Below are 56,832 nucleotides of genomic sequence, written 5' to 3'. Positions count from 1 at the left end.
TGGTGAAACAGTTATCTCTGGTATGGGTGAGCTCCACTTGGATGTCCTTGTTGACCGGATGAAACGTGAATTTAAGGTTGAAGCTAACGTAGGTGCGCCTCAAGTATCTTACCGGGAAACCTTCCGCGCTTCTACTCAAGCGCGTGGATTCTTCAAACGCCAATCTGGTGGTAAGGGTCAATTCGGTGATGTTTGGATTGAATTTACTCCAAACGAAGAAGGAAAAGGCTTCGAGTTTGAAAATGCTATCGTCGGTGGTGTCGTTCCTCGTGAATTTGTACCAGCCGTAGAAAAAGGTCTGGTTGAGTCAATGGCTAACGGTGTCCTTGCTGGCTACCCAATCGTTGACGTCAAAGCAAAACTTTATGATGGATCATACCACGATGTCGACTCATCTGAAACTGCCTTTAAGGTAGCTGCATCACTTGCCCTTAAAGAAGCTGCGAAAACTGCACAACCAGCTATCCTTGAGCCAATGATGCTTGTAACCATCACAGTTCCAGAAGAAAACCTTGGAGACGTTATGGGACACGTGACTGCACGTCGTGGACGTGTTGACGGTATGGAAGCACACGGTAACAGCCAAATCGTTCGTGCTTACGTTCCACTTGCTGAAATGTTTGGTTACGCAACCGTTCTTCGTTCAGCATCTCAAGGACGTGGTACCTTCATGATGGTCTTTGACCACTACGAAGACGTGCCTAAGTCAGTCCAAGAAGAAATCATTGCAAAAAATAAAGGTGAAGCCTAAAAATTTCACTAGATAAACCGAGAGTAATCTCGGTTTTTTAATGCTCAAAAAATAAAGTTTTTGAAAAAATATGAAAGTATATGAAAAGTTGTGAAAAAAGTAATTTAACTTTTTTCTTGCGATGAAATCAGTTGCAATTTTAAGGAATTAAGTATATAATGGAAATGTTGAAAGGTGATTTGTAACATTTCAAGTTACTCTTTTCACATAAAATATTTATTGATTTTCATAAGGAGGAAATCACGAATGGTAGTTAAAGTTGGTATTAACGGTTTCGGACGTATTGGTCGTCTTGCTTTCCGTCGTATCCAAAATGTAGAAGGTGTTGAAGTTACTCGTATCAACGACCTTACAGATCCAGTAATGCTTGCACACTTGTTGAAATACGACACAACTCAAGGTCGTTTCGACGGTACTGTGGAAGTAAAAGAAGGCGGATTTGAAGTGAACGGTAAATTCGTTAAGGTTTCTGCTGAACGTGACCCAGAACAAATCGACTGGGCTAACGACGGTGTAGAAATCGTTCTTGAAGCAACTGGTTTCTTTGCTAAGAAAGAAGCAGCTGAAAAACACTTGCACCCAGGTGGAGCTAAGAAAGTTGTTATCACTGCTCCTGGTGGAAACGACGTTAAAACAGTTGTATTTAACACAAACCAAGACATTCTTGATGGAACTGAAACAGTTATCTCAGGTGCTTCATGTACTACAAACTGCTTGGCTCCAATGGCTAAGGCTCTTCAAGATAACTTCGGTGTTGTTCAAGGTTTGATGACTACAATCCACGCTTACACTGGTGACCAAATGATCCTTGACGGACCACACCGCGGTGGTGACCTTCGTCGTGCTCGTGCTGGTGCTGCTAACATCGTTCCTAACTCAACTGGTGCTGCTAAAGCAATCGGTTTGGTTATCCCTGAATTGAACGGTAAATTGGATGGTGCTGCACAACGTATCCCTACTCCAACTGGTTCTGTAACTGAATTGGTAGCAGTTCTTGAAAAGAACGTAACTGTAGAAGAAGTAAACGCTGCTATGAAGGCTGCTGCTAACGAATCATACGGTTACACTGAAGACCCAATCGTATCTTCAGATATCGTTGGTATGGCTTACGGTTCATTGTTTGACGCAACTCAAACTAAAGTTCTTGACGTTGACGGTAAACAATTGGTTAAAGTTGTATCATGGTACGACAATGAAATGTCTTACACTGCACAACTTGTGCGTACTCTTGAATACTTTGCAAAAATTGCAAAATAATAGAGTAGAAAAAAGAGGCTTAGCCTCTTTTTTTATGCTTAAAATCAAGTACTTGATGCAATCAAGTGAACTCCTTGCCATTCTTCTCGAACGGCATCCGAAATAGCAATAGCAAAATCAGAATAACTAATTTGTTCATTTAAAAAGTCCTCTTCCAAGTCTAGTTCGGCTTGTTTATATGTGCCTAGTCTAATTCCTTCGGGAATATAGGCTGGAGGTGGGACTAAATATGCCCACTTGTCTTTGAATGAGTGTTCTTCTAGATAAATTCTTAATTGAGCATGCGCCCTTCCTCGCGGTAAGGTTTGTGTTGGGAAATGTGGATCTTCCCAGAAATATTTTCCGCTGTTCATCTTTAATGAGCCTGCTCCGCCCACAATAATCATAGGAATTTCCTTAGTTGGAGGAATTGCTTGACGTATTCTTTTATCTAGTTCAACTAAAGCATTCTCAGGAATATTACCCCGTAGACGTATAGCGTGAACAATTATATCCACTTGCTCTATTGCTTTTTCAATACTTTCTGCATTTTCTATATCTACAAGGTGCGTTTTTATTTTTCGTTCTATTTTTGGTAAACGGCTAATATCATTTGCTTTTCTTATTGCTGCAATAATTTGAAGAGATTGATTTTTAGCCAATTCTTCTATAATGAGTTTGCCAGTCCGACCGGTTGCACCGAGTACTAATACTTTTGTCATATCACAACTCCTTTTGTAATTTATTTACATTTCAAGAAGATAAATTAAATAAATTGTACTATATTTTCTAAAAACAATCAACAACAAATTGCAAATTATTTATATATATTGTAAAATAGTTTACAAGATTAGAATTTTACAAATGGAGAATAGAATAGCTATGCCTCAAGAAGATAAGAATATTTCTGCTTTATTAGATTTTGATTTATTAAAAAAATTGGTTGTTGGAATTGGTGAAGTTTCAAGAATAACGGGTATACCTACCAGAAAAATTCGTTATTGGGAAGAAAAAGGAGCCATTCACTCTGAAAAGGGGGTTGAAGGTTCTACAAGAAGATATAATTATTTAAATGTAAAGAAAATTTTGCTAATCCAGGAAATGTTGGATGAAGGTTTTACGCTTGATTCTGCTATTTCTAAGGTGGAAAAACGAATGGTTTCATTAGATGAAGCCTTTAAAAAGTTGGCTAATAGCTTATCAGAAGATAAGTAGTTTTTGCTTTTCGTACAGTGGGATTTGTTAGAAATGACTAAAATAAAAAATTGGAGAAATGACTATTTCTTCTCCAATTTTTTTGCTTTTTTGAAATTGTTTTATTTTTTATTTTTCAGGGCTGTGCGTCCGAGGAGGCCTAGACCTGCGAGGGCTACGGCACCACTGACTGCTAGATAGAGGGCAGAATGGTCCTCACCACCAGCTTGAGACTGACTAGTATAGGCAGCAGCAGCTTCTTGGGTCTGGTCGCTAGAGCTAGAATTTTGAATATCCACCTTAGCTTTCTCTTGCTTGTCCTTCTTATCTTCTTTAGCCTTTTGACTGGCATCTTCCTTGGCCCGATGATTTTCATGCTGGCTCTTATTGCTTGTTTGGCTATCGCTAGGATTGCTTTCTTTCTTAGCAGCAGGGCTAGCTTCTTGATTGGCTAGATTTAACCTTACAGAAGCCTGAGAAAAGCCGGATAGAGCAGGGCTAGGGGCTGCTGGGTTGCTAGCTCCTTGGCTGCTAGTTAGGTAAGAGACAGGATAGCTAGCCTGATTACGGCTTGCTTCTTGTTTTGGCATCTCCTTGCTCTGCTTAGCTTGCTCAGTCGTTTTTTGAACGATAGGGACTGGCTTGGTGCTAGTCTCTATTTCTTTTTCAGCCGGAGTCTCTGTTATTTCAATGACTTCTGACTCAGGATCGGTACTCGGTTGAGCTGGAGTTTCAGGGCTGATTTCTGGTTGGTCTTCAATCCTTGGTTGAGCCGGAGTTTCAGGATTGACTTCTGCTTTGGGCTCAGGCTGTGACGGATTTGTCTCGGTTGCCTTGTTTTGACTAGCACTATCAGAACTACTAGAAGAACCACTAGTAATCCGTGAAACCAGGCTTTCAAAATCTGTCGGTAGGGCTAGGAAGGACTGGTCGGTTACCATGAGGTAGCCGGCATTACGCTTTCTAGAAAGGGCGATAATTTCGTCATATTGGCTAGGGCTCGCAGAGTGAACTAGGTGCATGACCCGCTTGCTAGAGGCAGGGTCCTTCTCCATATCAGAGATTTGTTCATAGTAGCCGTTGAGGTAGTCATTGGCTGTCGTCTCTCTGGTTAGCCAAATATCGGCATAAGGAGCGATAGCATTGGTAACGGTCCGACCGGGATTGGCCATAACGGTCATACTTGGATAGAGTTCTCTCATTCGATAGAAGAGGGTTCTCATGAAGTCTACATCTGCCTCGGTCTCTCCTGCCTTGACCTCGTCAAAGAAGATACCATTGATATTATTCAGGCCATAAAAGCTGGCATAGCGGCCAACCTCAGCTAAAATGTCATCATGGGAGCGACGTTTGTTAGAATAGTCTTCACTTACTGTATTGACATAACCCAGGTTCTTGATGCCGGCAGCGGCGTTGGCAGCGATTTGCTTAGCAAAATTAGCATCTGCCTGACTACCGGATCCGTTACTAGGATTGATGATGACATGAGACACCTTATTACCAGTTTGGCTGGTGATTCTTTGCCAGTATTGATCATTGGGATTGGCGTACTTGTAAGCGGCCATAATCACATTTTGGCTAGGGCTCTGATTGCTTTCAGCACCTGCTAGAACAGCAGTAGTTGCCTTGTCTTCTGCTGGGCTAGTTTCGGCAGTCACTTCTGGACGAGGGGCTTCTGGCTTAGTTGTTTCAGCTGGCTCTTGAGTCTGTCCTTCTGAACCTTCTTGGCCAGCCTGGGCTTCAGCCTTGAGTTCTTGACTGGCTGAGGAACTGCTGGTTTCGCTTGGTGTGGCTGAAACTTCAGCACTTGCACTAAGCTGACTTTCCAAGTTTTCGACTTGGTTGGTAGAGGTGTCGGCTTCGACTTCCTCTGCTTGACCGTTTAGGGGTTGAGCCAAGAGATTGGTCGATACCGCTACGGCCACAAAAGCGCCTAGACGCTGTTTGTTCTTTTTACGCATAGATAACTCCTTCTAAAAAACTTACTCATTTATTCTAACACAAAGATGTCGATTTCTATTTTACATTTTATTACAGTTTAATATTTTTTGTTCATTTTTAGACAAGGAATTAGACAAAAAATAGGATTATTTCCAAATATGGGCAGTATGAGAAGAATTTTTATATCAGGAAGGATAAGTAAAGTTCCGGATTTTTGTGAAAATTTTCCTTATATCAAGAAAACTTTGAGAAAGTGTGGTATAATAGTTGCGTATAAAATAGAAAAAAGGAGTTTTTGTATCATGGCAAAACTGACTGTTAAAGACGTTGACTTGAAAGGGAAGAAAGTTCTCGTTCGTGTTGACTTTAATGTTCCTTTGAAAGACGGCGTTATTACAAATGATAACCGGATTTCAGCGGCTCTTCCAACAATTAAATATATCCTTGAACAAGGTGGACGGGCAGTGCTCTTCTCTCACCTTGGTCGTGTCAAAGAAGAAGCTGATAAGGCAGGAAAATCATTGGCTCCAGTTGCGGCTAACCTAGCAGAAAAACTAGGTCAAGATGTAGCCTTCCTAGCAGGAGTAACTCGGGGTGCAGAATTAGAAGCAGCTATCAATGCTCTTGAAGATGGTCAAGTTCTTTTGGTTGAAAACACTCGTTTTGAAGATGTTGACGGTAACAAAGAATCTAAAAATGATCCAGAACTTGGTAAATACTGGGCTAGCCTTGGAGACGGTATCTTTGTCAATGATGCCTTTGGTACAGCTCACCGGGCCCACGCTTCAAACGTAGGAATTTCAGCTAACGTTGAAAAAGCTGTTGCTGGTTTCTTGCTTGAAAATGAAATTGCCTACATTCAAGAAGCGGTTGACAATCCAGTTCGTCCATTTGTGGCTATCCTTGGTGGTTCAAAAGTTTCAGACAAGATTGGTGTTATCGAAAACCTTCTTGAAAAAGCTGATAAGGTGCTTATCGGTGGTGGAATGACCTATACCTTCCTTAAAGCGCAAGGTATCGAAATCGGAAACTCCTTGGTTGAAGAGGACAAACTTGATATTGCCAAAGGTCTCTTGGAAAAATCAAATGGCAAATTGATCTTGCCAGTGGACTCTAAAGAAGCAAATGCTTTTGCTGACTACACTGAGGTCAAAGATACTGAAGGAGAAGCGATTGATCCTGGCTTCCTTGGCTTGGATATCGGTCCTAAATCTATCGCAAAATTTGATCAAGAATTGACAGGTGCTAAAACAGTCGTTTGGAATGGTCCAATGGGTGTCTTTGAAAACCCTGACTTCCAAGCAGGAACAATCGGTGTGATGGATGCTATTGTGAAACAACCAGAGGTGAAATCAATCATCGGTGGTGGTGACTCAGCAGCCGCAGCTATCAACCTAGGTCGTGCAGACAAGTTCTCATGGATTTCTACAGGTGGTGGAGCATCAATGGAACTTCTCGAAGGTAAAGTACTACCAGGCCTTGCAGCCCTGACAGAAAAATAAGAAATAGAGAAGGCTCCCTTTGGACCTTCTTTTCTTATGCTTTGCCTTCGGGCCTCGAGCCATTCCATGAAGAAAGTGGGAAAAGGAGAAAACCCGAAACGTTAAGGAAGCGAAGGAGGTGAGCTTTCGATGAGTGAAGGGCATTTCGACGCGGTAAAGTTTTACCAGGCTTGGCTGCCTTGACAGAAAAATAAGAAATATAGAGAAGGTTCCCTTTGGAGTACTTTCAGCTCCAGGCCCACTCCCTTTTTAGGTCTTAGTTATTGAGAATGAATAGGTAAAGAATAGATTTTCTATCTTCGTCTATCAAAGGCCTGAAGCATCTATTTTTTCAGGCTACTTTACTTGTAATATTTTTAAAATAAAAGTTAAAAGTAACTGAAATGAATAAAGTGTATGATAAAAGAACAGGAATTAAAAGGAGAGTTTTATGACGACTAAGCAATCTATGCGCAAACATCTAGAAAAAGTAACAATCGGCCTTTCTTCTGCCCTAGCGGTAGCTCTTTTAAGTCAACAGTCAGCTAGTGCAGATAGCTATGTGGTCCAAGCTGGAGACTCATTTTACTCAATTGCTAGCCTACATGGGATGAGCCCTTACGACTTGGCAGCTAAAAATGGAAAGACCATTTATGATACAATTCTTCCAGGAGATACTCTCCAAGTTGACGGAGCTAGTCAAGGTCAAGTAGAGGCGCCAGCTCAAGCTACTAGTCCGGCGGCTAGTGATTTGGTTTCAGATACCGAAGATGTAGTCCTAAATACACCAACAGCAACAGGAAATTCTTATCCTATCGGACAATGTACTTGGGGCGTCAAGGAATTAGCTCCTTGGGCAAGTAACTGGTGGGGCAATGCCAAGGACTGGACAGCCAATGCAGCGGCTTCTGGCTTTGCGACTGGAACAACCCCGATGGTCGGTGCTATCGCTGTTTGGGACGGTGGTGACTATGGTCACGTGGCCTATGTAACAGATGTAGCTAGCGGACGTTCTATTCAAGTCTTAGAGGCCAACTATAACCGCCATAAGCAAATCAATAACTATCGTGGTTGGTTTGATCCAACTACCTTCTATGGTCGAGTAACCTATATCTATCCAAACTACTAAAAAGATATGAGGTCTAAGAGCCAAGAAAAATCATTTGCAGGCTGGGGCTCTTGTCCCCGCCTTTTTTACTTCTTAGGAAATCTTCTCATTAGACTCATACATTTGCAGGGAAATATGTTACAATAGGGCTAGGAAGAAATGACGATGACTTATTTTAAAAAATATAAATTTGATAAATCAAAGTTCAAGCTGGGCATGAGGACCTTTAAAACAGGACTAGCTGTTTTTATTGTGCTCCTGGTGTTTGGCTTTTTTGGTTGGCGGGGATTGCAGATTGGCGCCCTAACGGCTGTTTTTAGTCTGAGGGAGGATTTTGACCAAAGCGTCCACTTTGGAACTTCGCGTATCCTAGGAAATAGTATCGGTGGTTTTTTTGCCCTGGCCTTTTTCCTAATCAATAATTTTTTTCAGGACCAATACTGGGTAACCCTGGTCTTTGTTCCTATTTGCTGCATGCTGACCATTATGACCAATGTGGCTATGAACAATAAGGCTGGGGTGATTGGTGGGGTCTCAGCTCTTTTAATCATTAGTTTATCCATTCCAGCTGGTGATACGATTTTTTATGTTTTTGAACGGGTCTTTGAAACCTTTATCGGTGTTTTTATTGCTATCTTGGTCAATTACGATGTAGATCGGCTCCGCGGACACCTAAGAATTAAACAGAAGAAAGAATGATGTCAGAAAATATAACATAAAAGCTTGACAGGGTCGAGATTAAAGCATATAATAGAGGGCAGAAAGGAAGATGTAATGAGGGAAAAAGAATTACGCCGTAATTTGGCTGTTTTTCCAATTGGTAGTGTGATGAAGTTGACGGACTTAAGTGCTCGTCAGATTCGTTATTATGAGGATCAGGAATTGATTACTCCCTTGCGCAATGAAGGGAATCGTCGAATGTATTCCTTAAACGATATGGACCGGCTCCTAGAGATTAAGGACTACCTTGCTGAGGGTCATAATATTGCCGCTATCAAGAAGATTTACGCCGAGCGTAAGGCTAAGTCCCAACAGACCATCAGTGAAAAGGACATCCGTCGTGCCCTGCACAAGGACATCCTGCAACAGAGTCGCTTTGCCTCTTCCATTCCTAGCTTTGGTCAACATCGGCCTTAATTATTTTGTTTTTTTCAAGGAGAAATTTAATGTCAATTACAGCAGCTGACATCCGTCGCGAAGTGAAGGAAAAAAATGTAACCTTTATCCGTTTGATGTTCTCAGACATCTTGGGGACTATGAAGAATGTTGAAATTCCGGCAACGGACGAACAGCTTGATAAAGTATTAGCCAACAAGGCTATGTTTGATGGTTCATCTATTGAAGGTTTTGTCCGGATCAATGAATCGGATATGTACCTTTATCCAGACTTGAATACTTGGACTGTCTTTCCTTGGGGAGATGAGAATGGTAGCGTTGCTGGTCTCATCTGTGATGTTTATACGACAGAAGGCAAGCCCTTTGAAGGAGACCCTCGTGGAAACTTGAAAAAGGCCTTGGGCCACATGGAAAGCATGGGCTTTAAATCCTTTAACTTGGGACCTGAGCCAGAGTTCTTCCTCTTTAAACTTGATGAAAATGGGGACCCTACCCTCGAGGTCAATGACAAGGGTGGCTACTTTGACTTGGCACCGACTGACTTGGCTGACAATACTCGGCGGGAGATTGTAAATGTCCTGACAACTATGGGCTTTGAAGTAGAGGCCAGTCACCATGAGGTGGCTGTTGGTCAGCATGAAATTGACTTCAAATACGATGATGTTTTGCGGGCCTGTGACAAGATTCAGCTCTTTAAACTAGTAGTTAAGACAATTGCTCGTAAGCATGGTCTTTATGCAACCTTTATGGCTAAACCTAAGTTTGGAATTGCTGGTTCTGGTATGCACTGTAATATGTCCCTCTTTGACCAAGATGGTAACAATGCCTTCTTTGATCCAGAAGATCCTCGTGGCATGCAGCTGTCAGAAACAGCCTACCACTTCCTGGGTGGCTTGATTAAGCATGCTTACAACTATACAGCCATTATGAATCCAACTGTAAACTCTTATAAGCGCTTGGTACCGGGCTATGAAGCACCTGTTTATATCGCCTGGGCTGGTCGTAACCGTTCGCCTTTGGTGCGCGTGCCTGCTTCTCGAGGAATGGGAACTCGTCTAGAATTGCGTTCAGTGGACCCAATGGCCAACCCTTATATCGCCATGGCTGTCCTTCTGGAAGTTGGTTTGCATGGTGTTGAAAACAAGATTGAGGCACCAGCTCCAATCGAAGAAAATATCTATGTGATGACCGCTGAAGAAAGAAAGGAAGCAGGAATTACAGACCTTCCTTCTACGCTCCACAATGCTATTAAGGCCTTGTCTGAAGATGAGGTCGTCAAGGCAGCCCTGGGTGAACACATCTACACTAGCTTTGTAGAGGCTAAGCGCATTGAGTGGGCTAGCTATGCGACCTTCGTATCCCAGTGGGAAATTGATAACTACTTGGACCTTTACTAGGATTTCCAAGTCTTAAGAGAATTAGAAGAAGTTTAAAAGCTATCTTTGATTATAAGCGAAAAACCAACCAGGAATAAATGGTTGGTTTTTGCCTGTGCTTTAGCAGTCTGCTAGCCTATAGTTATTGTCTAAGTCTAGTCATTAAAAATTAGTATGGCTAGACTTATTGACGGACCTGCCCTTGTCTTTTATAATGGGAAGAAATAATTTAAAGGTTTTTGAAAACTTGAGTCAGAAGATTGAGGTCCAAGGGGCGCTCTAGCCCTTCTTTGTCAATTGGTTTATGTTTTCATAGTCGATAAGGAGGCTACCATGTCAGATTTGTTAGAACTTTGTCAGCAGTTAAAGGAGAAGAAGTGGGTTGATTTATCCCATCAAATTGATGAGGCTTCTCCAAAATTTCCAGCCTTGCCTGCCCTGGAAAAGGAGGCACTCTTTACTCATAAGGACGGCTTTTTTGTCCAAAAGTTCTCTGTGGTTGGCCAATACGGAACCCATATTGATGCTCCCATCCACTTTGTCGAGGGCGCGCGCTGGCTGGACGAGATTCCCTTGAAGGATTTACTTTTGCCCCTTTATGTTATCGACAAATCTGAAGCAGTAGCTGAAAATCCAGACTATATCCTGAGTAAGGAGGACATTTTAGACTTTGAAACCCAGCATGGGCCGATTCTTCCAGGCTCTTTTGTGGCCTTTCGGAGTGACTGGTCCCGACGTTGGCCTGATTTGGCAGCGGTGCGCAATCTTGATGAGCAAGGTCGGCAAAGGACTCCTGGCTGGGGAAGGGATGCCCTGGAGTTTCTCATCAAGGAGCGTCAAGTCAAGGCGGTGGGGCATGAGACTCTGGATACAGATGCAGGTCTCCCTGCTGCTGAGCACGGTTTAATAGAGGAATACTATCTTTTAGAGCAGGACATTTACCAGCTGGAAGTCATGAACAATCTGCATCAACTACCAGCTAAAGGAGCCTTGATTTCCATTGCCTTTCCTCATTGGAAGGAGGCTAGTGGCTCTCCTGTTCGGGCCTTGGCTATTTTACCATAAAAGTAGGGTAAAAAATTCCAAAGATAACTTTCCGGTCTATTGTTACCGGCTTATTAACTCTCAAACTTTCTGGTGTGAAACTGCAAAGTACTCAGGCTTCCTAAGGAAACTGAAAGACTAGACATCTTATTTTATTCTTACAATTTTAGAGGCCGGAGACTTTGTCTCGGTCTCTTTTTGCTGGGCTTTAGTCTATTTTATCTAAAAGAAGAAATTGAAAAGCCACCAGCTAAGCTGATGGCAGCAGGGCTTTTGCCCATTATTTCCAGTTTGAAGGGAGGTCGCTGGAAGACCTGACTTGTGCCTCTTTCTTATTCCTCGCCATCGGGTGTTAAAATCATTGGAATGATGATTGGTTCCCGCTCAGTTGTTTCGTAGAGGAAGGGACGGAGGGCATTTACAATGGCGCCGTTAACCGATTGGATGCTAGCGTCCTTGTTCTTCAAGGCAATCCGAATGGCATTGAAGAGGATTCGCTGGCTCTGGCGAATCAAGTCACCCGACTCCCGCATGTAGATAAAGCCACGACTGAGGATATCTGGTCCTGCTAGAATCATCTTAGACTTGAAGTCAACGGTGGCAACGGCTAAAACAACACCGTCTTCGGAAAGGTCCTTGCGGTCTCTTAGGACAGCAGCCCCAATCTCACCGATACGGTTTCCGTCAACATAGATGTCCTGGGCATTGAAGCTACCGGCAATTCGAGCGGAATTTTCAGTTAGGGCCAGGACGTCACCATTGCTCATGATAAAGATATTATCCTTGGGTACTCCAGTGTCTACGGCTAGTCCGGCATGGACTTTCTGCATTCGGTATTCACCATGGACCGGCATGAAGTACTTAGGCTTAATCAAGCGCAACATGAGTTTTTGCTCTTGTTGGCCTCCGTGACCCGAGGTGTGGATATTGTTAATCTTACCATGGATGACGTTGACCCCAGCCTCGGAGATGATGTTAATCAGCTTGTTGACACTGGTTGTATTTCCAGGGATAGGGCTGGAAGAGAAAATAACGGTATCACCGGGTTGGAGCTGGACTTGGCGGTGGGTTCCATTGGCAATCCTTGATAGGGCAGCCATGGGTTCTCCCTGACTTCCGGTACACATAATTAGGAGCTCACCAGCTGGATAGTCCTTGATTTCATTTGGCTCGATAAAGGTCCCTTTTGGCACCTTGATGTAGCCCAGTTCAATCCCGTTGACAATGGCTTTTTCCATAGAGCGACCAAAGACAACGATTTTGCGTCCGGTCTTAACGGCAGCATCTGCGGCCTGCTGGAGCCGGAAAATGTTGGAGGCGAAGGAGGCAAAGATAATCCGCCCCTGGATGCCCTCGATGATTTTCATGATTGACTGGCCGACAACTTTTTCTGAATTAGTAAAGGTTGGCACCTCGGCATTGGTCGAATCTGACAAGAGGGCTAGCACGCCTTCTTCGCCCAAGGCTGCCATTCGGTGGAGGTCAGCTGGTTCACCAACCGGTGTAAAGTCAAACTTGAAGTCTCCGGTGCAGACAACCTTACCTTGAGGGGTGTGGATAACAATTCCTAGAGGCTCTGGAATCGAGTGGGTCGTCCGAAAGAAGGTCGCTTTTAGATTTTTAAATTGGAGCTCGGTATTTTGATTGATTTCATAGAGTTTGGCATCACGTAAGAGCCCATGTTCTTCTAGCTTGCCACGAATGAGGGCCAGGGCCAGGGGACCAGCATAGATGGGAACATTGGCCTGCTTGAGTAGGAAGGGAATCCCTCCGATGTGGTCCTCGTGACCGTGGGTAATGAGGACACCCTTGATGCGGTCGATATTCTCAACGATATAGGAGTAGTCGGGGATAACATAGTCAATCCCTAAGAGGTCGTCCTCGGGGAATTTAATCCCTGCGTCTACAATGATAATTTCATCTTGGTATTCAATGCCGTAAGTATTTTTTCCGATTTCTCCCAGACCACCGATAGCAAAAACACCAACTTCTTTTGGTTTTAACTGATAGGCCATGGTTTAGAACTCCCTTAATTCAAAGGTGCCTGATTCTTTCTCATATTCTAAGTGCTTATCAGACAGTAGTTCGATAAATTCGATGTTGTAATTGGTGTTTTCTTCGACCAGCTTGCGTGCTTGGATACGGCCTTCAAGCTCAGATTCGGCTGGCACTTGGAGGTAGAGTGAGCGCGTCTTTTCTCTTTGAGGACTGCGATCCTTGGTTTCCTGGTAAAAAACTTTGTAAATCATTCGTTTTCCTTTCCCTGCTAGGTTGAATAGGGGACGGCTAGTGTTTTTTGTCCCAAACTATTTTTTCATTACTCCAAGGAAGGCCCCTTTGCTGGTTGCCAACCTCTCTTATATTAGGAATAGAAGTCTAGCAGTCTCTAGTTTTGACTTGACTGGGTTTAATTAAAATGCTCGGCTTGGCCCTTTTTATAGGTCAAGAGCAGTCTACTAGCCTGGTTAGCTGAGGCTCAGCCTTGTCTGGAGGCAGGCAGAAACCCTCATGACTAAAGGCTGACTAGCTTGTTTGAGTCAGTCCCTTCCTTCTATGAAATTGTTAGAGTAATGAAATTAACCTGATTTTTGATTATTGTCATTATACCATAGATGAAGGAAACTAGGCAAGTCGGGGAAGGAAATTTAGGGAGAAGGCAAGGGTGGAAAAAATGAAAGGGCTAGTTTCCAAAGAAGCCTAGTCTGAATCCAGAAAATGATGGCTACGATAATAGTTGAAAACATCAGTCAGGGTTTCTTCAAGGGGGCGAAAGTGGGCGCCCAGTTCTTTTTTGGCCTTGGCAGTGGTGAAATTACTAGAGAGATACTCTGAGTTCATCAAATTAGCTAGTTCCTTGGTGATAAAGATTGGTTTTTTGCTAATCCAATGATAGAGTTCACTACCGCGGGCGTAAATTTTAAGAGCCCAAGAGGGAATTTTACGCTTGGGAGCGGGTCGGCCTGTAATCTTTTCGAGTAGTCCATACAGGGTCTCTAAGGTGACTTGAGGTCCGGCGGCTAGGTAACGTTGGCCCCTGCGCCCATACCTGAGGGCCCGGATGTGAATATCGGCCACATCTCGGGCATCTACGGCGCTATAACTGGCTCGAATCAGGCCAGGGAGCTTGCCTTGGACAAAATTGATAACCAGCTGGCCACTGGAGGTGGGACCTATATCTCCGGGTCCGAACATCACACTGGGAAGGACAAAGCAGGCAAAGCAATCGGGATGCTGTTCCAGAAAGTCTACCAGGGTCTCTTCGCTCAAAATTTTGCTGCGATAGTAGTCATAGGGAGTGTCTTTTGAGCGAGACATGGTTTCGTCAATGATCTGCCCGCGATGTCCTTCAAGGACAACACTAGAAGAAGTGTGGACAACTTGGCGAATGCCCGCATCATAGGCAGCCTCTAGGAGCCGTCGACTGCCTAAGACATTGGTTTCATAGAGCTCCTGCCAGTGTTTTCCTCCTTTATAATTGTCGCGAAAGAAGGCTGCTGTATGAAAGAGGCTATCGCAGCCAAGCAGTTCTTTTTGGTAGCTTTTAGGCTTTAATAAATCACCGACTACCCAGCGAATAGGTAGGTCTCCGAATTGTTGCTGGGCTTTTTCCTTGGAGCGGACCAGGGCGGTCACCTCGATATTTTCTTTGAGGAGGGCTCGGACCAGGTTGTTTCCTAAAAGACCGGTGGCCCCGGTCACAAAGGCTTTTTTAATCTTTCTTGCTGCTGGCATTTGGACTTCCTTTCTTAAAAATAGATGACATGTCATTTATTTTAAATTTTAGCTTTTTGCAGCTTATTTGTCAACAATTTGGCTAATCTAGTGTAAAATAGTAGAGAAGTGTTTTTAGAGGAGGTTCCAATGAAAGAGACAGGTAGTCGTTTTGCTTATTTATTTAGAAGTGCGGAAAGTCGAGCTAGCAAAGAATATGGCCGGCTCTTGGCTCCTCTAGGCCTTACTCCCAACCAAGCAGAGGTAATCAGGGTTTTAGACCAGTATGGCCCCTTGTCGCTCAAGGGACTGGGAGAGTTGTTGATTTGTGAGGAAAAGAGTCCCAGTCGCCTGGTTCAGGCCCTGATAAAAAAAGACCTGGTCCATCGGGAAATCTCAAGTCAGGATAAGCGGCGTTCGCTCCTATCGCTGACAGAAGCGGGGCAAAAATTAGCCCGTCAAGTGGCCGAGCAAGAGGCCTTTTGGGGCAAGGAACTAGAAAAGCAAGTACCTAATCTGGCAGAATTTAGTCGGGTTCTAGAGGCCTACTTGGCTGGTAGTTTTTATGAGGATAAATTGAGACGGCGTTCTTTTTGGCCAGAAGAAAAATGAGAGGAAAAGTATGAAAATTTTAGCTTTTGATACATCCAATAAGGCCTTGAGCCTGGCTATTACGGAGGATGATCAGGTCCTGGGGAAGGTGACCCTTAATATTAAGAAAAACCACAGTGTCAGCCTGATGCCCAGTCTGGACTTTTTAATGCAGAGTTTGGATTTGAAACCAGAAGATTTAGATCGGATTGTTGTGGCAGAGGGACCGGGTAGTTATACTGGCTTGCGGGTGGCTGTGGCGACAGCTAAAACCCTGGCCTATAGCCTCAAAATTGACTTGGTCGGTGTCTCCAGTCTGCGGATTCTAGTAGCTGATGATTTGACAGGTCTGGTTATCCCCTTGATGGATGCTCGGCGCAATAATGTTTATGCGGGCTTTTACCAAGAGGGAGAGGCAGTGAGAGAGGAAGCCCATCTCTCCTTGGCTGAAGTTTTGGACTTTGCCAAGGACTTTCCAGATGTCAGCTTTGTTGGGGAAGTTGAGGCTTTTACTGAGCAGATTCGGGCAGCCTTGCCTACCGCTAAAATCAAGCCTAGTCTGGCAGATGCAACTTGTCTAGCCCGTCTGGGGGCTCAGAAAGAGAGCCAAGCCATTCATGACTTCACCCCCAACTATCTGAAGCGAGTAGAGGCGGAGGAAAATTGGCTCAAGAATCATCAGGAAACAGAGGCTTCCTATATCAAACGGCTATGATTTTAATTGAAAAATATGAGAAAAAGTCTAGTCCAGCTGACCTAATTGAGCAGATTGACCAGCTCTTTAGGCGGGTTTACGGAGTCAGTCCTTGGACAGTCAGTCAAATTGAGCAGGATTTGACGTTGGGTCAGACCACTTATTTTTTAGCCTGGTCGGATGAGCGTCTGCTAGCCCTCTTGGTCGTTTTGGAGACGGACTTTGAAATTGAAATTCTCCAGCTGGCGGTGGACCCTAGCTACCAGAGGCAGGGCTTGGCCGGGGCCTTGATGGATCAGTTGGATAGCAGAAAAGCCCTCTTTTTAGAGGTCAGAGAGTCCAATCCAAAAGCCCGTTGCTTTTATCAAGGCCGGGGACTGAAAGAGTTAGCTAGGCGGAAAAATTACTATCGGGCGCCTGTGGAGGACGCCCTAATCATGAAAAGAGAGAGCAATGAAGGATAGATATATTTTAGCTTTTGAGACATCTTGCGATGAAACCAGTGTCGCTGTCTTAAAAAATGAAAAAGAGCTATTATCAAATGTAATCGCCAGTCAAATCGATAGTCACAAGCGATTTGGGGGCGTTGTCCCAGAAGTGGCTAGTCGCCACCATGTCGAGGTGATTACGGCCTGTATCGAAGAGGCCCTAGCTGAGGCAGGAATCAGCGACAAAGAGGTGACTGCAGTGGCGGTTACCTATGGACCAGGCTTGGTCGGGGCCCTCTTAGTGGGATTAGCGGCGGCCAAGAGTTTTGCCTGGGCCCATCAACTTCCTTTGATTCCGGTCAATCACATGGCTGGTCACCTGATGGCAGCCCAAAGTGTCACTGACTTGAAATTTCCCCTGCTGGCCCTTTTGGTCAGTGGTGGCCATACCGAGTTAGTCTATGTTAGCCAGGCTGGAGACTATAAGATTGTCGGTGAAACGCGGGACGACGCGGTTGGAGAGGCCTATGATAAGATAGGCCGGGTCATGGGCTTGAGCTATCCTGCTGGCCGAGAAATTGACCAGCTGGCCCACCAGGGACAAGATGTTTATGACTTTCCGCGGGCTATGATAAAAGAGGACAATTTAGAGTTTTCCTTCTCTGGTCTCAAGTCGGCCTTTATCAATCTCTATCACAATGCCGATCAGCGTGGAGAAGAGCTGTCCCAGGCTGATTTGGCGGCTAGCTTTCAGGCGGCTGTCTTGGATATCCTTCTAGCCAAGACTAAAAAGGCCCTAGTCCAATATCCAGTAGAGAGCCTGGTTGTGGCAGGAGGAGTAGCGGCTAACCAAGGCCTGCGTGAACGTTTGGCCGCAGAGCTTGGTCAACATCTAGAGATTATCATTCCTCCCTTGCGGCTTTGTGGCGACAATGCGGGTATGATTGCCTATGCTAGTGTCAGTGAATGGAACAATGGAAATGTTGCAGGTCTTGATCTGAATGCCAAGCCGAGCCTGGCCTTTGAGGCCTTAGAAGAGTAGGAGTCTATGAAAGAAAAAACCTTTAGTCAGGGAGTGAGAGCAGCCATACCAACAGCCTTGGGCTACATCAGTATCGGTCTGGCCTGTGGTATTATTGCGGCTCCCTACCTCAATCCAGTAGAAATGGGCCTGATGAGCTTTTTGGTCTATGCTGGGAGTGCCCAATTTGTTATGCTATCCTTGATTGCTGTCCAAGCCTCGATAGCGGATATTGCCTTGACCGTTTTCTTTATCAATCTCCGCTTTTTCTTGCTTAGTCTACACACCTCAACCTTCTTTCGGAGCTCCAGCCTCTGGCAAAATCTGGCTATCGGTAGCCTATTAACTGATGAGAGCTACGGGGTACTATTGACCGAGCAAATCAAGGATGATACGGTTTCGGCCAGCTGGATGCAGGGGAATAATCTGATGAGCTATCTGTCTTGGACCTTGGCGACCATTCTGGGGGCGGCTCTTGGGAGCTTCTTACCCAATCCAGAGCCTTTGGGTCTGGACTTTGCCCTTTTGGGGATGTTTATCGGAATTTTTGCAGCCCAGTTTTTGGTCATGCTCCACAAGGTCAAACTGCAAAAGTTACTCTTAATCTTGCTTGTGGTTGGTCTGGCCTTTCTGGCCTTGACGAGCTTGCTTTCTCAATCTTTGGCTGTCTTACTCGCAACCTTGATTGGCTGTACAGTGGGGGTGGTGCTTGATGATTAGTTCTTATATCCTTTTGGTTGTCCTCTTTTCGGCCCTAGTGACCTGGCTACCCAGGACCCTGCCCTTTATCTTGGTCAAGTATCGGGGTCTGCCTAAAATCGTGGAGAGATTTCTCCAGTATCTGCCGGTCTCTATTATCTTTGCCCTGATTTTATCCAGTGTTACCCAAGGGAAAATCGGAGGTCTCCCTAGCTTTAAGTGGTTGGATTTGCTAGCAGTTTTGCCGACAACCTTGATTGCCTTTCGCTATCGTAATCTGGTCTTGACCGTTATTTTTGGGGTCTGCCTCGTCGCTCTTTTACGATTTATTTTCTAAGAATTATCAGAAATCTTTTAAAATATGATATACTTATTTTAACTAAAAGAAAATGAGGTGAAGTTATGGCAGAAGCAGGACATACATTTTTAGCTAAGCTAGGCAAGAAGAGACTGCGTCCCGGGGGCAAGAGAGCCACTGACTGGCTGATTGAACAAGGGAAATTTTCAGCTGATAAAAAGGTCCTTGAAGTGGCCTGCAATATGGGGACTACTACGGTTGAATTGGCCAAGACCTATGGCTGTCAAATCACAGCTATTGACTTGGATGCCAAGGCCCTGGACCAGGCTAGAGCCAATGCTGAAAAGGCAGCTGTGACAGAGTTGGTAAGCTTTGAAAAGGCTAATGCCATGAAGCTCCCCTATGAGGATAATAGTTTTGATATTGTCATCAATGAAGCCATGCTGACCATGCAGACCGAAAAAGGGAAAAACAAGTGCCTGGATGAATACTACCGCGTTTTAAAACCAGGTGGCGTCCTTTTGACCCATGATGTTATGCTCAAAAGGCAGGACGAGGCTGTGCGGCAGGAATTATCCAAGGCCATCCATGTCAATGTCGGTCCCTTGACCGAGGGTGGTTGGATTCAGCTGGCGCGTGGTCATCAATTCCACAAGGTGGAGACTTTCGCAGGGGATATGACCCTGATGAGTCCCAAGGGCATGATTTATGATGAGGGCTTGGCAGGTACCCTAAAGATTGTCAAAAATGCCCTCAAAAAGGAAAATCGCCCGATGTTTTTTAATATGTTCAAAACCTTTAAGAAAAATAAGGAAAAACTCGGCTTTATCGCTATGGCGTCCTATAAATAAAAAGACCTCCTGCCTGATGCAGGAGGATTTTCAACGTGCCAGGAGGAAAAAATGACAACCTTACGTTTACTATTGCCGCAATGGCAGGGAGGAATGAACCCTCACTATGTTTTAGGAGCAGAATTACTGGCGCTGATTGCTCCGCCTTCGGATAAAGCTGAGACTGTGACAGTTGATGTTAGGAAAGATTTTGACAAGGGCTTGCAAACAGAAAAGGGAGTTGACCGTTATCAAGATTTGATGAATCAACTAGTGGCGACAAGGCAGATTTTGGAGAGAAAACAACCCGATAAAATTATCGCTTTTGGTGGAGATTGCTCCGTCTCACAAGCCCCCTTTTCCTACCTTCTTGAAAAATATGGGGAAAAATTAGGGATTCTCTGGTTGGATGCACATCCGGATATAGCAAGGGCTGATCAGTCTTCTCACTTGAATGAAATGGTTCTGGGTAATTTAATAGGCGAAGGAAATCCAGCCTTTGCTGAGCAGGTCAAGCAAGCAATAGCTCCAGAAAAAGTGATGTATGGGGGACTAATTGAAAAAGAATTACGCCCAATAGATGACGGAGTATGGCGTCATCACATTCCTTTTGCCAATCCTGAAGATTTGCAAAAGGACTCGCAAGTGATTTTAAATTGGCTGGAAGCTAACCAGCTTGAATTTTTAGCGATTCATTTTGATTTGGATGTATTATCTCCAATGGATTTTCGTTCTATTTATCCCGCAGAACCACATACCCGCTTGGAAGATTTTCCCGCAGCAGTCGGAGAGCTGACTTTGGAGCAAATCGTCCGAATGTTGAACGATGTCCATTCAAAAGCTAAGATAGTAGGCTTGACGCTTGCTGAGCATTTGCCTTGGGACGCGATTCGTTTGAGAGAAAGTTTAAGCCAGATTCCTATTTTTAAATAGGACAGTCCTTACAAAAAAGATGAGTTTTGGCTCATCTTTTTAGTTATTCAAACTCCCTGCAACCCAGCCGGTGGCAAGGGCACAGGTGATATTAAAGCCGCCGGTGTGCGCATTGATGTCCATGACCTCGCCAGCAAAGTAGAGCCCGGACACTAGCTTACTTTCCAGTGTTTTGGGATTGATTTCCTTGAGACTGACCCCGCCCTTGGTGACAAAGGACTTAGACAGCGACATCTTGCCCGTCACGGGAATGGCGAGGCTCTTGAGGCGCTGGAGCAGCTGCTCTTCGTCTTTCGCTGTCAGTTGCTTGACTTTTTCGGGAAATGGCTGGGCATAAAAATCCGCTAAGCGCTCGGGTAAGAGAGCTTTGAGAGCATTTTTAAGGGATTTTTCCCGCTCCTTTTTTAGAAAGTCTAGCACATCCTGCTCGGTCAGCTGGGGCAGAACATCTAAATAAATGGTTTCCCCACCCTTGACAAAGCTAGAGAGACGCAAAGCGGCAGGACCAGAGAGGCCAAAATGGGTAAAGAGCAAATCGTGGGTGATGACGTGCTTGCCATAGCTGAGGGTGACATCATCTAGCGAAATACCCTGCAAGGCCTTGTGGGGGAAGTCGGTCAGAAGCGGACTTTCAGCTGCTTCAAGCTCTGTAATCGTATGCTTAAAATGGCGGGCGATTTCGTGGCCAAAGCCGGTCGATCCGGTGGAGGGATAGGACTTACCACCGGTTGTGACAATCAGTCGTTTTGCTGTCCAAGTTTCTGTCTGTGAGCGTAGGAGAAAAGCCTCTCCCTCCTTTTTAACCGAGACAATCTCAGTTTGGGTTTGGATAGTGACTCCTAAATCCAGCATTTTCTTTTCTAGGGCATTGATAATCGTCTTTGACTTGTCGCTGACTGGAAAGACCCGACCATGGTCCTCAACCTTTAAGGCTACCCCATTTTCCTCAAAAAAATGAATAATATCGTGGTTGTCAAACTGGGAAAAGACGCTGTAAAGAAAGCGGCCATTTCCTGGAATCCCAGCCAACAAATCGTCTAAAGTTCCGTTATTGGTGACATTACAGCGACCGCCACCGGTTCCAGCTAACTTTTTGCCCAGACGGCGATTTTTTTCTAGCAACAGGGTTTTCTGGCCATAAAAGCTACTGGAAATAGCAGCCATCATGCCAGCGGGTCCTGCTCCGATAATGATGGTATCAAAATTGTTCATAGTCTTATTTTAACACAAAAGTAGCAGAAAGAAAGTCTCTGCTTTTCCTTATAAGATAAAGGGCAGATTTGACAGTTAAGGCTTGATATGTTAAGATTTAGGTAGCTAAATCAAGAAAAAATTAGAGGAATATATGGCAATTGAAAAGACAGTCAGCGAGCTAGCTGAAATCTTAGGAGTTAGCCGTCAGGCAATCAATAATCGGGTCAAGGCCTTGGCCCCTGAAGATACGGAAAAGAATGAAAAAGGGGTAACGGTCGTTACCCGCAGTGGCCTGATTAAGCTTGAGGAGATTTACAAAAAGACTATTTTTGATGATGAACCAGTCAGTGAGGATGTCAAGCAACGGGAGCTGATGGAGATTTTGGTCGACGAGAAAAATGCTGAGATTGTCCGCCTATATGAGCAGTTGAAGTCCAAGGACCAGCAGTTGGCCAAGAAAGATGAGCAGTTGCGGGTCAAGGATGTTCAAATCGCTGAAAAGGATAAGCAACTGGACCAGCAGCAACAGCTGACCCTTCAGTCCATGAAGGATCGGGATACCCTTAAAATTGAATTGAAAGAGGCCAAGGAAAGGGTACAGGAGCAGGAGCGCAAGGGCTTTTTTGCTCGCTTATTTGGTAGATAGAAAAAATCTCAGTTGTCTAGCTGAGATTTATTTGCTTTAGAAGAGGAAATGAGATGAAGGAAAAAATTGCTGAGCAAATCAACCAGCTGGCTGATTTTTGCGGAAAGAGAGATTTGACTGACTTGAGTAGGGCCAGCCTCCAGGCCCGTTATGGTCTAGAGCAGGTAGATGTCTTTGTTCTTTTTGGGGGCAGCATTTTGGCTGGTGGTGATTTGCTGGCCCAGGCTATCAGACAAGGTTTAGCCCAGCATTATCTGATTGTCGGAGGGCGAGGTCATACGACTGCTAGCCTGGAGCAAGAACTAGTAGCGGTGGGGCTGGACTTGGTCGGTCAAGACCTTTCAGAGGCCCAGCTCTTTGCTAGCTACTTGCAGGAAAGGCGTGGCTTGACTGTGGACTTTCTAGAGACAGCCTCTACAAATTGTGGTAATAATATCAGCTATCTTTTGGACTTACTAGAGCGAGAAGGACTTGACTTTAAGAGCCTGATTTTCTGTCAGGATGCCACCATGCAACTGCGAATGGAGGCCGTTTGGCGCAAGCTTGCGCCTCAAGAGAGCCAAGTCATCAATTTTGCTAGCTATCAGACTCGGGTAAGGGTCAAAGATGGAAATTTGGTCTATGAAAAAGAGGAGCTGGGCATGTGGGACTTGGAGCGCTATCTGAGCCTATTGCTGGGAGAAATTCCTCGTCTGCGAGATGACCAGGAGGGCTATGGTCCCCTTGGCAAAAACTATCTAGCCCATGTGGATATTCCAGACCAGGTTGAGCAGGCCTTTGAGGGGCTGGCCCAGACTTACAGCCACCTCATCCGCCAGGCCAATCCCCGCTACGCATCCAAGGAGGAGAAATGAAAAAACAAAGACTGGGTTTAAGAAAAATTTATCATAATTTAGACAAGATTCTGCTCTTGCTCTTTTTGATTTTTATGGTTATGGAGGTTATTTGGATACCTCTGACTTCCTTTGGGGCGGACTGGCTCTTGCAGCAAACTGGGGCCCGCTACCTTTCCTATAGTAATCTAGGTCAGGTCTTTCTAAGCAAGCCCCTGATAACAGCGGCCTTTATCGGTCTATTCCTGGCCAATCTATTTTTGGCCTACTTGCAGATAGGGACCATTTTTATCGGGATTTACCTCCTTTTAAATCCCCAGACCAACTCTATTCGTGGTTTCCTGGGGCAGATATTTACCAGGTTGCGAGTCTTGGTTAAGAACTTTCGTCTATCTAAGGCCTTCTTTTGCCTCCTTTATGTGGGCTTTCTCTTTCCCTTTTTAAAGGGTCTACTCAAGATTCACTATTTCAAGAAAATTCTACTGCCAGAGTTTATCCAAACCTATCTCTTGCAGCAGCCCCTGCTGGCCCTGGCCCTACTTTGTTTGGCCCTGCTTTTATTTTATCTGGCAGTCCGTTGGGTTTATGCCTTGCCCCAGCTTTTCTTTGAGGAGAAAAGGGTCGGGGAGGCCCTGGCTTATAGCTGGAAAAAGACCAGTTGGAAATTCTGGCAGACCAGCTGGCAGTTGGGCTGGATCCTGCTTAAGTCCACGATTTTCTTTTACTTCTGGGGCTTTCTGATATTGCTAATCCAAAATATAGCGGATGATTTTCCCCAAGCCTGGTCCTTTTTTATAGCTCTGATAAACTTCGTTCTGCTGAAAATCCTGGACTATCAGGCCATGATTTACTTCATGCTCCTCTTTATCGCCTTTCTGACCGATAGTAGTCTACCTGATTTTCAACAGAAACACCGTCACCGTTGGGTCCGAGTGGTTATCTTATTCTTGAGCTTTTTATTCTTTGGACTAGAAGGACTCCTCTATATCTCACAACCAGCAGAAAAACCGCCCCTCTTGATTTCTCATCGGGGGGTCAGTGGGGAAAATGGGGTGCAAAATACCATCCCAGCCCTGGAAAAGACAGCTAGGCTCAAGCCGGACTTGGTAGAGATGGATGTGCAAGAGACAGCTGATAAGCAGTTTGTGATGATGCACGATGCCAATCTTAAGAGTTTAGCCGGCCTAGATGCCCGTCCCCAAGACTTGACCCTGGCGGACTTGACCCGCTTGACCTTACATGAAAATGGACATGAGGCCCCCTTGGCCAGCCTCAATGCCTACCTCCAGCGGGCGGACCAGTTGGGCCAAAAGCTCCTGATTGAGATTAAGACCAGCTCCAAAGACTCGCCTGATATGATGGAGCGTTTCCTAAAAGCCTATGGTCCCTATATTATCTCTAGGGGCCACCAGATGCACTCGCTGGACTATAAAGTAGTGCAGAGTGTGCGTAAGTATAGCTCGAAAATTCCGGTCTACTTTATCCTACCTTACAATACCATATTTCCCCAGACTTCTGCCACAGGCTACACCATGGAGTATAGTAGCCTGGATCAAAACTTTATGTTCAAGCTCTGGCTCCAAAACAAACAGGCCTATGCCTGGACTGTCAATAGCCAGTCAGCCATTAGACAAAGTTTGCTTTTGGGGGTAAACGGAATAATCACCGATGAGCTTTCTGAAGTCAAGGAAGCTATCCAGGAGGACCAGGAAGACCGAGATTATTCCAGTATTCTTGAAAAACAACTCTGGTACCATGTGGCTATTTTTTAGTCAGAGAAAAGGTGAAATAGGCTAGAAAATTTCCCTAATCAAGGAAAGCTTTCAAGCCCCTAGCTTTTGCAAGACCTATTAGGCTTAACTAGTCTAGTGTAACTTAAGCAAGGTCAGACAGAGGGTAAAAACTAGGGTGGCTAGCATCTATTTTCAATAACTATTTAGAGGTCCGAGACCCTTGTCTCGGCCTCTTTATTGTGCTTTTCAGACAGGATTTACAAAGAAAAAAATCACCAGCAAGGCTGGTGATTAGAAAGGACAACTTTCTTTACTTTTTAGTTGAATTATGAGTAAGTTCTCTTTTTTGAGCCTGCCTGTCTAGTTCCTTTTCTAGGGCCCAAATAAGGCCGACTCCTATGATATAGGCTAGAAGGTCGCTCACCAAGAAGCCCTGGCCCAAGAGGAGGTGGCCAATTGTAGTGGTGCGTAGCTGGACCAGCCAGTCCCAGGTCAGAAGTTGAGAAAATTCAACCAACCAGCTAGAGACTAAGGCTAGTAGGGCCAAGCGCCATCCTTCAAGCTTGGGAAGAAGAAAGCCCCAGGCTTCAAAGACTGTTGCTGCCCAGAGGGCGTCGCCAATCCCAGCTGGTAGGAAGGAAATTCTCCGAGACAGTAGTCCCAATAGGATGATGAGGACAGCCAGGCAAAATCGTCTAATGCGTTTCATTCGCTCTTAGAAAGGCAACTTGCCTGCAAAAGCTCCCAGTTTCTTCTTGCTGGCTTCTTCAATCTGGTCCAAGGCACTATTAAGGGCTTGGGTGGTCATATCTGACAAGGTTTCGATATCATCAGGGTCAACAACCGCCGCCGCAAAGTCAATCTTGACCACTTTTTTATCACCGGTCAAGGTCGCGACAACCAAATCTTGAGCAGACTTGCCAACAAATTCGGTCGCTGCCAATTCCGCTTGACCTTGCTCCATTTGCTTTTGCAATTTCTGCGCCTGCTTCATCATATTTTGCATATTCATCATAAGAAATATCTCCTTTATCTTCGAGGCTGTACCTCGTTCTTTTACATTCCGCTTAACATTATAGCATGTTTGGCTGGTAAAGCAAAGTTAAGAGACTATACTTTTCTTTGCCTATCATTAGAGAAGAAGATTGAATTTATGATATAATCTAAGTAATAAATAAAAGGAGACATTTATGGTAGAAATTAAAAGTAACGGTTCGATCGTGCGTGGTCATGCGACTCGCTTGCAGACAGCCGGCCGAAGCTTATCAGGCCTAGCCGCCATTCAAAAAGATAGCTTAACTACTATGCAAGGCAATAGCAATGCCCAGCAACATGTGGAATTTCTATCCAGTCTAGCAGGCAAGATTGGGGGAGCTCTTAGCACAGCCTCGACCAATCTTCAGAGTGCAGCTAGCGAATTTGAAGCGAGCGACCAAGCAGCGGCTTCTAGTATCAAGGGAGAATAAAGAGCTATGAAGGAGCAAGATAAATGGGAAGCCTTGCGGGCTCAGGAGCTAGAACTAGATGACCAGCTAGCAAGGACGGAGAGAGAACGTTACCGAACTCAAGAGTTGGCTCTGGACTGGCAGGCCTATATTCCCCAAGCCAAAGAGACGAATCAAGAGCTCCTGCTAGCCTATCAAGGGTCAGACCAAGCCCAGCGGATAGAGTTGACGATTAGAGAGCTGGAGAGCTATTCTCTAAAGATTGAGGATAACTACGAGTCACTTATTCAAGCTTATCGTAAAAAGGAGAACCGCTTGCTGGATGACCTAGAGGCTATCGCTCGGCAAAAGCGCAAGCTAGGTCAAGAGGAGAAGAAGTCATGGTAAAGTTAAATTTAGTTCTATCAACCGTTCAAGCCCACACGACAGCTAGCAACTGTCAAGGCCAGCTAGTAGCCTATCAGGCCATTCAACAGGCTATCCAGACCTTTGTAGCCGATAGTGAAAACCTCAAGGGACAAGCTTACGATTCGGCGCGGGCCTATTATTCCGCAGTCTTACTGCCAATCTCCCAAGGAGCAGAACTCTATGTTGAGACGGCCGAGACCTCCATGAAGAATCTTCCCAGTGAGTGCACGGCCAAGTGTGGGGCTTTCCTGCTAGATACAGAGGAAGTCGAGCGTTTGATTCAGAACCAAGCTACCTCAATCTCTGCCCTGGAACTCCAGTATGATTGTCTAAGGGCATCTAGTGTTCCTATGGAGGCTAAGAAGTCCAATCTCGCCTACATGGCCAAGCAAGTGGAGATTCATCAAGGGATTAAGAAAGAATTAGAAGAACAACTCCAAAAATTATTTGACTTTGATGCTTATTCTCCTCAAATCTTTTCTGAAGCGGACGCCTTAAAAGCTGACCTTGAGAAGGGGTTGAGTCAGACAGAGAATAGTTGGGACGCTTCCAGTCAAAGCTTCATCATTTCAGAAGATTTAGCTTGGGCTCGTCATTTAAGCACCCTGCATAGCCTAAAAGATACTAACTATACTGTTCAAGAAAAAGAATTTATCTATAACCTCCAAGAACAGTATGGGTTTGACCTGGAAACAGCTGGACAAATTGTGCAGGTTAAGCGGGGGATTGATAAGGAATTTCCAGATAGACCACAATCTGAAAAAGACTACCTTCTTCTGAGAATTATTGGAGCGGCTAACTATGATGGTCTCAAATGGAACGAAACCGCAGGTTATCTAGGAGGATACTTTAATTATCCTTCTCCCTTAAATGGCGAAAAAGTTCCCTTAAAATTAGTGGAAATCTTAAAGAAACTGGGCTTAGATGAAAAGAAAATCCCTGAATTTCTTTATAATCTGCGCTTGCAGCATGAATTGTCTGGGGCGGATATTAAAGAAGTCAATATAACAGTTTTGAAACGTGAAAAGATGAACGATTACAATGACTATAAGCAAAAAATGGAAGGTGCTGTTGGACATAAATTAACTGATAAGAACTTTGAAGAGCTCTGGACAGAAAAACTAGCAGCTTTCAATGGAAAGAATGATTTTACTCATCAGTCTATCACTATGGCAACTCATCTCTATGATAACCAATTCCGCTTAGCTAATCTCTTAGGGGGACATGAAAATACAAATAAATTATCGGGCTGGAAAGGTGATGTCACTATGGCTGCTGGGGCTAATCCTAGTATGAAAGATGATGACTATAAAGCTGATTTAGATTCTGTGAATCTCATTCACCGAATGGCAAAAGGTCAAAGTTATTTGGAAGCTAGTCGTCAATATTATCAAGATTTGGGAGCTGAAAAAATCAATCGTGCTAAAGAATTTCTGGATAATATGGGTGGCATAGATAAAGTAAAAGATGAAGTTTATAGTACCTTGCCTGATAATGTGGAATACGATGAAAAAACAGAGAGCTACAAACTGAAAGAAAAGAGTGACGGCGAAGCAGAAGCCTTTATCAAAGACTATCCACTACAATTTGGGGATACCGACCGTTTTCTTCGTGCTTTGGAGCAGGAAGCCAATAGTCTAACTGAGTTGAAATAGGTGGCGACAATGAAATTTTTTAAAGAACATAAAACATTATCTTGGTCTATCTCTGGAGTTGTCCTCATTATTGCAGCAATCGTGTATGTAAACGTGTCTACATATCAAGACAAACGGAATATTTTTGACGAGATTTATTATGTGGAAAAGAATATGCATCCCAAACCCAATACGGTTTTGAACGGAATTGAGGGGATTTCTACTCATTCTTATGTGGATTCTAAAGAATTATTTAGTGATTCTGCCCATGAGTCCTATGAAAAAAAATATATTCCTAAAGACTATAGCCATGTTGGTCTGAGTTTTTATTTAAAAAATCCAGAAACTCTTGTTATTTCGTTTGAAAAACAGTTAACGGATAATGTCACAATCCGTGTAGGAAATAAATATCTAGTCGAAAAAAAAAGTTTACAACATTATGTAATGTTTTCTGTGAACGGAAAATATATTGAGGATACAAAACAAATAGCAGACCTACGAAAACAATATAATATCACCGATCAAATGCTTGAACAGTACAACAAAGAAATCCTCAACGACTTTTTCTTGCGCGATTGGTGTAAGGTTTACGACAGTAAATACACGCCTAATAATTGGGGCGAGGTGAAAGTTGAAAAAGGATGGGAATAGGTACTAGCGATTAGATAAATGAAAAATAAAATTACTCCACAAAAAATGATAGTATTTATGATACTTGCTATTTTATATTTAACGTAACCATTATTTGATTTTAGGGGTTACTAGTTTTTCTTTCAATATCGACCTAGTTCGTAGTTTTTCAATTGCAGATAATTAAGTAAAATGAAAAAAGATTCGCTAGTGATGGCGAATCTTTTTTCTGTGTATAGGTAATGCTATTCTTTTCGTTTAACATTATAGCATGTTTGGCTATTAAAGCAAAGTTAAGAGGTTGGGTTTTACTGTTTTTAAATCTTGAAGAATATGGATACAAACCTGTGTTATAATGTAAAGGAAAGGAGCTGTGAGGTATGTCAAAAATGATTGTAGAGAAAGCAGAAGATTTTAAAAGAGATATTAAAGAGTTTCAAGAAAACAATATAAACATTGGGGATATAGAGCGATATTTAGAAGATATAAAAATAGGTATTCAAACAAGTAATGATGAAAAATGGGTAAAGAAAGGAATGAAAGAGTTTTCTTTGGAGAGTTCTCTAAAAGAGGTGCAGATAAGATTTGATTATTTTCAAAAAGATAATAAACTAACTTTTAACTCAATAGATTTATTAGAGAAGCCTAGTTTAAATAAATGGGACAATATTTTTATAGGATTAGACATTATTGTAATGTTATTAGTTGCTTGTTTTATTAAACACAATTATTATGACTTATTAAAGTATAAAAACATGGAAAATGTTCTTCTCACTTTTATTTTTCCATTCGTTCTAGTTTTATCATTTGTATTACGTCTAGTATTTATAAAGGCAAGCAAACAGGAGTATTGGTATGGAAATAACATATTTATTCTTAGGAGAAGATTTATTCGATACATAGATATAAGAGACAAAGTATATTTTTACCCTATCCCTTCGTTACTTTTCTTTTCGGAGATAATATTTTTTAATAATGCAGCACGAGGTTATTATTCATGGAAGCCAAATGAATACAACATAATTATTACTTCAATTATCCTGTTTATAACGATTTATTCACTAATTGGGTTGATAAGAAGTTTTTTTCGGTTCTTAAAAATAAAAATTAGTTTGTTTCTTTCAATTTTATGTATAGTATTTCTTTCGGGCTTGATGGACTTATCTAATTGGGTATTTGTAGCTGCTATATTTGCTCTTACTTACCAATTGTTTTCTGAGGATATCTGGATACTAACAAAAAAGGCAGCTCATCCACTAGGAATTTTTAAATCCAGCACTTATAATCAAGAAACTTTAAAGAGAAATATATTTAAACTTACTTTACAAGCCCAGATTGTACTTTTACCTTTTTATTTATCTATACTTTTATCTAATAAATACAGACCTTTCGCACGTTTACTTAACTCACTAAGCGGCAACAAACCTGATATATATTCTGATGCCTTTTATTTAGGAGTAGACAAACTTATCTTTTTATTTATTCTATTGATTATAGTTTTGGGAGTATACAAAAATTTAAATACAAATACAAATCTAAAAACAATAATTTCTAATCTGGAAGGTTTTATATATAAGGATTGCGAATACTCGTCAGAAATTGAGCCCGAATTTGTTGAGCAACTGGTTTTTTATAAAGGTGAAAAAGTTCCAGCAGAGGCGGCTATAAAGAATATTAAATATTTGCCAAAAGAAAGCCATATTTATTGGTTAGTTGAACCTTCAGATGAATTAGAAGAAGCTATCGTCATCGTTAGATATCCAGTGGAAGCCAAACAGAAACCATACAAAGGGAATGTGAAGCTCAAAGTGGAAAGTTAAAAAGATATCTCTGATTAAACTCCACAGTCAGCTGGTAGTCGGGTCCTATCGCAGACGGTGACTTTCAAAGTCGGAGTTGTAAAGGACTAGGCGGAGCTTGTAAATGGTTGGCTGTAAATCAAGGCTGAAAGTCATCCATTGGTTAGGCGTGACTTCCTCTACCGTCAGCAAATCGGTGCGGTTTTGTAGGTTGAGATAGCCCTTTAGGAGTTGTTTAATGGTCAGAAATAGTTACGATATTTACCAAAAAGTTCAGTAAAAAGCATCCAGTGCGGTTTTGTCCTACCTTGGATGCTTTTTTTGCTTTAATATTTTTTATTTCTCTTCCACTGGCACTTCCAAACTGGACTGCTCCAAATCTACGGTCAGCTGATAGTCGGTCTTGTCGCGGACGGTGATTTCAAAGTCAGTGGTGTAAAGGAGGAGGCGGAGGGTATGGCCGGCCTCTAGTTTATAAATGCTTGGTTGCAGTTCCAGCTCAATCGTCATCCATTGGTCGGGAATGACTTCCTCCACCGTCAGCAAGCCCTTGCGATTTTGCAGGTTGAGATAGCCCTTGCTGATGCCCCGATGGGGTGTTTCGATAAAGGGCAACTCCATCAAGTTATCCAGCATATAGTAGCGGCCATTATCCATGCTTCTGGGCTGGATAGGATGAGGGATAGGGGTCAGGCGTTTTTTCCTGCCATAGTCTAGGACCTGGACTGAAAGGAGCCCCTTATCGCTACTGGACTTGAGCCGGGTCTTGAGCTTGATAGGACCGTTGATAAAGAGGTCTTTTTCCAGGGTCAAATCAATAGTCACAGCCTGGGCCTTATCCTCATAGAGATCGGCCAGAAAGTCTCGATAGTTCTTGCCATAGCGCTGGTAGTCTTGTTCGCTATAAGCGTTTTGAATGATTTCTAGGCCTTTGCCTAGATTGAAATACTGCTTGTTCTCACTGCCAAAATCATTCAGACTGAGCCAGGTTTGTGCCTGGCTATTATCCTGCCAAATGACAGGAGGAAGGGCAAAGTCCGACTTCAATCCCAGTAATTTTTGTGCTAAAAGAGCATTCATACTTTCACGAAAGTCGATGGATTGCCAGTTATTCAGATAGACGTGGGCACCGTTGTGGAAAAAGAGGTGCTTTTTTAGTCCCTTTGGTAGGGCCTGGAACATCTGATAAACATGGCTAGGTTTGACATTCCAATCCTGGGAACCGTGGGTAAAGACAACTTGGGCCTTGACTTTGTCGGCGTGTTTGAGATAGTTGCGGTCATGCCAAAATTGGTTGTAATCACCACTAGCTCGGTCTAGGTCCTTCTCTAAGTCCCGGACAAATTTTTGATAGGCAGCCTTGTGGTGGAGGGCATCTCCGGCCCTGAGATTGCGGGAATAGGTCAGCTCGGTCAGGCTTTCAAAGTCCTCGCCAGGGTAGCCGCCAGGGCTGGTGACTAGGCCGTTTTCTCGATAGTAGTTATACCAGGACGAGATGCCGGCTTCTGCGATGATGACCTCCAAGCCCTCTACGCCAGTGGTAGCCAGTCCATTGGACATGGTTCCTAGGTAGGAAATACCGGTGGTTGCCACTTTTCCATTGGACCAGTCGGCCCGGATTTCCTTTTGTCGGATGGGACTAGTAAAGGCGCGACAGCGACCATTGAGCCAGTCGATAACATTTTTAAAGGCCTCGATTTGATAATAATCACCACTGGTCATCAGCCCTTGTGAATCCTTGGTCCCGACTCCCGATACATAGATATTGGCAAAACCGCGGGGCAGGAAATAGTCATTGAGGGTGTAGGTGCTGATATGACCGAGTTTTTCCTGGCTCTCTTGGACCAGTTCTGCCTGACCCAATGGATCTACCAAGTCAAGAGTCCTTTCTTTGACCTCAATTTGATGGGGAGTTTTCTTAAGTAAGTCCACGTTCATATTGTGGAGGGCCTGGTCGCTGGCCTTATCGTTGGTCCCTTGGTGGTAGGGGCTGGCAGTCATGACTGCGGGGATTTTTCCTTCATAACGGGGGCGGATAAGGGAGACCTTGACCAGATCGGGCAGGCCGTCTTTATCTGTATCTACCCTGGTTTCTACATAGACCACCTCACGAATGACATCATGGCTAGAAAAAGTCGCTAAGCTTTTGCCATTAAAGAAATGATAATCCTGATTTTCAGGGATGAGCCCTTCGCTAACAAGCTTATCAATCAGCAAATTCCCGCTCTTGGTCCGGCAGTTAAGGAGCTGGTAGAGGTTTTCTAGTAGCCGTCCATAGCAGATAGGAAACTTAATTTGCTGGCAAAAGTCTTGGAGCTCTTCAAAGTCAACAAAGGGAACAAACTCTAAGATTTGGAGGGCGACCATGGTGAAAATCTCCTGGCTTAAGGCTTGGTCTGACTGAAAGAAGGCCAGTAAATTAGTCTCGGAATCTGCCAGCCAACTTTTTAGGAGGTAGTCGATTTCTTGATAGGAGGGAGAGGCCCAGTCAAGAAAGTTCCGCAAATTATCCTTGTCACTGGCCTGCTGGTCAAAAATAAATCCCAAGCTAGCTAGCTCGGCCAGCATGGTTTCATCAGAGACTTTTGTATAACTATACTGGTTATAACGCATATTTTTTACCTCTTTTTTCAAATTTATAGGGAAAGGACCTTTACATTCTCCATTATACTTGATAAAATAGTCTTTGTCTAAAAATTTTTTAAGGAGAATAGATACATGGAATTCACATGGGCTGTGAAATATATCACAGAATTTCTTGGAACAGCCTTCCTGATTATTTTGGGAAATGGGGCAGTTGCCAATGTTGAATTGAAAGGAACAAAAGGTCATCAAAGTGGCTGGCTGGTAATTGCAGTTGGTTACGGTATGGGGGTTATGATTCCAGCCTTGATGTTTGGAAATGTTTCAGGTAACCACATTAATCCAGCCTTTACCCTGGGTCTTGCGGTTAGTGGCTACTTCCCTTGGGCGCAGGTTGCTCCCTACATTCTAGCTCAATTACTTGGAGCTTTTGCGGGACAATTCTTGGTGACTCTGAGCCACCGTCCTTACTACTTGCAAACAACGGACTCAAATGCTATCTTGGGAACCTTCTCAACGATTGTAAGTGTGGACGATGGTAAGAAAGAAAGCCGTAATGCTGCCTTGTTAAATGGGGTTATCAATGAGTTTATCGGTTCCTTTGTCCTCTTCTTTGCAGCGATTGTAATGACCAAACATTTCTTTGGTGCAGAGGCTGTTCAATTTGCTAAACAGCAGGTCAGCCAAACAGGTCAAGCAATTGACTTTAACAGTCTCCAAGTCAAGGCTCAGTTGGCATCTGTCACTTCAGCAGGTTCTGCGGTTGCCCATATGGCTCTTGGTTTCTTGGTTATGGCTCTGGTTACTTCCTTGGGTGGACCTACTGGACCAGCCCTCAACCCAGCGCGTGACTTGGCTCCTCGCTTCCTGCACTTTATCCTACCTACTTCTTTCCTTGGACCAGCCAAGGGTGATTCAAAATGGTGGTATTCATGGGTGCCGGTTGTGACACCGATTATGGCAGCAATTATTGCAGTTGCCCTTTATAAATTTATCTACGGATAAGCTTGATTTTCCGTAAGAATAGAAGATCTCTTTTGCTGCTAGCAGTCTTTCTTGAAAAGGCAGAGCTAAACTTCAAAAGGTTAGCGGGTCTTTTACAGATTAGGAATATATGTGAGAGGTTGGGGACTTTGGTCTCAGCCTCTTTCGCTATCTGCCCCCTAGGTACTTTAAGAGCAGGCTGGCTTGTCTAGTCAGCCTGGCTCTTGAGCTTAGGGGCGGCAAGGGGGGAAAGCCCCCTCTTTTTTCTTAGGAGTGAGCCATGCAGGAAAAATTAAGGGCCGTCAGTCGGCGGCGGACCATTCTCTTTGGCCTTGTCGCCCTGATTTTAGGGGCTATTGTCCTATGGAATGGAAATTTAGTAGCCCGTTTAGGGATTAGTTTTTTAAGTCTTTATCTAATGGGGACAGGACTCTCAGACCTTTTCTTCCGCTTTGTCCTTAGGCGTAAGGAAGTGTCTAGTTTGGCGGCTTTTTGGCGACTCTTAATCGGTCTAGGTTTGGATTTGCTCAATGACTATACCAGCCTCCCCCTCCATACCATCCTTTTGATCTTAGGGCTCTACCAGCTCTTTATGGCTTTTATCTATGGGGTAACCTACTTCCTCTTTCGCCAGAATAAAATCAAGGGAGGTTTTCGTTTCCTTTTAGATACTCTTATTTATACGGTCTTGGGCCTTTCGACTATTATTGCCCCCAGTGCAGATCGGGACCTCCAATTCGTTTTTTTAGGTTTTTATCTGATCTCACTGGGCCTGTCCAATCTCAGAGATGGTTTTTTCTTTGATAATGATGAGGACCGCCATACTCTGAAACGGCGGACCAGAATCAGCTTGCCCATTGTCATTGCAGCCTTTGTACCGGCTGAGCGACTCAATCAGTTTAATCGTTTTTTGCAGGGACGAAAAGAGCAGGCAGATCTAGCAGAGTCCCTTCAAGACAAGTCTTGGCCAGAGGAAGCGAAAGAAGGTTTTAGCTCCATGGAGGTCTTTATCCATACCTCCCAGACCAACTTTTTCGGGGCCCTGGGCCATGTTGATATTTGCTACCAAGGTCAGGTCATTTCCTATGGTAATTATGACCCTTTTTCAGAACGCTTGTTTGGTATGGTGGGAGACGGAGTCCTCTTTAAGGTGGAGCGTGAGGCCTATATCGACCTTTGTAAGAAAGAGAGTCAAAAGACCCTCTTTGTCTATCAACTCCAGCTGACCAAGGAGCAGGACCAGGCTATAAGGGAGCGTCTGGCCGAGCTGGATGACTTGACCTACCCCTGGGAGCCCTCTAGTCGGCTTAAGGACGGTAAGCCCATCTATCCCTACCATCTCAAAAAGGATTTGGAAGCGGAGATTTATAAGTTTAAGGATAGCCGTTTCAAGACCTACTTTGTCCTATCGACCAACTGTGTCCTTCTGGCTGATTCCATTTTGGGCCGGGCCGGGACAGATATTGTCGATCCCCAGGGAATCATTGCCCCGGGGACCTATCAGGCCTATCTTCAATATGAGTTGGCCTCCAAGCGTAGTTTGGTCCTGGCTGAAACCATTTATTAGCCACCTTTTAATCTTACTTGCCTATCTACCGACTAGATGGAATATGATGTAAAAAAATGTTTGTATGAATTTCAGCAAACATTTTTTTATTCTGCGTATAATTATTTGTAAAATTCTCAAAAATTTTTTAAAATAGAAAGGCTTGGAGGAAATTATGGGTAAAAAAAATCAAATGATTCAAACGATACCAGTAGTAAGAGTAAATAATCGCAACCGGAATTTAAAGTTCTATCTTGAAAGTCTGGGCATGAAGAATCTGCTAGAAGAAGGGGCAACTGCCAGTCTAGGAGACCAAACAAAGACAGAACGCCTCCTCTTAGAGGAAGTACCTAGTACTAGGGCTCGCAAGGTGGAAGGAACCAAAAAACTAGGACGAATTATTTTTAGGGTGGCCGAGGCCAGCGAAGTCGAGAGTCTCTTGGCGGATTTAGCAGGAGACTATGAACTCTACCAAGGTCCTAAGGGCTATGCCTTCTCGCTTCAATCACCAGAAGGAGATACTTTTTTGCTGCATGCAGAAGCTAGCTATCTAGACTTAAAGCCCTTAAGTGAGCGACCAAGTTTTAAAAAAGCAGCTGATTTTCAAGGCCTGAGTCAGTTTGAGCTGGAAAAGATTGAAATTTGTGTCCCTCAAGTCCAGGAAAGTCAGAGCTTTTACCAGAAGCTCCTGGGAACAACAGACCTCTTGGACTTTAAGGAGGCTCAAGGAGCTGACTTGACTACGTCGGATTTTGTCTGGGACTTGTCCATGCTCAAGTTTCAGCTGGCCGATTTTGAGGTGGCTGACTTAGCAGTCCGGCTCAAGCCAGACCAGTATTTCCTACCTAAATCTAAGAAGTTCTTCTTAGTTGCCGATCCGAGCCAGATTGAGCTGTGGTTTGAAGCCCTATGAGCATCGATTCTATTCTAGCCAAGATAGAGGACCAGTTGGCCAATCAGATCTATCCAGGGGCCAGTCTCGCCCTCTATCGTAAGGGCCGGTGGCAAGAATTTTATCTGGGTCTGAGTCACCCTGAGCAAAATCTAGCGACCAGGCCAGGCTTGATTTATGACTTGGCCAGTGTCAGTAAGGTGCTGGGTGTTGGTAGCCTGGTTATTCTTCTCATCAAAAAGGGAGAGCTAGAGCTGGACCAGAGCCTCAAATACTATTATCCAGCCTTTGTGCATGAGGAGACTAGCCTTAGGCAGTTATTGACCCATACATCGGGCCTCAACCCCTTTATTAAAAATAGGAGTCAGCTCAATCAGGACCAATTAAGGCAGGCCCTTAACCAGCTTGAGCTAGAAGAGGATAAGTCCTTTCGCTATACAGATGTCAACTTTCTTTTGCTGGGCTTTATGCTGGAGGAAATCTATGGGGAAGATTTGGACCAGATTTTAGAGCAGGAAATTTTTAGAAACTGGCAATTAAAGGAAACCTGCTTTGGGCCAGTAGAGGGAGCAGTCCCGACTAGCAGAGGAGGCCAGTCAGGAATGGTCCATGACCCCAAGGCCCAAGTTTTAGGTCCCCATACGGGCAGTGCAGGTCTCTTTTCTAGTCTAGCTGATCTCGAGCTCTTTTTGGACCACTATTTGAAGGATGATTTTGCGGCAGATTTGGCTCAAAATTATAGTCTGCTAGCTGGCAAGACCAGAAGTCTGGCCTGGAATTTAGACCAGGATTGGCTGGACCATACGGGATATACCGGCACCTTTCTTATGTATAACCGCAAGGAAGAAAAAGCAGCAATCTTTTTATCCAACCGGACCTATGAAAAAGATGAACGAGAAGAGTGGATTGTGGACCGCAATCAGCTGATGGATTTGATAAAAAAAGAATTGTAAACAGGTTTGCGTCTAACTAAATCAAGGGGAGTGGAGCAGGACTATTTTCTGAGGAGACTAGTTCTTGTTCTGGTCCCCTTTTTTGCTGGAAATAGATACAAAAATCGCTTTTTTCCAAAATTTATATTAAAATATAAAGTGAAAAGAAGTAATCGAGAAAGAAGATGACCAAAGAAATAGGTGTCGGTAAGGCACATAGTAAAATTATTTTAATCGGGGAGCATTCGGTGGTCTATGGCTATCCGGCCTTGGCCCTACCCCTTAACAATATCGAAGTGACCTGCCAGGTCCTGCCTGCCGATAAGGTTTGGCGTCTCTATGCCGAGGATACCCTGTCCATGGCTGTTTTTGCCTGCCTGGAACATCTGGGTATTGAGGAGGCCAAGATTCGCTGCCAGGTCAAGTCCATGGTCCCTGAAAAGCGGGGCATGGGCTCTTCTGCCGCTGTTAGTATTGCAGCTATTCGGGCTGTCTTTGACTACTATGACCAAGAATTGGACGCCCAAACTCTGGAGATTTTAGCTAATCGAGCGGAGATGATTGCCCACATGAATCCTAGTGGTCTAGATGCCAAGACCTGCCTGAGTGATGTAGCCATTAAGTTTATCAGAAACTTTGGTTTTTCAGAGATAGACCTAGACTTATCAGCCTATTTGCTGATTGCAGATACAGGAATTCATGGTCATACCAGAGAGGCCATTCAACAGGTTGAAAGACTGGGTCAGAAGGCCCTGCCCCTGCTTCAGGAGCTGGGAAATTTGACCAAGATTGTCGAAAGGGCCATCTCCATCAAAGATTTGATAACGCTGGGGCAGGCCATGACTAGGGCCCACCAAAAATTGGCCCAGTTGGGTGTGAGCTGTCCCAAGGCTGATAGCTTGGTTGAGCAAGCTCTGGAAAATGGAGCTCTGGGAGCCAAGATGAGTGGGGGCGGCCTGGGAGGTTGCGTGATTGCCCTGGTGAGGGAGAAAGCAGAAGCTGAAAGTTTGGCTTTATTATTAAGAGAGAAAGGGGCTATCAACACATGGATCGAAAGCCTGTAAGAGTGAAATCTTACGCCAATATTGCCATTATTAAATACTGGGGCAAGCAGGATGCCAAGAATATGGTGCCGGCGACCAGTAGTATTTCTCTAACTCTAGAAAATATGTATACCGAGACCTCCATCAGTCCCCTGGGGGAAGCCAGCAAGCAGGATGAATTTTACATCAATGGCGTCCTGCAAAATGAGGCAGAACACGCCAAGGCCAGTAGGGTCTTGGATCTCTTTCGGCCAGCAGGGGCAGGCTTTGTCAGGATTGATACGACCAATAATATGCCGACCGCCGCTGGTCTTTCTTCTAGCTCCAGCGGCCTATCAGCCCTAGTTAAGGCCAGCAGTGAGTTTTTTGGTAAGCATTTGGGGACTAGAGACTTGGCCCAAAAAGCCAAGTATGCTTCGGGCTCTTCGGCCCGTAGTTTTTATGGTCCCTTGACAGCCTGGGACAAGGATAGCGGAGAGGTCTATCCTGTTTCAACCCAACTCAAGCTAGCCATGATTATGCTGGTTTTGCATGACCAAAGAAAGACGGTCTCTAGTCGTGAGGGAATGAAGCGTTGCGCTGAGACCTCCACCAACTTTGCCGACTGGGTAGAGCAGTCCCAGAAGGACTACCAGCAGATGTTGACCTATCTCAAGGATAATGACTTTGCCAAGGTGGGCGAGTTGACCGAGAGCAATGCCTTGATGATGCACTCGACTACTGAGACGGCCAATCCTCCCTTTAGCTATTTGACCGCTGAAACCAGGGAGGCTATGGACTTTGTCAGAAGCCTCAGGGCTGCAGGCGAGTCCTGCTACTTCACTATGGACGCTGGTCCCAATGTCAAGGTCCTCTGTCTAGAAAAGGATCTGGATCATCTGGTCAGTCTTTTTGAAAAAAAGTACAGGCTGATTGTCTCCAAAACTAAGGATTTGCCCTATGAGGACTAAAAAAGAAGTTAAGAGCTGTGGCAAGCTCTACTGGGCTGGGGAATACGCTATTTTAAGCCCCCATCAAGGAGCCATTATCAAGAACATCCCTATTTATATGAGGGCTAAAATTGAGCCAGCTTCTGACTACCAACTGGCCTCCAGCCTCTTTAAACACCAGGCTAGTCTAGCTTTTGATCCAGCCTATGCCCTTATCCAAGAGGCCATTCAGCTTATGAATGTTTATCTGACCCAGCAAGGTCTAAGCCCGGAACCCTTTAAATTAGAGATTCTGGGAGCCATGGAAAAAGAGGGCAAAAAATTGGGGCTGGGCTCCAGTGGCAGTGTCCTGATTTTGACCCTAAGAGCTGTGGCTAGTTTCTATAATCTTGAGTTAGAGCCCGACATCTTGTTTAAACTGGGAGCCTATCTGCTTCTAAAAAGAGGAGATAATGGGTCTATGGGGGACTTGGCCTGCATTGCCTATGAGGACTTGATTTATTACCAGTCCTTTGACCGCCAAAGTTTGAGAGAAAAGATTAAGCAGGCTTCTTTTGATGAGGTCTTAAGAGCGGATTGGGGCTATCAGATTCGGAGGATTCATCCAGCCCTTACCTTTGATTTTCTGGTTGGTTGGACCAAGGAGCCGGCTATCTCCAAGGATTTAATCGACCAGGTCCAGGAGGCTATTAGCCCTAGTTTCTTATCAGCCAGCCAGCAGGCAGTGCTAAAAGCGGAGCAGGCCCTGATAAAGGGGGATAAGCCAGCCTTAAAAGCAGCTCTGACTGAAAATGCAACTTGCTTAGCTAGCCTTCATCCAGCCATTGGCCATCCTAAGTTGGAAAAATTGATGGAGGCTAGTCGAAATCTGGATGCCCTAGCCAAAAGCAGTGGAGCTGGCGGAGGGGACTGCGGAATTGCTTTAGCCTTTGATGACCAGGCCAGCCAGACCTTGCTAGAGCTGTGGCAGGATGCAGATATTGACCTAATTTACCGAGAAAGGATGGGCCAGCATGACTGAAAATAGGAAAGACGACCACATTAAGTATGCCCTAGACCAGCCAGAATTTTATAACAGCTTTGATGATATGGAGTTGATACATAGTTCTCTGCCGGCCTATGATTTAGAGGAGATTGACCTATCGACCTTCTTTGCTGGTCGTAAATGGGACTTTCCCTTTTACATCAATGCCATGACCGGAGGGAGCCAGAAGGGCAAGGCCATCAACCAAAAATTAGCCCAACTAGCAGAGGCCTGTGGCCTCTTATTTGTGACCGGCTCTTATAGTGCAGCCCTAAAAAATCCCCAGGATGACTCCTATCCATCTCGCAAGAGCCAGCCCCAGCTACTCTTGGCGACCAATATCGGCTTAGACAAGCCCCTAGAGGCTGCTCAAGCGACCATTGAAGCAGTAGATCCTCTCTTTTTACAGGTCCATGTCAATGTGATGCAGGAGTTGCTCATGCCCGAAGGAGAGCGAAAATTTAAGCACTGGCCAGCTCATCTAGCTAGCTACGTCCAAAACTTGCCCTGTCCCTTGATTCTAAAAGAAGTTGGCTTCGGCATGGATAAAAGGAGTATGGAGCGGGCCTATCAGCTAGGCATTAGAACGGTCGATTTGTCCGGCCGAGGGGGGACTAGTTTTTCCTATATTGAAAATCGGCGCAGTGGCTCCCGAACCTATCTAGATCAGTGGGGCCAGTCTACTTTACAAGCTCTCTTGCAGGCCCAGCCCCTTCTAGACAAGCTAGAAGTCTTGGCTAGTGGAGGAGTCAGACACCCTCTGGATATGGTTAAGGCCCTAGTCTTGGGAGCAAGAGCTGTCGGCCTTTCTCGGACCATGCTGGACTTAGTAGAGAGCCATTCCTTGGAAGAAGCGATTGAGATTGTGGAGGGCTGGAAGGCAGACCTTAGATTGCTGATGTGTGCTCTCAACTGCCAAAATCTAGCTGATTTAAGAAATGTCCCCTACTTACTCTATGGCCGACTCAGGCAGGCCCAGGGCCAGTTGGAAGAAAAGGAATAAAAATAGATGCTTCTAGCGATTAGAGACAGAGTAATTTTTACCAAAATAAACAAGAAAACTCTTAGAGAGCCAGCATCAGTTGGTCCTACTAAGAGTTTTTTGCTATAAAAAATAAGAAAACTTGCGGTCGGTCTTTAGCTTGTCTTTTGCCTTTCCAGCCAATCTCAAATACAAGCGAAAAATCAGCTATTCATTATTTTGAATAGCTGATTTTTGCTTATTTTGAAAGTAGGAGTCCCTTGAAACTAGCTTTTTGCCCTCCACGATAGGTGATAAGGAGCTAGTTTTCTTAGTTTTTCCAAGTCTTATTTTTCACGAAGTTTTTCTAGGTTCTCCTTGGCTGCTTGCAGATTAAAGTTCTTGCCGGCAATCAGCTCTTTAACTAGGGGGGCGATTTCTTCTTGCTGGGCACCTGCCTGTAGGGCCAAGGACTTAGCCTGAAGCTTCATGTGGCCGGCCTGGATTCCAGTAGTTACCAGAGCCTTGAGGGCAGCAAAATTTTGGGCCAGACCGACTGCCACTATGATGGAAGCTAGTTCCCTAGCCTGGGGTTGGCCCAGAAGTTCAAAGCTGGCCTCGACAGTTGGATTGAGGCCGATAGAACCTCCCTTGCTAGCAATAGGCATGGGGAGGGTCAACTCTCCCCTTAGTTTTCTTTGGTCTGGGTCCAAGGTCCACTTGCTCAGCCCCCGATACTGGCCACTACGGGCAGCATAGGTATGGGCTCCCGCCTCAATGGCCCGCCAGTCATTACCGGTCGCAAGTACCAGGGCATCAATTCCATTAAAGATTCCCTTGTTGTGGGTGCTGGCCCGATAGGGATCGATTTGGGCTAGGCGACTAGCCAACTCCATTTTCTGGGCAATCTCCTGGGCTTCTTCCTTGTTGCGGCTCAGATAGCGCAGGTCGACCTCACAAGTAGCTGTCACTAGGCTATTGGTAGCATAGTTGGACAGGATAGCCATCAGGGACTGGCCTTGGCTTAGTCGCTCTAGCTCGGGACTCAGGGCCTCTAGCATGGTATTGAGCATATTGGCTCCCATGGCCTCCTGACTATCCAAGCTCAAATAGACCAGCAAGAAGTCTTCCTTGCTTTCCACCCAAAGCGAACGGGCTCCGCCCCCCCGCTTGAGGATAGACGGATAGGCAGCATTAGCTAGGTCTAGTAGCTCTGCTTGGGCCGATAAAATCTTCTTTCGGGCCTCTAGCTGGTCAGGGACCTGATAGAGGGCTACCTGACCAATCATTTGTCGCTCATGAACCAGACTATTAAAACCACCAGAGCGTTTGATAATCTTGGCAGCAAAGCTAGCTGCGGCGACTACCGAGGGCTCTTCTGTGACAAAGGGGACTTGGTAGGTCTGACCATTCACCAGAAAGTCTGGCACGAGGGCATAGGGCAGGGCTAGACTAGCCAGGGTGTTTTCTGCCATTTGCTCGGCCACATTTAGGGGTAGGGTTTCATTCTTAGCCAAGAACTCTTCTTTTTCCTTGGAAAGAAGACCTTTTTGGGCTAAAAAATCCAGTCTTTCCAGTCGCGTTTTTTTGGAAAATCCAGTCCAGTTTACTTTCATGCTTCTTTTTTTACCTTACTGTATTGGCGTTGGTGCTGGTTGACACCAGTCAGAGCAAAGTTTTGCTGGTCATAGCCTGCTAGGCTAGCCGAGCCAGTCTCGTCTAGCTGGATTTCCTCAAAGAAAATCCTCTCATAGTCAGCCACCGAAAGGCTCTCTCTTTGGTCCAGCTCCTCCAGTCGGTTGGTCTTAAGTTCTTGCCTAAAGTTCTCAACCAGATTCATACTAAAAATCTCTGAAACAGCTCCACTACCATAGCTAAAGAGAGCGATTCGATCTCCAGCCTTGAGCTGGGGACTATTTTCCAAGAGGGAGAGTAGGCCCAGGTAGAGAGAGCCGGTATAGATATTTCCCACCTTTTGGCTATAGATGATAGACTGGTTAAAGTTTTGGGTCAATTCCTCCCTTTTAGCAGGCTCTAGGCTCTTATCCATGATTTGCTTGAGGCCCTTGAGGGCTAATTTAGGATAGGGCAGATGAAAGTTGACTGCGGCAAAGTCTTTGAGGCTGAGGCCAGAGCGTTTCTGATATTCGGTCCAGCTGGTCTTTAAACAGTCCAGATACTGCTGGGTAGAGTAGAGGCCATTGACAAAGGGAGTGCTGGAGTAGTTGGGACGCCAAAAATCCATGACATCGCGAGTTTGAGCTACATTATCATCATTGAAAGTCAGGATACGCGGGTTAGCGGTCACTAGCATGGCAATAGAGCCCGCCCCCTGGGTCGGCTCACCCGGTGTTCCAATCCCATACTTGGCAATGTCGCTAGCAATTACCAGAACCTTGGAGTCGGGCCGTTTTTCCAGATGGAGTCGGGCATAGTCCAGAGCAGCCGTTGCCCCATAGCAGGCCTCCTTAATCTCGAAACTCCGAGCAAAGGGCTGGATACCTAGGAGACCATGGATAAAGACGGAGGCAGCCTTGCTCTGGTCGATAGCGGACTCGGTAGCTACAATCACCATATCAATCTGGTCCTTGTCCTCCTGGCTTAAGATAGATTCGGCAGCGCTAGCTCCCAGTGTGATAATATCTTCGGTAACTGGAGCAATACTCAACTCCTTGAGTAGCAGTCCCTTGCTTAGTTTATCAGGATCTGTCTGCCTAGCCTGGGCCAAATCCTTTAATTTCAATACATAGTTACTGGTTGCAAAACCAATTTTATCAATTCCGATAATCATCATAAAACCTCTTTTATTTAGTTTGATTGTTAAGAGTATCTTGGCAAAATCTATTTTACCATATTTAAAGATAAAAGAGCTAAAAAAGCCTCTATTAGGAGGAGGCCAAAAATTTTATTAAGCAGGATAAACAAGTCCCACCAGTCATCCTTTCAGTTTATATCGTCGTTGTTTTTTCATATAACGATAGATTCTCAGGACAATGGCCCCACTAGCCATACCAATCGATACGGCCAGGGCCAAGATGATGACCAGAGTTGCTGAAATGATGGCCTGACTGTAATTACCATTGACAAAGAGAGTAGTAGTCCGATAGGACAGATAGCCAGGCACCAGGGGGGAGAGAATGGCGATGGCAAAGACGATGGTCGGAGTCCTTAGCTTGATACTGACAATCTGACTAATCGAGGAGCCGATGACAGCCGCGATAAAGGTTGCTAGGACTGTATTGGTCGGTTCCTTAAGGAAAAAGTAAATCAGCCAGGTAATCATGCCGACACAGGCGCTGGGGACCAGCATCTGCTTTTGGATATTAAGGACAATCAAGAAGGCCATGATGGCGATGTAGCTAGCGATAGCTTGAAGTAAAAAGGTAATAATCATGATAAGAGTTGATTCATAATAAGGATAGCGAGGGTCGTTCCAGCCCCTAGAGCAAAGATAATCAAGAGGGATTCAAAGAGCTTACTCATACCCGTATTGAGGTGGTTGGTCATCAGGTCCCGGATGGCGTTGGTCAGAGCGATTCCGGGAACAAAGGGCATGACACAGCCAGCCATAATCCAGTCCATGTGGGTAGTAAAACCCGAAAAGCGTGACCATAAAAAGCCGATAAGGGTGAAGCAAAAGGCTCCTGAAAAGGCTGAAACAAAGGGGATTTTCACATTTTTCTCCATAAAGATATAGAGGAGAAAGCCCCAAAAGGTAGCAATGATGGCCCCGATTGCATCGGCCAGGTTGCCCCCGAACATCAAAGTAAAGAAGGGAGCAGCCACCGTAGCCGCTAGCAGAGTTTCCAAGGGCTTATAGGGCAGGGGCTTTTCTTTCAATAGTTGGAGCTCTTGATAGGCTTCTTCTAGGTTGAGCTCGCCACTAGCCAACTGGCGGGAAATCTGATTGACATCGCAGACCTTCTCGATATTATAAGAGGAAGATAAAATCCGTTTCATGCGCGACAGGTTGGTCTGCTCTAGAGAGACAAAGAGGGCAGCCGGCATGGCTAGGACGTTGAGATCCATAATCCCTTGGGAATGGGCAATCCGAATCATGGTATCTTCTACCCGGTAAATTTCCGATCCGCTCTGAATAAGCAGGGTCCCTGCTAGCATGGCAACATCAATCACACGATCTATATGGGTCCGTTCAGTCATGGTCTAATCCTTTATCTGTATTGAATTTTATTATACCAAAAATCAGGATAAGAGAAAAGCCTGCTAGTCGTTAACTAACAGAGCTTTTAGGAGAGTTGAGATTAGCTAGCTCCATTCCAAAATTCATCTTCAATATCTTGGAAAGAAGAGAAGAGCCAAACTTCTTTGATTTTCCCATCTTCTATACGAAACAAATCAATACCATTCATATCTAGTTCTTTACCGTCTGCGCGTGTTCCCACAAAGGTAACATTTGCGGCAACCAAATCTTGATTTTCAGACACCCAATTTGTAATAACTTTAAAGCTACCGTTGGTTTTTGCTGCGAAGCCCCCTAGATGAGGACTAAGGTCTTTTTTTCCGACTATTGTTCCTGATAGTACATGATGACCAGGCTGGTGCCAAATGATGTCGTCTGCCATAGTTGCAAAAACACCATCGAAATCACCAGCAATAAGAGAATTGTTATATTGGTTAAAAATATCCAAGTTTGTTGACATGAGAAAATTCCTCCAAAAATTTTTTATTTATGATACAATTATAGCAACTAGGAAAAAAAGAACAAGTACGCTTTTTTTTGTTAGTAAGTATCAAAAACGATAGTAATGCATTCAAATAAGGAGAAAAAATGTCAAATAAAGTAAGTGAATATGGAATTTGTCCCTTTGCAACGACTCAAAAGGTTCTAACAGGCAAGTGGCCTTTGGTTATCATTTACCAATTAAGCACAGGAACGAAGAGGTTTAATGAACTACAACGATTGTTGCCGGGGATCACTCAGACTATTTTGACTAGGTATTTGCGACAACTAGAGAAAGATAAGATTGTTCAGAGAAAGGTTTATGCCGAGGTCCCACCGAGGGTAGAGTATAGCTTGACAGAGATTGGACATAGCTTTCAGTCGGTCTTAGATGAGATTGAGGACTGGGGGCTGAACTATATCAAAGAATTAGCCATTCAGCCAGATAAGTAAGCATTGAAGTTCATTAAATAAAACAAGTTATCAGCAATGCTGATAACTTGTTTTTGATTGATTATGATAGTGCATCATCCATTGAAAGGACTTCGTGGAAGACACGTTGGGTTAATTCTGTTTTTTGTTCTGGTGTTAGGTACTTGGTGTTGACACAGTAGCCAGAGATACGAACGATAACGTCCTCACCAGCCATAATCTTTTCGTAAACGTCTTGGAGGTCCATTACGTTTAGGTTGACGTGTTGGCCACCATTTTCAAAGTAACCGTCCAGAATAGTTACCAGGTTGTCGACTTGCTCTTCCCGAGTCTTACCAAGGGCCCGAGGGGATACTTGGGTAGTCAGTGAGATACCGTCAGCAGCGTAACCAAAATCAAGACTTGCTAGAGAGTTCAGGTTTTGCAACCAGCCACCTTTTGCCTTGTTAGATGGGTTAGCTCCTGGTGAGAAGAACTCTAGTTGACTAGTATTAACTGTACCATCTTCATTGAGGTAAACTCCACGGTGAACTGGTGAATTACCAGTTTGTTTAGAGTAGGCTACGTTTGAAGTGATGGTCAAAAGTGATACAGTCGCTTCAGCGTTCTTGTAGAGCTTGTGGCTACGCAAACGAGTAGTATAAGCCTCAATCAACCATTCAGCCAATTCGTTTGAGCGAGGGTCATCTTCACCCCAACGAGGGTAGTCACCAATAGTTTCGTAGTCGTAGATGTAGCCATCTTCGTCACGGATTGGTTTAACAGTCGCATACTTGATAGCTGACAGGGTATCAACTGTATTGGCAAAACCACAGATACCAAATCCCATGTTGGCCCGGTGGTGAGTTGGCAGGAAGGCCATTTGGGCTGCCTCGTAGTTGTACTTATCAGTCATGTAGTGGATGATGTTGAGGGCATCTACATAGGTATCGGTCAACCAGTCAAGGGATTTTTCAAAGTTTTCTTTTACAGATTCAAATTCCAGCACTTCATCACGGATAGGATCAATATCAAAGACCTTGTAGTCCTTGTGGACATCGTCATATCCACCGTTAAGACCTGTCAGAAGGGCTTTAAGCACGTTTACCCGAGCACCGAAGTATTGGATATTGTGGCGTTGGTCCTCATTTTCTGGGTCTAGTGGAGACACACAGCAGGAGATACAGCTCATTTCACCGTAACCGTCCTTGGCCATAGTAGTCACCCCTTCGTATTGGATAGAAGAGTGCTTGTGGCTCATGTGCATGCAGTAGTGACGGAAGGCATATGGCAACTGGTCAGTCCAAAGGACAGTCAAGTTAGGCTCTGGTGAGTTACCAACATTGTCAAGGGTGTTGAGGAAACGGTAGTCCATCTTGGTAACCCGGTGACGACCATCAGCTCCCATACCAGCCATAGATGTTGTGATAAAGGTTGGGTCTCCTGAGTAAAGTTGGTCATAAGCCTTGGTACGAGCAAATTTCACAGTACGGAGTTTCAAAACGAAGTCGTCAACAAATTCTTGGATTTCGCTTTCAGTATAGGTGCCGCGAGCAAGGTCACGTTCAGCGTAGATATCTAGAACGATTGGCACCCGACCAAGAGAGGTTGCAGCTCCGTTGATAACCCGAGCAGTTGCCATAAAGGCAATGTTGGTCCATTGGATGGCTTCTTTAGTATCAAAGGCTGGACGGCGAACATCCACTCCGTAAAGGTCACCCAACTTAACCACTTCAGCCAGGGCTTGGTGTTGGAGGTTGATTTCTTCACGCAGACGGATAGTTTCTTCGTCGATTTCGGTTAAGGCATTCCAGTCTCTCACCTTTTCAGCCATCAGGTAGTCAGCTCCATAAAGGGCTAGACGAGCGTAAACCCCGATAATCCGACCACGAGAGTAAGCATCAGGTAGCCCAGTTACAGTGTGGGCGTGGCGGGCACGACGGATGTTTGAAGTGTAGGCTCTAAAGATACCATCGTTTACGGTAGTTGCATACTTAGTAAAGATTTCATGCAATTTAGCGTCTGGCTCATAGCCATTTTCCTTCAAAGTAGTTTCAGCCATGCGGATTCCACCCTTAGGCATAAAGCTGAGGCGGAAGAGCTCAGAGTTTTGAAGACCGAAAATCACTTCGTTATCCTTGTCGATATAGCCGGCAGGAATGTCAGCGATAGATGCTACGCGGTCTGTATCCATTGGGAAACGAGTTTCTTCATAATGAGCTTTTGTTTCCTCAATAATTTTCTTAATGTGAAGTGAGCGTTCAGTAGGACCTGCTAGGAAACTTTCGTCTCCATCATAAGGAGTGTAGTTGGCTTGAACAAAGCGAGAAACACTGGCTTTTTCTCTCCAGTCATCTCCCTTAAAACCTTCCCAAGCCTTGTCAAAAATATCTTGTGCTTCGACAACAGTTTTAACAACCATCTTAAATCCTCTTAAATCTTTCTAGTAACAAGCAACTGTTACATTTATATTTACAGTATAACATACAGAAACCGTTTCCACAAAAGCTTTCTGACAAGTTGAGGATTTTCTTTTATAATACAGTTTCAAAATGTCAAGTATTTTGTACTATATTTTTAGGCAGGAGAAAATCCCCCCTAAAAAAGCAGAAAAAGAGTATAATAAAAATAGAAAATTTCCTTAGAAAGGCTGCAAAAGAGATGCTCATCTTTCCCCTTATCAATGATACATCTAGAAAAATCATTCATATTGATATGGATGCCTTTTTTGCGGCTATTGAGGAGCGCGACAATCCTAGCCTGAAAGGTCAGGCTGTTATTATCGGCCAGGATCCTAGACTAAGTGGGGGACGAGGGGTAGTCTCCACCTGCAACTATGAGGCCAGAAAGTTCGGTGTTCATTCAGCCATGAGCTCCAAGGAAGCCTACGAGCGCTGTCCCCAAGCCATTTTTATCTCGGGCAACTATGAAAAATACCAAAAGGTTGGCTTGGAGATTCGGGAGATTTTCAAGCGCTATACCGACTTAATCGAACCCCTGAGTATTGATGAGGCCTATCTGGATGTGACCGAAAATAAACTCGGACTCAAATCAGCAGTCAAGATAGCCCGTCTGATTCAGCACGATATTTGGAATGAACTGGGTCTGACTAGCTCGGCAGGCGTCTCCTATAATAAATTTTTGGCCAAGCTGGCCAGTGACTATGAAAAGCCCCATGGCTTGACGGTGATTCGACCCCAAGAAGCCCAAGACTTCCTGGTCAAGCTGGATATTGCTAAATTTTACGGGGTGGGAAAAAAGACTGTCCAGAAACTGCATGAAATGAAGGTCTATACAGGAGCTGACCTGCTCCAAATCCCGGAAATGACCCTGATTGACCAGTTTGGTCGCTTTGGCTATGACCTCTATCGCAAGGCCAGAGGGATAAGTAATTCGGCCGTCAAGAGCGACCGGATTCGTAAATCTATTGGTAAGGAGCGGACCTATGCCAAGCTCCTTTATAAGGAAGAGGACATTGAAAAAGAGCTAGACCTGCTGGCTCAAAAGGTAGCGGTCAGTTTGGAAGGCCATCAAAAGCTAGGCAAGACCCTGATTTTGAAAATTCGCTATGCTGACTTTTCGACCCTAACCAAAAGACGGAGCTTGGACTTGGCCACAGCTGATTCCAAGGTCATGAGTGATTTGGCAGGGGACCTCTTTGCAGAGCTGGGTGATCCAGGACGGGGAATCCGCCTTCTGGGTCTGACCATGACCAATCTACATTAACCACTAGCCTTCTTTATAGAAAGAAGACCGAACTTCATTATAAATACTTATTTATTCAGGGTTTCCCAATGATTTATCAGCAAGGAGCAGGTGGAGAAAATCTATTTTTTCAGCTCTCTTGCCGGTTTTTGATTGACAAGGCTAGGAAAAAACCATTATAATATGTGATAGTATTATTTTTTTGAAAAAGGGGATTTTTATGAATAAGATAAAAACCAGTCTGATTGCCAGTTCTGCCCTGCTTGCTACAGCAAGTCTAGGAGCAGCGACTACTGTCCAAGCGGATGAAGTGGCTGAACAAGCGCCCGTAGCTAAAAGCCCAGCGCCGGTTAGCCTAGAAGAGCAAGGTAAGCTTGTTGAAGCAAGTAAGCAAGCGGCAGATGAGGCCAAGGCTCAAGCAGACAAGGCTCAGGCAGCCTTGAACCAAGCTCAAAGCGACTCAAACAATGCCACTGCTGAAAATATCGAAAAGGCCAAGGCTGCAATCCCAGCAGCAGAAGCCAAGGTAGCACCAGCAGAGGCGGCCCTAACAGAAGCTCAAAAAGCTGTTCAGACAGCCCAAGCGGCTCAAACAGCCCAAGAGGCTAAGGTGGCTGAAGCTGATAAAAAAGTAGCTAGCGACCAGGAAGAAGTCAAGGCAGCCCAAGCAGCTGTGGACCAAGCCCAAGCAGCAGTTGACGGTCAACTGGAAACTCCAGCAGTCAAAGAAGCCAAGGCTCAAGTTGATGCGGCCAAGGCAGGAGTTGCAGGACGGGAAGTTGAGTTAGCAGCAGCCCAAAAGGCAGATGCAGAGCGTCAAGACAAGATTGCCAAGGCCAAGGAAGCGGTAGCCGCAGCTGAAAAAGATGTCGCAGCCAAGCAAGCAGTTGTCAATAGTTTCAACCAGGTCAGAAATACTTTGAGCCTTTCTAAGGCCTATGTTGACGCCATGAATGGGCCTAAGGTAGGCTCAAGCGCTCTTAGCCCAGAAAATGGTGAAATTCTGACTAGAGAGTCTGAAACCCTTAAAAATAGCAATAACTATGTCAGCAACCCAGATGACACAAAGAGAGTTTATAATATCAACAATCTACCGCAAGATGTTCTGATGGAGCTCAACTACTATACTCAGGATTTAATCAACCAGGTTCATAAGCAGATTGGCTCAGCTGAGGCTGTCCTGACTCAAAATATGGTAGATTATTCAGCAGCCCTAGCTAAGGCAGCCCAAGAACAACGCTATTCTCAAGATGCTGGAATTTCTCATAATAGGCCTGTTAATGTCGACTCAGAGACTAGAACTAAATACGGCCTAGATAACTATGGTCTCCTACCAGCCTCCACCAACCAAGTTTGGGACTATAAGCGTCTGGACGCTAAGGAAAATATTTCAGTGGATGAGCTTAAACGGAATATCTATGATGTTCTTAAGCATCAACTATTTGAAAAAGCTGCTGCTACCAACCCTTGGATTCTTGCCCAAAAGATAACTGGTACCCTAGATAATCAAAAGAGTGGGGCTTATATGGGGGTTGCCTTTGCTAGCAACGGAACCATCAACCAAGTTCTAATCAACTATGTCGGTGCTTCTTCTAGCCAGGTCAAAGACAAGTCTAAATTTGGCACAGTCCTTAAAAATCCAAATGCAATCAGCCAAGATGAGGCAGATGCAGCCCGGACAGCCCTGGCTCAGGCAGAGTCAAATCTGGCCCAAAGCAAGCGCAACTTGGAAGAAGCCCAAAAGGGAATTGATGAAACACCAGCAGCTCAAAGCCGTTTGGACAAGGCCAAGGAAGAGTTGACCAAGGCTGAAGCTAACTATAACAAGGTTTATCAAGAAGCTAAGGACGCAGCTTCCGCAGATGAAAAGGCCAAATTAGCAGCCCTTGAAACCGCTCAAAAAACCTTAGAAGGCAAAAAGGCTACTCTGGCAGCCAGCCAAGTCCAAGCCCAGGACGAAAAGACCAAGCTGGATACCCTTAAGGCTCAAACTGCAGAAGCCCAAGGCAAACTTGCCCAAGCTCAAACCGCTCTGGACAGTGCCAAGCAGGCTGTTGAAGATGCCAAAGACTACCTCAACCGCTTAGAAAATGCGCCAGCCCTCCTAGAGGCAGCCCAAAAGGCTCTGGCAGCAGCTCAAGCTGACTTAGCTCAAAAAGAGGCTGTTTATCAAAGAGAACTAGCTGTCCTCAATGCCCTTAAGGCAACAGAAGCAAGTCAAGGCCAATCAGTAGTCCAAGGCCTAGCTAACCGGACTCGCCCACAAAATCTTGATCCAAGAAACCAAAGAGAGAATGGTTTCCCACCAAGAGCAAGTAGAAGATTGCCAGCAACAGGTCAAAAGACCTCAGGTGCAGCCCTAGCAGGCCTGACTATCCTCAGCCTATTAGGACTAGCTAGCTTCAAACGCAAAAAAGCAGAATAAGATTCATTGAAACGGTTCTTTGTCAACTGTAGCGGGTGACAAAGAGCCAGTAAAAGAGGTTAGAGACAAAAGTCTCTAACCTCTTTTTTGAAAATGGTGAAAGCAGTTGAGCTTTTTAGCTTCTGGCCTAGTCAACTGCTTTTATTTTGCCCAGTTTTTCCGAAAATTTCCTGGATATCCTCTTTTTGAATCCCAATCATGGGGTCGATTTGTTCCAGATTATTGGCGGTTAGGACAGGGTTTTGCAGGGCCTGGGGCTTGCTTTCAAGAGTTATTGAAGGCGTGTGGTCCTCTAGACTAGTCAGCCTTGATTGGGCAAAGCGTTGGACCAGATAGGTCTTGCGGCCAGTTCCTGTATTATTGACGGCATAGTCAAAGGCCTCGTACTGACCCAGAAGGATTAGCTTGCTCTTGGCCCGGGTGATAGCGGTGTAGATGAGATTGCGCTGGAGCATGCGGTGGCTGCTGGAAGTGATTGGCAGGAGAATAACGGGAAATTCGCTCCCCTGGGACTTATGGATACTCATGGCATAGGCCAGGCGAATCTTGTACCATTCATTGCGGGGATAGCTAACCTCATTGCCGTCAAAATCAATGATTAGCTCATCTTGCTTGGAGTCGCTGTACTTGGCGGGTAGGAGGTCGGTGATTTTTCCGACATCTCCATTAAAGACATTTCTTTCGGCGTCATTGATCAGATGGATAAGCCGGTCCCCTTGCCGGTATTGGCTGTCGGCTGTTTCAAAGTGAAGCTGTCCTTCTTGGATTGGATTGACCAGGTCTTGGACCAGTTTGTTAAGTTGGTCGATTCCTGCGGCGCCACGGTACATGGGTGCTAGAATCTGAATATCAGATGGAGCCAGGCCACTGCGGATAGCAGCAGCGATAATCTTTTCAATCATGACTGGGATATGTTGGCTTTCGGCCTCGAAGTAAGAGCGGTCTGCTTTTTTGTCCCTAAAGTCAGCGGGCAGGTTTCCCGCCTTGATTTGACTAGCCAGGGTGACAATGGTTGAGTCCTCGCTTTGGCGATAGATTTTCTCTAATCGGACCTGGGGCAGGCCCTCAATGGTCAGGAGGTCGGCCAAGACCTGGCCAGGGCCGACAGAAGGGAGCTGGTCTGCATCACCAACGATAATCAGCTGGCTCTTGCTGGAGATATTAGCCAAAAGTTGGTTGGCTAGCCAGGTATCGACCATGGAAAATTCATCGACAATGATTAAGTCGGCATCGAGATAGTCGCTGAGGTGGGCTTCCTCATCATCACCAGTCATGGCTAGATGGCGGTGGATGGTGGCGCTGGCTAGGCCGGTCAGCTCATTCATGCGCCTAGCGGCTCGGCCAGTAGGTGCAGCCAGTAGAATGGGCAGGTCAGGCTCTTTTAAGTCTAGTTTGTGGAGTTTGGCGTAGCTGGCAATCAGACCCCGAATAACGGTTGTTTTCCCCGTTCCTGGTCCTCCGGTTAGAAAGAAGACCTTGTTGGTGAGGGCCTGGGCTACGGCTTGTTTTTGGGCCTGGTCGTAGTGGATGCCTAGCTCGGTCTGGACCTGGTCAATGACCTCTTGAATCCTTTGAGGGCTGACTTCCAAATCGGTCTTTTGAGCCAGGATTCTTAGGAGGTTGCTGGCAATCCCCTCTTCTGAAAAATAGAGGGAATTATCGAAGATTCGGCTGTCCTCGGTCTGGACCTTGTCCTCGGCAATAAGGTTGCTGAGCTCATCAGCGACTAGGACAGGATCCAGCTCGATTTGCCGGCTTTCCTCCAGGAGGCTGAGGCTATCCTCTAGTAAATCCCGGGCCTCGACAAAGGTATCGCCTCTTTCCATGGATAGCTGGAGCAAGCAATGGCTAAGGCCAGCTCGGAAACGCTGGGGGGAGTCGGCAGCAATGCCCAACTTTTCAGCCAGGCGGTCGGCCAGGGTAAAGCCTAGACCTTGGATATCCTCGGCTAGCTGGTAGGGATTGTTCTCGATAATATTGAGGCTCTCTTCCTTATAGTAATCCTGAATCTGAAAGGCTAGCTTATTGGGAATGCCGTATTCGGCTAGCTTGGCTAGGATACGTTCAGCCCCATAATTAGCCTCTAGCTTGGCTACAAAGGCGGTTCGCTTGGCCTTGGAAAAGCCCTTGATTTTTTTGAGGCGCTCAGGGTCAGCCAAAATCTTGTCAATAGTTTCATCTCCATAGAGGTCCACGATTTTCTGGGCGGTCTTTTGCCCAATTCCCTTGAAATGCTCACTAGAAAAATACTTGACCAAGCCCTGGCTACTAGGCTTGCTCTTTTCATAACGGCTGATTTTCAGCTGTTCCCCATACTTGGGGTGATGGATGAGCTCGCCCCAAAATTGGTAGTCCTCACCTTCTAGGACCTCGGCCATATTGCCAGTAACAATGATTTCAAAGTCAGTAAAGTCCTCCGCATCCGTTTCCTGGATGTCCAAGACGAGGATCCGGAAAAAATTGCTGGGGTTTTCAAAGATAATCCGCTCGATTGTTCCCGAGAAGAAAAATTCCATAACTGTCCTCTTTTTTGTGCTAAAAAAGGAGGTCGGCTCGGCTTAGCTAGCCAGACCTTGCTCCTTAAAAGGTTCCGATTTTATTGAGTGGCCAGAAGCGGAGGACGGTTTCGCCCTCGATTTGGTCTTTTTTAAAGGTACCAACCTGGCGGCTGTCCTTGGAGACGATGCGATCATCTCCTAGAAGGAGGTATTCGCCTTCTGGAACTTCAATGGTAAAGCTGGCTTGACCTTCTGCATTTTGCGTGAAAGCATTGGCCTGCTGGGCCAAATCCTTAAAGAATTGGTTGTAGGAGTAGGTAGACTGCAACTTATCTTCCTTGAATTTTTTCAGATAGTCGGCGAGATAAGGCTCGTCGGTCTTTTTACCGTTGATATAGAGCTGGTCGTTATCATAGCGAATCTGATCTCCCGGCATACCGATGACCCGCTTGACAATCCGCTTGTCCTTGCCAGCCTCATCTTTTTCCTTGGCTACAACTACATCGAAACGATCGATAGGGAGGTGGCGCAATTCGAGGAGATATTCTCCATTGGCCAGGGTTGGGTCCATAGAGTGGCCGTCCACTCGAACGGGTGACCAAAAGAGGAAGCGAGAGAGTAAGAAGAGTCCCATAAAGAAGAGGAAGAGCCCCCATTCTTTCATAAAACTTTTAAAACTGAACTTTTTCATGATTTACCTTTCTAAAAGAGCCTTGGCTTTTTCTGTGTTTTTAAAGTGGAGTTTGGCACTGCGGGCTAGGCCCTCCATTCCTAGGGAAGCCAGGATTTGGCTGGCTATTTGATCACTTTTTTTACCAGCCCCGCTAGGCAGACGAAAGCCCAAATCCTGGCTAAGCTGGTCTAGATTTTCCAAAAAGAGGCTTCTAGCGATAATTGAGCTGACAGCAACGGCCAGATATTTCCCCTCGGCCTTTTCTTCCAGACTGACAGGGTTGGGAAAATGATTGCGCTCTTTTTTCAGATAGTTCTGGTAGTTTCTAGTCGTGGTAAAGGCGTCAATAACGATTTTTTCTGGCTGGACTCCCCTTTCTAGGAGAAGGTAGATGGCTTGATTATGCAGGGCCACCTTGACGGAAACGGCATTGTAACCTGAGGCGATTACCTCATTGTACTTGCTGGGTGATAAGAGCAAGGCCTGATGGGGAATTTCCTGCTTTAGAAGGGGGGCCAGTTGGCGAATTTTCTGATCAGTTAGGGTCTTGGAATCCCCTACCCCCAGACTTCTCAGCCAGCCCTCCTGGTCTGGTTGGGTAAAGGAAGCAACGACGGCCAAACCGCCAAAGTAGGAACCATTGCCCACCTCGTCCGTCCCAATCAGGGCTAGAGCCTGACTTTGGCTGCTTGCTTGCTCCACTTGTGGCTCTGCTTGATAGCCTAGGTCTAGGGCATAATGGCTAGCCTTGGCTCCCTGGAGCAGGACCTT

The 56,832-nt window shown here is 45.0% G+C and carries 53 protein-coding genes and 2 pseudogenes (2 of these 55 only partly in view); 36 read left to right on the top strand and 19 right to left on the bottom strand.

The genetic code is table 11. The features are described 5' to 3' along the window. Both fusA and gap read left to right on the top strand, forming a co-directional pair. Positions 1-751, top strand: the end of a protein-coding gene (gene fusA, locus C4K46_RS07520) for an elongation factor G (protein ID WP_209628281.1). Its footprint begins 1,331 nt before the window's first position; the window shows 751 of its 2,082 coding nt (coding positions 1,332-2,082); its start codon lies beyond the left edge, outside the window; the stop codon is at positions 749-751. 246 nt (positions 752-997) lie between these two features. Beyond that, entirely contained in the window at positions 998-2,008 is a 1,011-nt protein-coding gene (gene gap, locus C4K46_RS07515) for a type I glyceraldehyde-3-phosphate dehydrogenase (RefSeq protein ID WP_209628280.1), read from the top strand. A 44-nt stretch (positions 2,009-2,052) separates the two neighbouring features. On the opposite strand, the gene C4K46_RS07510 is transcribed toward gap, so the two are convergent. Next, entirely contained in the window at positions 2,053-2,709 is a 657-nt protein-coding gene (locus C4K46_RS07510; protein WP_209628279.1) for an NAD(P)-dependent oxidoreductase, read from the bottom strand. A 160-nt stretch (positions 2,710-2,869) separates the two neighbouring features. Here C4K46_RS07510 and C4K46_RS07505 point away from each other — a divergent pair, with 160 nt between their 5' ends. Beyond that, positions 2,870-3,202: a MerR family transcriptional regulator gene (locus C4K46_RS07505; RefSeq protein ID WP_209628278.1), complete on the top strand. Its 333-nt coding sequence runs from the start codon at positions 2,870-2,872 to the stop codon at positions 3,200-3,202. Positions 3,203-3,303: 101 nt separating this feature from the next. Here C4K46_RS07505 and C4K46_RS07500 read toward each other — a convergent pair whose 3' ends face one another. Continuing rightward, positions 3,304-5,142, bottom strand: coding sequence for a spherulation-specific family 4 protein (locus C4K46_RS07500; RefSeq protein WP_209628277.1), 1,839 nt, complete (start codon positions 5,140-5,142; stop codon positions 3,304-3,306). A 282-nt stretch (positions 5,143-5,424) separates the two neighbouring features. On the opposite strand from C4K46_RS07500, the gene C4K46_RS07495 reads away from it, so the two are divergent. The 6 genes from C4K46_RS07495 to C4K46_RS07470 all read left to right on the top strand — a co-directional run bounded on the left by C4K46_RS07495 (position 5,425) and on the right by C4K46_RS07470 (position 11,268). After that, positions 5,425-6,624 (top strand): phosphoglycerate kinase, encoded by a 1,200-nt coding sequence (locus tag C4K46_RS07495; RefSeq protein WP_209628276.1) that lies wholly within the window; start codon positions 5,425-5,427, stop codon positions 6,622-6,624. Positions 6,625-7,072: 448 nt separating this feature from the next. Continuing rightward, the gene (locus tag C4K46_RS07490) at positions 7,073-7,732 is read left to right on the top strand and encodes a COG3942 and LysM peptidoglycan-binding domain-containing protein (RefSeq protein WP_209628399.1); all 660 of its coding nucleotides are present in this window, start codon (positions 7,073-7,075) and stop codon (positions 7,730-7,732) included. A gap of 144 nt (positions 7,733-7,876) precedes the next feature. Then, positions 7,877-8,410: an FUSC family protein gene (locus C4K46_RS07485; protein ID WP_209628275.1), complete on the top strand. Its 534-nt coding sequence runs from the start codon at positions 7,877-7,879 to the stop codon at positions 8,408-8,410. Positions 8,411-8,485: 75 nt separating this feature from the next. Next, entirely contained in the window at positions 8,486-8,848 is a 363-nt protein-coding gene (locus C4K46_RS07480) for a MerR family transcriptional regulator (protein ID WP_209628274.1), read from the top strand. A 29-nt stretch (positions 8,849-8,877) separates the two neighbouring features. Then, entirely contained in the window at positions 8,878-10,224 is a 1,347-nt protein-coding gene (gene glnA, locus C4K46_RS07475; protein ID WP_209628273.1) for a type I glutamate--ammonia ligase, read from the top strand. A 312-nt stretch (positions 10,225-10,536) separates the two neighbouring features. Then, positions 10,537-11,268, top strand: coding sequence for a cyclase family protein (locus tag C4K46_RS07470; RefSeq protein ID WP_209628272.1), 732 nt, complete (start codon positions 10,537-10,539; stop codon positions 11,266-11,268). 311 nt (positions 11,269-11,579) lie between these two features. On the opposite strand, the gene rnjA is transcribed toward C4K46_RS07470, so the two are convergent. From rnjA to C4K46_RS07455, 3 genes are all read right to left on the bottom strand, one after another. Beyond that, positions 11,580-13,262, bottom strand: a complete 1,683-nt coding sequence (rnjA, locus tag C4K46_RS07465) for a ribonuclease J1 (RefSeq protein ID WP_209628271.1) — start codon at positions 13,260-13,262, stop codon at positions 11,580-11,582. 3 nt (positions 13,263-13,265) lie between these two features. Beyond that, a complete protein-coding gene (locus C4K46_RS07460; protein WP_209628270.1) occupies positions 13,266-13,496 on the bottom strand; it encodes a DNA-dependent RNA polymerase subunit epsilon in 231 nt (76 codons plus the stop codon). Between the two features lie 448 nt (positions 13,497-13,944). Next, positions 13,945-14,979: an SDR family oxidoreductase gene (locus C4K46_RS07455; protein WP_209628269.1), complete on the bottom strand. Its 1,035-nt coding sequence runs from the start codon at positions 14,977-14,979 to the stop codon at positions 13,945-13,947. A 129-nt stretch (positions 14,980-15,108) separates the two neighbouring features. Between C4K46_RS07455 and C4K46_RS07450 the strand changes: the two genes are divergently transcribed. The 8 genes from C4K46_RS07450 to C4K46_RS07415 all read left to right on the top strand — a co-directional run bounded on the left by C4K46_RS07450 (position 15,109) and on the right by C4K46_RS07415 (position 20,452). Next, the gene (locus tag C4K46_RS07450; protein WP_209628268.1) at positions 15,109-15,570 is read left to right on the top strand and encodes a MarR family winged helix-turn-helix transcriptional regulator; all 462 of its coding nucleotides are present in this window, start codon (positions 15,109-15,111) and stop codon (positions 15,568-15,570) included. 10 nt (positions 15,571-15,580) lie between these two features. Beyond that, positions 15,581-16,264 (top strand): tRNA (adenosine(37)-N6)-threonylcarbamoyltransferase complex dimerization subunit type 1 TsaB, encoded by a 684-nt coding sequence (gene tsaB, locus C4K46_RS07445; protein ID WP_209628267.1) that lies wholly within the window; start codon positions 15,581-15,583, stop codon positions 16,262-16,264. Then, a complete protein-coding gene (rimI, locus tag C4K46_RS07440; protein WP_209628266.1) occupies positions 16,261-16,707 on the top strand; it encodes a ribosomal protein S18-alanine N-acetyltransferase in 447 nt (148 codons plus the stop codon). Before tsaB ends, rimI begins: the two co-directional genes overlap by 4 nt. Beyond that, positions 16,697-17,713, top strand: a complete 1,017-nt coding sequence (tsaD, locus tag C4K46_RS07435) for a tRNA (adenosine(37)-N6)-threonylcarbamoyltransferase complex transferase subunit TsaD (protein ID WP_209628265.1) — start codon at positions 16,697-16,699, stop codon at positions 17,711-17,713. The genes rimI and tsaD overlap by 11 nt, the downstream gene beginning before the upstream one ends. 6 nt (positions 17,714-17,719) lie before the next feature. Further along, a complete protein-coding gene (locus C4K46_RS07430) occupies positions 17,720-18,412 on the top strand; it encodes an AzlC family ABC transporter permease (RefSeq protein WP_209628264.1) in 693 nt (230 codons plus the stop codon). After that, positions 18,405-18,728: an AzlD domain-containing protein gene (locus C4K46_RS07425; RefSeq protein WP_209628263.1), complete on the top strand. Its 324-nt coding sequence runs from the start codon at positions 18,405-18,407 to the stop codon at positions 18,726-18,728. The genes C4K46_RS07430 and C4K46_RS07425 overlap by 8 nt, the downstream gene beginning before the upstream one ends. Before the next feature lie 65 nt (positions 18,729-18,793). Then, on the top strand, positions 18,794-19,540 hold the full coding sequence (locus C4K46_RS07420; RefSeq protein WP_209628262.1) for a class I SAM-dependent methyltransferase: 747 nt from the start codon (positions 18,794-18,796) through the stop codon (positions 19,538-19,540). Positions 19,541-19,591: 51 nt separating this feature from the next. Next, on the top strand, positions 19,592-20,452 hold the full coding sequence (locus tag C4K46_RS07415) for an arginase family protein (RefSeq protein WP_209628261.1): 861 nt from the start codon (positions 19,592-19,594) through the stop codon (positions 20,450-20,452). Between the two features lie 39 nt (positions 20,453-20,491). On the opposite strand, the gene aao is transcribed toward C4K46_RS07415, so the two are convergent. Then, the gene (gene aao / locus C4K46_RS07410; RefSeq protein WP_209628260.1) at positions 20,492-21,664 is read right to left on the bottom strand and encodes an aminoacetone oxidase; all 1,173 of its coding nucleotides are present in this window, start codon (positions 21,662-21,664) and stop codon (positions 20,492-20,494) included. A 133-nt stretch (positions 21,665-21,797) separates the two neighbouring features. Between aao and C4K46_RS07405 the strand changes: the two genes are divergently transcribed. The 3 genes from C4K46_RS07405 to C4K46_RS07395 are packed head-to-tail and all read left to right on the top strand — an operon-like array spanning position 21,798 to position 24,897. After that, complete coding sequence (locus tag C4K46_RS07405) at positions 21,798-22,292, top strand: DUF536 domain-containing protein (RefSeq protein WP_209628259.1); 495 nt, start codon at positions 21,798-21,800, stop codon at positions 22,290-22,292. A gap of 53 nt (positions 22,293-22,345) precedes the next feature. Next, complete coding sequence (locus C4K46_RS07400) at positions 22,346-23,146, top strand: YdcF family protein (RefSeq protein WP_209628258.1); 801 nt, start codon at positions 22,346-22,348, stop codon at positions 23,144-23,146. Then, positions 23,143-24,897 (top strand): glycerophosphodiester phosphodiesterase, encoded by a 1,755-nt coding sequence (locus C4K46_RS07395; RefSeq protein WP_209628257.1) that lies wholly within the window; start codon positions 23,143-23,145, stop codon positions 24,895-24,897. Before C4K46_RS07400 ends, C4K46_RS07395 begins: the two co-directional genes overlap by 4 nt. A gap of 271 nt (positions 24,898-25,168) precedes the next feature. Here the strand turns inward: C4K46_RS07395 and C4K46_RS07390 are convergent, their stop codons facing one another. Both C4K46_RS07390 and C4K46_RS07385 read right to left on the bottom strand, forming a co-directional pair. Then, positions 25,169-25,567, bottom strand: a complete 399-nt coding sequence (locus C4K46_RS07390; protein ID WP_209628256.1) for a ribosomal maturation YjgA family protein — start codon at positions 25,565-25,567, stop codon at positions 25,169-25,171. A gap of 6 nt (positions 25,568-25,573) precedes the next feature. Next, positions 25,574-25,873, bottom strand: coding sequence for a YbaB/EbfC family nucleoid-associated protein (locus C4K46_RS07385; protein ID WP_209628255.1), 300 nt, complete (start codon positions 25,871-25,873; stop codon positions 25,574-25,576). 175 nt (positions 25,874-26,048) lie between these two features. On the opposite strand from C4K46_RS07385, the gene C4K46_RS07380 reads away from it, so the two are divergent. The 5 genes from C4K46_RS07380 (at position 26,049) to C4K46_RS07360 (ending at position 30,795) form a co-directional block, all read left to right on the top strand. Next, a complete protein-coding gene (locus C4K46_RS07380) occupies positions 26,049-26,324 on the top strand; it encodes a TIGR04197 family type VII secretion effector (protein ID WP_209628254.1) in 276 nt (91 codons plus the stop codon). A gap of 6 nt (positions 26,325-26,330) precedes the next feature. Beyond that, positions 26,331-26,690 carry a hypothetical protein gene (locus tag C4K46_RS07375; protein ID WP_209628253.1) on the top strand — a complete coding sequence of 120 codons (360 nt, stop codon included), beginning with the start codon at positions 26,331-26,333 and terminating at the stop codon, positions 26,688-26,690. Then, on the top strand, positions 26,684-28,366 hold the full coding sequence (locus C4K46_RS07370) for an LXG domain-containing protein (RefSeq protein WP_209628252.1): 1,683 nt from the start codon (positions 26,684-26,686) through the stop codon (positions 28,364-28,366). The genes C4K46_RS07375 and C4K46_RS07370 overlap by 7 nt, the downstream gene beginning before the upstream one ends. Positions 28,367-28,375: 9 nt before the next feature. Next, complete coding sequence (locus C4K46_RS07365) at positions 28,376-28,996, top strand: TipC family immunity protein (protein WP_209628251.1); 621 nt, start codon at positions 28,376-28,378, stop codon at positions 28,994-28,996. Between the two features lie 359 nt (positions 28,997-29,355). Then, positions 29,356-30,795 (top strand): hypothetical protein, encoded by a 1,440-nt coding sequence (locus tag C4K46_RS07360; RefSeq protein WP_209628250.1) that lies wholly within the window; start codon positions 29,356-29,358, stop codon positions 30,793-30,795. On the opposite strand, the pseudogene C4K46_RS10725 reads toward C4K46_RS07360, so the two are convergent. Further along, positions 30,779-31,005: pseudogene (locus C4K46_RS10725) on the bottom strand (CocE/NonD family hydrolase C-terminal non-catalytic domain-containing protein); the annotation flags it as partial. The gene C4K46_RS07360 and the pseudogene C4K46_RS10725 sit on opposite strands and share 17 nt — an antisense overlap. 105 nt (positions 31,006-31,110) lie before the next feature. Beyond that, positions 31,111-33,387, bottom strand: a complete 2,277-nt coding sequence (locus C4K46_RS07350) for a Xaa-Pro dipeptidyl-peptidase (RefSeq protein ID WP_209628249.1) — start codon at positions 33,385-33,387, stop codon at positions 31,111-31,113. Between the two features lie 105 nt (positions 33,388-33,492). Between C4K46_RS07350 and gla the strand changes: the two genes are divergently transcribed. The 8 genes from gla (at position 33,493) to fni (ending at position 41,710) form a co-directional block, all read left to right on the top strand. Then, positions 33,493-34,362 carry an aquaglyceroporin Gla gene (gene gla, locus C4K46_RS07345; protein WP_209628248.1) on the top strand — a complete coding sequence of 290 codons (870 nt, stop codon included), beginning with the start codon at positions 33,493-33,495 and terminating at the stop codon, positions 34,360-34,362. Between the two features lie 259 nt (positions 34,363-34,621). Continuing rightward, positions 34,622-35,908: a DUF308 domain-containing protein gene (locus C4K46_RS07340; protein ID WP_209628247.1), complete on the top strand. Its 1,287-nt coding sequence runs from the start codon at positions 34,622-34,624 to the stop codon at positions 35,906-35,908. 154 nt (positions 35,909-36,062) lie between these two features. Continuing rightward, entirely contained in the window at positions 36,063-36,800 is a 738-nt protein-coding gene (locus C4K46_RS07335) for a CppA N-terminal domain-containing protein (RefSeq protein ID WP_209628246.1), read from the top strand. Then, positions 36,797-37,732 carry a serine hydrolase domain-containing protein gene (locus C4K46_RS07330; protein ID WP_209628245.1) on the top strand — a complete coding sequence of 312 codons (936 nt, stop codon included), beginning with the start codon at positions 36,797-36,799 and terminating at the stop codon, positions 37,730-37,732. Before C4K46_RS07335 ends, C4K46_RS07330 begins: the two co-directional genes overlap by 4 nt. A gap of 164 nt (positions 37,733-37,896) precedes the next feature. Continuing rightward, complete coding sequence (mvk, locus tag C4K46_RS07325) at positions 37,897-38,775, top strand: mevalonate kinase (protein WP_209628244.1); 879 nt, start codon at positions 37,897-37,899, stop codon at positions 38,773-38,775. After that, complete coding sequence (mvaD, locus tag C4K46_RS07320; RefSeq protein ID WP_209628243.1) at positions 38,757-39,704, top strand: diphosphomevalonate decarboxylase; 948 nt, start codon at positions 38,757-38,759, stop codon at positions 39,702-39,704. Before mvk ends, mvaD begins: the two co-directional genes overlap by 19 nt. Then, positions 39,694-40,704 (top strand): phosphomevalonate kinase, encoded by a 1,011-nt coding sequence (locus C4K46_RS07315; RefSeq protein WP_209628242.1) that lies wholly within the window; start codon positions 39,694-39,696, stop codon positions 40,702-40,704. Before mvaD ends, C4K46_RS07315 begins: the two co-directional genes overlap by 11 nt. Then, entirely contained in the window at positions 40,697-41,710 is a 1,014-nt protein-coding gene (gene fni, locus C4K46_RS07310; protein WP_209628241.1) for a type 2 isopentenyl-diphosphate Delta-isomerase, read from the top strand. The genes C4K46_RS07315 and fni overlap by 8 nt, the downstream gene beginning before the upstream one ends. 305 nt (positions 41,711-42,015) lie before the next feature. On the opposite strand, the gene C4K46_RS07305 is transcribed toward fni, so the two are convergent. From C4K46_RS07305 to C4K46_RS07285, 5 genes are all read right to left on the bottom strand, one after another. Next, a complete protein-coding gene (locus tag C4K46_RS07305; protein ID WP_209628240.1) occupies positions 42,016-43,284 on the bottom strand; it encodes a hydroxymethylglutaryl-CoA reductase, degradative in 1,269 nt (422 codons plus the stop codon). Beyond that, a complete protein-coding gene (locus C4K46_RS07300) occupies positions 43,281-44,459 on the bottom strand; it encodes a hydroxymethylglutaryl-CoA synthase (RefSeq protein WP_209628397.1) in 1,179 nt (392 codons plus the stop codon). Before C4K46_RS07300 ends, C4K46_RS07305 begins: the two co-directional genes overlap by 4 nt. Before the next feature lie 144 nt (positions 44,460-44,603). Continuing rightward, positions 44,604-45,062 (bottom strand): threonine/serine exporter family protein, encoded by a 459-nt coding sequence (locus C4K46_RS07295; RefSeq protein WP_245335161.1) that lies wholly within the window; start codon positions 45,060-45,062, stop codon positions 44,604-44,606. Continuing rightward, positions 45,059-45,829: a threonine/serine exporter family protein gene (locus tag C4K46_RS07290; RefSeq protein ID WP_209628239.1), complete on the bottom strand. Its 771-nt coding sequence runs from the start codon at positions 45,827-45,829 to the stop codon at positions 45,059-45,061. The genes C4K46_RS07295 and C4K46_RS07290 overlap by 4 nt, the downstream gene beginning before the upstream one ends. Before the next feature lie 101 nt (positions 45,830-45,930). Continuing rightward, positions 45,931-46,329, bottom strand: a complete 399-nt coding sequence (locus C4K46_RS07285) for a nuclear transport factor 2 family protein (RefSeq protein WP_209628238.1) — start codon at positions 46,327-46,329, stop codon at positions 45,931-45,933. A gap of 128 nt (positions 46,330-46,457) precedes the next feature. On the opposite strand from C4K46_RS07285, the gene C4K46_RS07280 reads away from it, so the two are divergent. Continuing rightward, complete coding sequence (locus C4K46_RS07280; RefSeq protein WP_209628237.1) at positions 46,458-46,802, top strand: winged helix-turn-helix transcriptional regulator; 345 nt, start codon at positions 46,458-46,460, stop codon at positions 46,800-46,802. A 61-nt stretch (positions 46,803-46,863) separates the two neighbouring features. On the opposite strand, the gene pflB is transcribed toward C4K46_RS07280, so the two are convergent. Beyond that, a complete protein-coding gene (gene pflB / locus C4K46_RS07275) occupies positions 46,864-49,182 on the bottom strand; it encodes a formate C-acetyltransferase (RefSeq protein WP_209628236.1) in 2,319 nt (772 codons plus the stop codon). Between the two features lie 239 nt (positions 49,183-49,421). On the opposite strand from pflB, the gene dinB reads away from it, so the two are divergent. Both dinB and C4K46_RS07265 read left to right on the top strand, forming a co-directional pair. Beyond that, positions 49,422-50,486 (top strand): DNA polymerase IV, encoded by a 1,065-nt coding sequence (dinB, locus tag C4K46_RS07270; RefSeq protein WP_209628235.1) that lies wholly within the window; start codon positions 49,422-49,424, stop codon positions 50,484-50,486. A gap of 199 nt (positions 50,487-50,685) precedes the next feature. After that, positions 50,686-52,890: an SEC10/PgrA surface exclusion domain-containing protein gene (locus C4K46_RS07265; RefSeq protein ID WP_209628234.1), complete on the top strand. Its 2,205-nt coding sequence runs from the start codon at positions 50,686-50,688 to the stop codon at positions 52,888-52,890. A 316-nt stretch (positions 52,891-53,206) separates the two neighbouring features. On the opposite strand, the pseudogene recD2 reads toward C4K46_RS07265, so the two are convergent. The 3 genes and pseudogenes from recD2 to rnhC all read right to left on the bottom strand — a co-directional run. Next, positions 53,207-55,406, bottom strand: a pseudogene (recD2, locus tag C4K46_RS07260) (SF1B family DNA helicase RecD2); the annotation flags it as partial. 64 nt (positions 55,407-55,470) lie between these two features. Next, entirely contained in the window at positions 55,471-56,079 is a 609-nt protein-coding gene (gene lepB / locus C4K46_RS07255; RefSeq protein WP_209628232.1) for a signal peptidase I, read from the bottom strand. A gap of 3 nt (positions 56,080-56,082) precedes the next feature. Further along, a protein-coding gene (gene rnhC / locus C4K46_RS07250; RefSeq protein WP_209628231.1) for a ribonuclease HIII crosses the window boundary here: on the bottom strand, positions 56,083-56,832 show its 3' portion. The gene runs 147 nt beyond the window's last position; the window shows 750 of its 897 coding nt (coding positions 148-897); its start codon lies off the right edge, out of view — the gene reads right to left on this strand; it ends in the stop codon at positions 56,083-56,085.

This window comes from Streptococcus oricebi, assembly GCF_017883985.1.
Lineage (GTDB): Bacteria > Bacillota > Bacilli > Lactobacillales > Streptococcaceae > Streptococcus > Streptococcus oricebi.
This window is presented reverse-complemented; position numbering and strand designations above follow the sequence as displayed.

Bases quoted from the DNA above. Each gene is read 5' to 3' on its own strand.
- C4K46_RS07350 (WP_209628249.1), bottom strand. From the start codon at position 33,387: ATGCGTTATAACCAGTATAGTTATACAAAAGTCTCTGATGAAACCATG.
- C4K46_RS07500 (WP_209628277.1), bottom strand. From the start codon at position 5,142: ATGCGTAAAAAGAACAAACAGCGTCTAGGCGCTTTTGTGGCCGTAGCG.
- C4K46_RS07375 (WP_209628253.1), top strand. From the start codon at position 26,331: ATGAAGGAGCAAGATAAATGGGAAGCCTTGCGGGCTCAGGAGCTAGAA.
- C4K46_RS07420 (WP_209628262.1), top strand. From the start codon at position 18,794: ATGGCAGAAGCAGGACATACATTTTTAGCTAAGCTAGGCAAGAAGAGA.
- mvk (WP_209628244.1), top strand. From the start codon at position 37,897: ATGACCAAAGAAATAGGTGTCGGTAAGGCACATAGTAAAATTATTTTA.
- tsaD (WP_209628265.1), top strand. From the start codon at position 16,697: ATGAAGGATAGATATATTTTAGCTTTTGAGACATCTTGCGATGAAACC.
- C4K46_RS07305 (WP_209628240.1), bottom strand. From the start codon at position 43,284: ATGAAAGTAAACTGGACTGGATTTTCCAAAAAAACGCGACTGGAAAGA.
- C4K46_RS07405 (WP_209628259.1), top strand. From the start codon at position 21,798: ATGGCAATTGAAAAGACAGTCAGCGAGCTAGCTGAAATCTTAGGAGTT.
- rimI (WP_209628266.1), top strand. From the start codon at position 16,261: ATGATTTTAATTGAAAAATATGAGAAAAAGTCTAGTCCAGCTGACCTA.
- C4K46_RS07505 (WP_209628278.1), top strand. From the start codon at position 2,870: ATGCCTCAAGAAGATAAGAATATTTCTGCTTTATTAGATTTTGATTTA.
- C4K46_RS07365 (WP_209628251.1), top strand. From the start codon at position 28,376: ATGAAATTTTTTAAAGAACATAAAACATTATCTTGGTCTATCTCTGGA.
- glnA (WP_209628273.1), top strand. From the start codon at position 8,878: ATGTCAATTACAGCAGCTGACATCCGTCGCGAAGTGAAGGAAAAAAAT.
- C4K46_RS07315 (WP_209628242.1), top strand. From the start codon at position 39,694: ATGAGGACTAAAAAAGAAGTTAAGAGCTGTGGCAAGCTCTACTGGGCT.
- mvaD (WP_209628243.1), top strand. From the start codon at position 38,757: ATGGATCGAAAGCCTGTAAGAGTGAAATCTTACGCCAATATTGCCATT.
- pflB (WP_209628236.1), bottom strand. From the start codon at position 49,182: ATGGTTGTTAAAACTGTTGTCGAAGCACAAGATATTTTTGACAAGGCT.
- gla (WP_209628248.1), top strand. From the start codon at position 33,493: ATGGAATTCACATGGGCTGTGAAATATATCACAGAATTTCTTGGAACA.
- C4K46_RS07430 (WP_209628264.1), top strand. From the start codon at position 17,720: ATGAAAGAAAAAACCTTTAGTCAGGGAGTGAGAGCAGCCATACCAACA.
- C4K46_RS07295 (WP_245335161.1), bottom strand. From the start codon at position 45,062: ATGATTATTACCTTTTTACTTCAAGCTATCGCTAGCTACATCGCCATC.
- C4K46_RS07300 (WP_209628397.1), bottom strand. From the start codon at position 44,459: ATGATTATCGGAATTGATAAAATTGGTTTTGCAACCAGTAACTATGTA.
- C4K46_RS07415 (WP_209628261.1), top strand. From the start codon at position 19,592: ATGACAACCTTACGTTTACTATTGCCGCAATGGCAGGGAGGAATGAAC.
- gap (WP_209628280.1), top strand. From the start codon at position 998: ATGGTAGTTAAAGTTGGTATTAACGGTTTCGGACGTATTGGTCGTCTT.
- dinB (WP_209628235.1), top strand. From the start codon at position 49,422: ATGCTCATCTTTCCCCTTATCAATGATACATCTAGAAAAATCATTCAT.
- lepB (WP_209628232.1), bottom strand. From the start codon at position 56,079: ATGAAAAAGTTCAGTTTTAAAAGTTTTATGAAAGAATGGGGGCTCTTC.
- C4K46_RS07390 (WP_209628256.1), bottom strand. From the start codon at position 25,567: ATGAAACGCATTAGACGATTTTGCCTGGCTGTCCTCATCATCCTATTG.
- C4K46_RS07450 (WP_209628268.1), top strand. From the start codon at position 15,109: ATGAAAGAGACAGGTAGTCGTTTTGCTTATTTATTTAGAAGTGCGGAA.
- C4K46_RS07490 (WP_209628399.1), top strand. From the start codon at position 7,073: ATGCGCAAACATCTAGAAAAAGTAACAATCGGCCTTTCTTCTGCCCTA.
- C4K46_RS07380 (WP_209628254.1), top strand. From the start codon at position 26,049: ATGGTAGAAATTAAAAGTAACGGTTCGATCGTGCGTGGTCATGCGACT.
- C4K46_RS07470 (WP_209628272.1), top strand. From the start codon at position 10,537: ATGTCAGATTTGTTAGAACTTTGTCAGCAGTTAAAGGAGAAGAAGTGG.
- C4K46_RS07485 (WP_209628275.1), top strand. From the start codon at position 7,877: ATGACTTATTTTAAAAAATATAAATTTGATAAATCAAAGTTCAAGCTG.
- C4K46_RS07460 (WP_209628270.1), bottom strand. From the start codon at position 13,496: ATGATTTACAAAGTTTTTTACCAGGAAACCAAGGATCGCAGTCCTCAA.
- C4K46_RS07285 (WP_209628238.1), bottom strand. From the start codon at position 46,329: ATGTCAACAAACTTGGATATTTTTAACCAATATAACAATTCTCTTATT.
- C4K46_RS07400 (WP_209628258.1), top strand. From the start codon at position 22,346: ATGAAGGAAAAAATTGCTGAGCAAATCAACCAGCTGGCTGATTTTTGC.
- C4K46_RS07265 (WP_209628234.1), top strand. From the start codon at position 50,686: ATGAATAAGATAAAAACCAGTCTGATTGCCAGTTCTGCCCTGCTTGCT.
- C4K46_RS07385 (WP_209628255.1), bottom strand. From the start codon at position 25,873: ATGATGAATATGCAAAATATGATGAAGCAGGCGCAGAAATTGCAAAAG.
- C4K46_RS07425 (WP_209628263.1), top strand. From the start codon at position 18,405: ATGATTAGTTCTTATATCCTTTTGGTTGTCCTCTTTTCGGCCCTAGTG.
- aao (WP_209628260.1), bottom strand. From the start codon at position 21,664: ATGAACAATTTTGATACCATCATTATCGGAGCAGGACCCGCTGGCATG.
- C4K46_RS07335 (WP_209628246.1), top strand. From the start codon at position 36,063: ATGGGTAAAAAAAATCAAATGATTCAAACGATACCAGTAGTAAGAGTA.
- C4K46_RS07480 (WP_209628274.1), top strand. From the start codon at position 8,486: ATGAGGGAAAAAGAATTACGCCGTAATTTGGCTGTTTTTCCAATTGGT.
- C4K46_RS07340 (WP_209628247.1), top strand. From the start codon at position 34,622: ATGCAGGAAAAATTAAGGGCCGTCAGTCGGCGGCGGACCATTCTCTTT.
- C4K46_RS07290 (WP_209628239.1), bottom strand. From the start codon at position 45,829: ATGACTGAACGGACCCATATAGATCGTGTGATTGATGTTGCCATGCTA.
- C4K46_RS07330 (WP_209628245.1), top strand. From the start codon at position 36,797: ATGAGCATCGATTCTATTCTAGCCAAGATAGAGGACCAGTTGGCCAAT.
- C4K46_RS07280 (WP_209628237.1), top strand. From the start codon at position 46,458: ATGTCAAATAAAGTAAGTGAATATGGAATTTGTCCCTTTGCAACGACT.
- rnjA (WP_209628271.1), bottom strand. From the start codon at position 13,262: ATGGCCTATCAGTTAAAACCAAAAGAAGTTGGTGTTTTTGCTATCGGT.
- C4K46_RS07370 (WP_209628252.1), top strand. From the start codon at position 26,684: ATGGTAAAGTTAAATTTAGTTCTATCAACCGTTCAAGCCCACACGACA.
- C4K46_RS07510 (WP_209628279.1), bottom strand. From the start codon at position 2,709: ATGACAAAAGTATTAGTACTCGGTGCAACCGGTCGGACTGGCAAACTC.
- C4K46_RS07360 (WP_209628250.1), top strand. From the start codon at position 29,356: ATGTCAAAAATGATTGTAGAGAAAGCAGAAGATTTTAAAAGAGATATT.
- fni (WP_209628241.1), top strand. From the start codon at position 40,697: ATGACTGAAAATAGGAAAGACGACCACATTAAGTATGCCCTAGACCAG.
- C4K46_RS07455 (WP_209628269.1), bottom strand. From the start codon at position 14,979: ATGCCAGCAGCAAGAAAGATTAAAAAAGCCTTTGTGACCGGGGCCACC.
- C4K46_RS07395 (WP_209628257.1), top strand. From the start codon at position 23,143: ATGAAAAAACAAAGACTGGGTTTAAGAAAAATTTATCATAATTTAGAC.
- C4K46_RS07495 (WP_209628276.1), top strand. From the start codon at position 5,425: ATGGCAAAACTGACTGTTAAAGACGTTGACTTGAAAGGGAAGAAAGTT.
- tsaB (WP_209628267.1), top strand. From the start codon at position 15,581: ATGAAAATTTTAGCTTTTGATACATCCAATAAGGCCTTGAGCCTGGCT.